Origin of the sequence: Gemella cuniculi DSM 15828 (assembly GCF_000425665.1) — a bacterium.
GTDB classification, from domain to species: domain Bacteria; phylum Bacillota; class Bacilli; order Staphylococcales; family Gemellaceae; genus Gemella; species Gemella cuniculi.
Window position 1 is genome coordinate 28,325 of sequence record NZ_KE384435.1, and the last position, 41,828, is coordinate 70,152.

The window sequence follows — 41,828 nt, forward strand, 5'->3', positions numbered from 1 at the left end:
AACGGAAGAAACTACAGTGTAGACTTAGAGATGAAATCAGATTTTCAAGAGAGAAAAATAAAGGGGAAAATAAAAAAAGTTTTAGCGAGTATGATCCATATAAAGAAATAATAGAAAAAGAAAGCAAAGTAGAATATGTTAAAGGAAAAGGGTTAGTATTAGAAAAGGAAGAATTAACAAAAGAGTTATTACCTAAAAACTACTTTTTATTTCAAAAATTAAAGCTAAATAAAGAAGTGTTTAAGCAGTGGAAGTTTGATAAAAAAGAGTATTCTTTTGAAACAGGTAATTTTGATATTGTATATAATGTAAGTAATAGGGAATTTAACAAATATTTTGATATAGAAGAAAATAGTAATCTATCTGTGCGTATAGGAGGTGTAGATGTTTCTACAATAAATATATATAGATATAGGTTATCGACGAGAGGTAATAATTTAAACTATTATGAACTAGTGTCAGATAGTAAGGAGGATATAGAAAATGCAGAATAATACACTATATGCTTCAGAATACGCTTATGGCTTTGAGAAGGCTAGGATAGAAGGAGAGATGGATAATATTTTGAAAAGTGCTCAAGATTTAGGAAATTTTAAAATAAATACTTCACTCGAATACCTAGAAGACGCTTATGATAAAGGAACAGGGACAAGTGCAACAGCATTTAAGGATAAAGATACAGGAGAAATAATCCTAGCGTATACAGGGACAAACAAAGATACGGATCTATGGAGTGATGTAATAAAAACAGATATGGGGGAGATAGCCCTAGGATTAAGTGCGAAACACTATGACCCAGCATATAAATTTTATGAAAAAATAAGAGCGAAGTATGGAGAAAATATAATACTTACAGGACATAGTCTAGGAGGGAATATAGCACAAAGGGTAGCTTTAGAATACAATGTACAAAAAACAATAGTGTATAATTCAGCGCCACTATATATACCACTAGAACAAATAACAGCAACGATAGGATTGGGATTGCAAGGTAATATTTTAGAAATAGGATTAAATAAAATAGGGATAAGTATAAAAGATGCAGTAGCTTATCCAATAGGAATGCTAAAAAATGGAGCAAATTGGTTGTTAGGAGTAGAAACAGAAGAAGCCAAAATACAAAAACTAAAAGAATCATTCACAGGGCAAGTGTTAAGAATACGGTCAGAATTGGATATAGTAAATAATGTATCAGATTATGAGAAAGGAGAATATCTAGGGGTAGAATATATACTGAAAAATTCAGGCTGGCATAACTTATCAGATATATTAAACTCAGAAGAATTAAAAAAAGAATTAGAAAGAATAACAAAGCAATTAATAGTCCCAAAAACCAATATAGATATAGATGGAGATGGGAAAATAGATATAAAATTAGGACTGCTTGATTTAAGAACTCAAAACCTTCTAAGAGATAGAGCAGATATAGTAAGTGGAGAGAAAATCAAACTAAGTCCTGAGGTATTGAAGACTTTAAGCAGAAATATCCAAACAAGAGTGTTAGGAGATTTAGAAACAATACAAAAAATAACAAAACTTTGCATAGAAAAAAACAACAAAGTAGGGATGAACTTCAATAAAAGAAAAGAACAAGTAAGTGAAAATATCAAAGAAGAATTTAACAACGCACAGGTACCTGTAGTGTTAGATAACTTAGGAGAATCAGTAGGAGAACTCCAAAAATACTACGAGTTAAAAATGGACCACTTTTCAACGAATGAAAAAGCTATAATAAACGGATATGAACTAAATCCAGAACCATATAATACACAACTAACAGTATTAAGACATGCGACAGAACCACTACTAAATCAAAGTATAAAAGAAGAAACAAGAGAACTATCAAACTTTTTCCAAGGGAGACCAACAATACTAAAATCATGGCAAGAAATAGAAAGTATTACCAAATATCTCCTAGAAGAAAGTGACAAAACCTTTGAAGGAGATGGACTAAGAACTGGAAAAGAAGATGGAATAAGCCAGTCTTTAAAACAAGTACTGGAAGTAGCCGAAAAAAATATAGAAGAACTAGAAAAACAACTACAAAATACAGCAGAGCTTACACAAGGGTTAGCGGAAAATTTCGAAGAACAGGACAAGTGGATAGGAAGAAAACTACAACAAGGAAACTTTATAGGAAGTAACCCAATAAGAAATATGCCAACAAGCTACAAAGTCTACCTAGATCGAGATGAAATATTTGATGATGTAAAAGATGTGATTCAAGCCTTTGAAAAACAAGTAGAAAAAAGAAGTAAAGAATATGCAAGAAAAGTAACCGAAATAACAGGGAGAGGTCTAGAAAAAATAGCAAGAGGATTAGAAGGGTGGTTAAGATTTGTTGATGATGTAGAGAAAATAACAACAGATATAGAGGGAAATTATAATATAGGGATAGAAGTAGAAGAAAAATATACAGAAGAATATCAAGAAGAAGGGAAAACAATAAGCGAAATTAAAACAAAAACAAGATATTGGGGAGAACTTAAAAAGTTATATCCGGAGCCAGTAGTAACAAACATAAAAGGAGTCCGAGAAAAAATAATTTCAAAGAAAAGCACACTAAATCAAGCGATACAAACGATAAAAAATACCCAAAATAATCTAAGTTATTTAGAACCAAATTTAAAAAAGATAATAGAGGAAGGAGTCTACAAAGCGTTTGATCTAGATGAGATAATGAATAGCCAAAAAATAGCAAAGCAAATAGCAGAAAAGAGTCAGAGGGAAATAAAATATGTAAGAGAACATATAGGTACAGATGGTATGAGTGGTGAGGCAATAAAAGCATTAGATCAAAAGCTAGGTGAGGTAAATAAAAGTTTAGAATATTATAAGATGTTTCTTGGAGACTGTTTTGGAAATTAACGATAGGTGATATATTTTGGAAATATCCCGCTAAATGAATTTAATAATGTACTAAATAGTAAAGATGAAGTAGGATTTACGAAAGATAATTATATTTTTTGTTATATACAGTTTTTCTGAAAAGCTATTATGTTTTTAAGATTTTATTTTTACAGATATTTTGAAAGATGGAACGAAATTAGAATTAACAGATAGATTTAAGTTATAAGATAAATCATAGTGGACAAAAAATGTATGTCGTAAGAATAAATTTAGAAAACAAGGAAGAAAATTATCTTTAGAAGATTTTAAGAAAAAATGTAAGTATAGAAGAAGGTAGCTTAAAAGGATTTGATTCTGTTAAATGATAATAAAAAATAAAATTATAAGGGAAGTCTGAAAAAGATATAGTTATGTAAATCTCCTCATAAAAGCAAGAGTGAATCAGCCCCAAAACTTAGCCAAGTTTTAGCGGACTATTTATAATGTGAAAAATAGTCTAAGTGGTGTGTTTCACAAGGATAAATGCTTATTGTCAAAGAAGTAGGGCGGTGGTCAAGGGTTTTGCAATAAAAACATATTAATCGCTCATCGAAAAAGAAAAACAATCATCAAAAAATATAAAAACGCTCGAAACATTCAATTATTTTGATTGTTTTTGAGTGTTTTTGCTTGGAAATGATTGAAATACTGTAGTATATTAAGTATAATAAATACGGGAGTTAAGGAGAATATACAAATGGTAAATGAAAGACAGAATAAAATTTTGACTTTGTTAGATGAAAAGGTATCTGTAAGTATACATGAGCTTATAGAGTGTTGTGAAGTATCAGAAGCAACGATAAGACGTGATTTAACAAACTTAGAAGAGAAGAACTTACTATATAGAACGCATGGTGGAGCGATGAAACGTACGTCAGCACGGGGGAGTGAAGACAGCGTTGAAGCAAAACGATCAGAGTTTTTATATGAGAAAAAAGCAGTTGCAAAATATTTATGCGATAACATAGTTCAGTCAGGACAAACAATATATCTAGATGCGGGAACATCGACTTATGAGATGATCGACTACCTTCGAGATAGAAAAATAACTGTCGTAACAAATTCTACCTATCATTTATCAAGATTAATTTATAATAAAATACATACTATTATATTAGGTGGAACACTTAAACATTCAACACAGGCAGTAGTAGGGCATACAGCAGTAGAGCAACTTAAAAATTACAGCTTCGATATGTGCTTTGTTGGTTGTAATGGAATTGATGATAATTTCGGTATTACGACTGCTGATGAGAATGAAGCATTTGTAAAAAGTGCGGCTATAAAAAATAGTAAGAAAAAATATATTTTAGCGGATAAAGTAAAATTTGATCATAGAAAGTTTCAAAAGTTTGCTGACTTGGAAGATGTAGTAGTTTTTTCTTACGAAATCCCTGAAAAATTCAGGAAATATGACAATATAATAGAGGTAAAACAAAAGGAGGAAGTATAAGTGTATTATACGATAACTTTAAATCCGGCTGTGGATATGCTAGTAGTAGCAGATAACTTTGCTCTTGGTAAATTAAACAGAACTAAAGAAGCGAAGTATGTAGTCGGTGGGAAAGGTATTAATATTTCGATGTTACTTAAAAATATTGGAGTTGATACAAAAGCATTAGGTTTCGTTGCAGGATTTACAGGATACTTTATAAAATCAGAACTAGATAAACTTAATGTAGCTTATGATTTTGTAGAAACTTTAGGTGCAACAAGAATTAATATGAAACTTACTACTGAGACAGAAACAGAAATTAATGGACAAAGTAGTAAGGTAACTGAAAAAAATATAGCTGAATTTTTTGAGAAATTGGATAATTTAACTAGTGATGATGTGGTATTTTTATCAGGTAATGTTATTTCAGGAATGGGTGTAGAAGATTTTAAACAAATTGCGAAAAAAATTTCTGAAATTGGTGCAATGTTGGTTGTTGATAGTAATAAGGATTTAGTTTTAGATACTTTAGAATATAAACCGTTTGTTGTTAAACCTAATGAGTTTGAACTTGGAGAAATGTTTGGAGTAACATTGAATAGTTTAGAGGATATTCTAACTTATGCTGGAAAGTTAAAAGAACGTGGTGCAAAAAATGTTATTGTTTCACGTGGAGCTAATGGTGCGATTCTTTTAACAGAAAATAATGAAGTGTTTGAGGTTAATGTTGCAAAAGGAGAGATAGTTTCTACAGTTGCGGCTGGAGATAGTATGCTTGCAATGTTCGTTGCAAAGTATAATCAAACTCATGATTATAGAGAGGCTCTAAAATATGCTTCGGCAGCGGGAGGAGCTACTTCGTTTTCAGTAGGTGTTGGAAGTAAAGATTTAATAGAGAAGTTAGTATCTCAAATTGAAGTTACAAAAATAAAATAATGTGAATTAAGGAATGGTGTGACATTAAGAGTAACTGCGGAATATTTACTTTTAAGATACTCCATTAAGAAAAAATATATTTCCTAGGAAATTAAATAAAAAAGGAGAATTTTCATGAAATTAACTGATGTTATAAATTATGATTTAACCCAATTTAACTTTAGTGCAGCTGATAAAAAAGAAGCATTAGATAAATTGACGACTATGCTAGTGGAAAAAAATATTATTGCTAATAAAGATAATTTTTTAGAAGCATTATTAGCGAGAGAAGCTCAATCAACTACTGGTGTTGGGGAAAGTGTAGCAATTCCTCATGCTAAGAGTGTAGATTTTGATAAAGCAATGATCGTTTATGCGAAAAGTAATGAAGGTGTTGAGTGGGAAAGTTTTGATGGAGTAGCTGCAAAACATATTTTTATGATTTGTGCACCAGATGGTGGGGCAGACGAACATCTTAAAGCATTAGCGTCATTATCGCAAGCATTAATGGATCCAACAGTAAAAGCGGGATTAGATAATGCAACTACAAAAGAAGAGGTAGAGAAAGTATTCGCTAATTTTGTTGCGAAAACTGATACACCAAAAGAAGAAAAAGAAGAAAAAATAAGTGGAGAAAAACCATATATTATTGCAGTAACAGCTTGTCCAACAGGTATTGCTCATACATTTATGGCAGCAGAAAAAATAAAAGAAACTGCTAAAGAGATGGGCTTAGATGTAAAAGTAGAAACAAATGGACAAATTGGTATTGAGAATAGACTTACTAAAGAAGATATTGAAAGAGCAGTTGGAGTAATTGTTGCAGCAGATAAAAAAGTAGAGGTAGCAAGATTTGCAGGTAAACCTACTATTATCACAAAAGTTGCCGATGGAATTAATAAACCAAAAGAACTTATTCAAACGATCTTAGATGGTAAAGCAAAAGCTTATGTGCATGATGCAAGCGGAGAAGAAGTGGAATCTACATCAGGGGATGAAACAATTTGGCGTAAAGCATATAAACACCTAATGGAAGGTGTAAGTAATATGTTACCATTCGTTGTTGCAGGTGGTATTTTAATTGCTTTATCATTTATTTGGGGAATTAATGCATTTGATCCAAAAGATCCTTCATACAATAAAGTGGCAGAAGTGTTATTCTACTTTGGTAAAATTTCATTTAGTATGATGTTGCCGATTTTAGCAGGATTTATTGGTCGTAGTATTGCAGATAGACCTGGATTTATCGTTGGTATGGTCGGTGGTATTTTGGCAGACCCAAGTATTTTAGGACTAAAAAGTGATTTATTAACTTATACTCCATCAGGATTTTTAGGTGCATTAGTAGCCGGTTTCTTAGCCGGTGGAATTATCATTGCTTTGAAATATGCGTTTAGTTGGATGCCTCGTTCATTAGATGGGATCAAACCGATCTTCCTATTTCCAATTTTAGGAACATTAATCATGGGAGTGTTGATGATTTTCATAATCAATGCACCGATGGCAAGTGTGATGGAAGGATTAAAACACTTTATCGAAAGTTTAAACGGAAGCGGAAAATTCATAGTTGGATTTGTAGTAGCGGCAATGATGGTTATCGATATGGGTGGTCCAATTAATAAAGCATCTTATGTAACTGGAACAGCTTTATTAACAGCGGCAGGGACAGCAGGAAGTGATGTAATGGCAGCTGTTATGATTGGTGGTATGGTACCTCCATTAGCTATTGCGATTTCTGCAACAATCAACAAAAATATTTGGCCTAAATCACAACGTAGCGGAGCATTGGTAAACTATGTAATGGGATTAGCATTTATCACAGAAGGAGCGATTCCATTTGCAGCAAGTAATCCAGCACGTGTTATTCCACCATTGTTCTTATCAAGTGGTGTGGCAGGAGCGTTAAGTATGACATTCGGTTCTGTATCAAAAGCACCTCATGGAGGAATATTTGCAATAGTAGCAGGGGCAGTAAGTAATCCGATTATGTACTTGCTATCTCTAATTATAGGTGCAACACTAGGAGCGGTTTTACTAATATTATCATTAAACTTAGGTAAAAAGAAAAAATAATAATAAAACCCAAATGTAATTTTATAAAAAATAGGGTAAAATGTTAATAAATTATCCAAATAAACTTTAAAATTATGATAAAAAAAGACGACTATTTAGCCGTCTTTTTTTATGTTATAGATAAATTAAAAAATATTTTTTAGAACTTAGCTAAAACTTCCCCATGAGCTAGTTCTTTTGTTATCTTTGCAAGTTCCTGTTGCAAGATAACGACGTTCATTAGAATAAGAAATATAACTTATCCAAATAAATCCTTCATTAATTACGTAGCTATCATAATTAACAGTTTCCCCCTCAGCGTAATTAGCAACGATTTTACCAAGAGTGCTAGGTTTGCTACGAACGTTAATTGAAGTAACTTCTACGGTAAAGGTACCATATTCAGAAATTCTCTGCCATTCTTCATTGTTATCATAATGCGGACGGATAAATCCTATCAAACATGTGTCTTCACGTGTCATAATACGAGCCATTCCACCACGTTCAGGAGTTCCATCAACATTTTGTTCTACAGAAGTAATAAGATTATCCACTACTTCAATAACTATTCCTACATGACCAAATTTATCCCAACTTCCCCATTGCCAGATAGCAATATCTCCAGGAAGAATACTATCTTCACCCTTTCTATACCTTGTCCAATTCGGTGGAATAGGGTTATTCATATAATCAATAGCATTACCAAACATTTTGAAATTAGCAAAATTTAGTACATATGCCATAGTAAGATCAACACATTGTGCACCATACATACCATCCATATCAATCCAGCGGTAAACATTATCCTTTGCCCAATTAACCATAACTTCACGACTTGCCATAAGTTTGTTCCTCCACACTAGTTTAAAAATTAAAATCATTACGTTAAAAACTAATTAAATTTCATAATTATATTAAGTTTTTGCTGACATTATTGTTCCTTATTGTTGAATCTCATTTCTATAATTTTAGAGAGATCATTAACGCTTTTTCCAATGCTTTGTAGAGTTTTATCGAGTTTAACTAAGAAAAAAACAGCAACAAAAATTGGAAATCCAACGGTATTAATAAAATTAAGTATATCCATAAAAAAGGTGCGGCTTATGCCGCACCTCCCTCCTTCCTTTATTGAAGATCGTTTTCTTCCTTAGTTATATAAGAAGCCTTTTTAAAAGTTGTAAGAACCGTTTTTTCATTATTAAAGATTTGACTGTCTATAATTTTTTGAGCAACAGGTTCGATCTCAGCTTTTGTTAAATTATCTTTTGGATAATCTAATATAACGTGATGAGTTTTTTTGTTAGAAGTATTAAAGTATAAAATTAATGTTTTTTTCATGATAGTTCTCCTTTAATTAAATAAGTGTTTTAGTATTAAGCGTGATATTTTCGATAGTTTTAGAAACTAACTTAGAAATTTCGTCGCCAACTTCTTTTAAAACAGAATCTTCTACATTGACATTAGCATCAAATCCGTAGCTTTTAACAACTTGTTTTTCCCCTTTTTGCTCAGAGTAGTTAAGATGAAGTGTTTTTTTTAATAATTTCATTTTGAAATCTCCTTTAAGTTAAAATTTGTTTTTGTCTTTGGCCGCTGACACTATATATATCGAAATAAAATGGAAAAATTCCCCTAAAAAATAAAATTAATTTATTTTAGATAGTTATAAAAAGCAGTTGAACGTTGCTACATAAATAAAAATAACTATAAAAATTTTTAAAAAGTAATTTAATATAGAACAATAGCTATAAAATTCTAAAGAAGTGAAAATATATATGTGTATAAAATAATAGAAAGACCAGTTTTTAATTATTTTTCCAAAAATATAATTTGTACTGGAAAAATATATATTCAGATGATATAATATTTTTTATGGAACGGTGTCCGAGTGGCTGAAGGAGCACGCCTGGAAAGCGTGTATACGTCAAAAGCGTATCAAGGGTTCAAATCCCTTTCGTTCCGTTTTTTATTTGGGATGGTGTGCAAGGAAGATATTTTAAGTTTTGTTAATAATTGCTTTTATCATACAAAACAATTTTTTAATTAAGATTAATGTAATAGATATATAATGATATAAGGATTAATGATAATTTCATAAAAGAGTAATATAATATTAATATAAAAAATAAAAAGGACTGATAAAAATGAAAGATAATAGATTATTAAAAGTGTTGTGGGGAATTGTATTTGCAATATTTTTGTGTAGTGCAATTTTCATAGGAATAAGTTATTTTTCTAGCGGAGATAGTACATCTAGCAAGAAAAAAGATAACAATACAACTACCACAAGTACAAAAAATAATAACAATGATGATGATAGCGATAGCAATAGAAAGTCTACTGATGGTGATAGCAGAAGTGATGAGCAAAAATATAGAGAAAGCCAAGGAACAGAAGGTTCTTCAAACTCTGTAAATTCAACAAATAACAATCAACAAAGAAATAATTCAAATAATAGTTCATCAAATAATAATCAAAGAAGAAGTAATTCAAACAATAATTCATCAAATAATAACAATAGACAAAGTGACAATAACAGCAGCAGTAATAATGAAGGTAACAATAACTCAACAGAATCGACTACACCAACACCTGGTACATTTAAGACTTCAAAAGAAGCACATGAGTATGCGACTAAAGAAATAAACCGTTTAGCAAAAGAAAATAGAAAATCATATTCATATACACTAGGTCGTAATAGTAAGGGTGAAGTAACTGTAAATATTACTGAAGAAAAATAGAAAAAAAGTGAAGAAAAGTTTACTAAAATTCAGAAGTATACCTTTCTTCACTTTTTATATTATTAATATTAGGTACAAATAATAAGAGAGTATCGTCTGTGGTAAAGGTTATTAATAAAAGGTACATAACATGTAAGAGTTGCTAATTGTTACTTTATATTAATCAATCTTAATAAAAAATTTTTATCTTAGTAATATACTAAATGAATTACAATTAAGTAAAGACTAGTCTTTTATTTCTAAATACTAAATAAATATGTAATAAATTTTAGCTAAAATACAGAAATAATGGTATAATAGTAGTTGAAATAATTTTGAATATAGAAGGATAGGATAGCTATGAAAAATAATAAATTATTAAAAATATTGTGGGGAGTGGTATTTGCGATATTTTTATTTAGTGCAATATTCTTAGGTGTTAGTTACTTTAACGGAAAAAATACCAAAGAAACTCAAAGTAACAAGACACAAGTTTCTGAAAATAAAACTACAAAAACAGATGAAGATAAATATAAAGAATCTTCTAATTCTGAGAAAAAAGAAGAGACTAAGTCCTCTAATGCGACAAATTCACAAAGTACGGATGAAACTAAAGCTGGAGGAAATGATAATAAAACTTATGAATATAACGGAAAAAGATTATCCCCCAATGAAAGTGTAGGAAACACAGGAAAAGTCTTTAAATCACAAAAAGAAGCTATGGAATATGGAAATAGTGAAATAGCACGTTTGGTAAAACAGGACAAAAAATCTAGACAGTTTTCTGTAAGTAAAGTTACCTCAGAGGATAATAAACTCGTGGGGTGGACTGTAGATATTTATGAAGTGAGAAATGGTTAGTTAAAAAAGGAGCAATCGGACTTAGCGTCTAATTGCTCCTTAAATTAGGGAATACGAATAAAAAAATTAAAATAATTATTTAAAATAAAATATTCATCTTAAGTCAGTGTATCATAAATAGAAAAAATATTCAAAAGATATAAAAGTAATAATAAAGTCAAATAATAAAAGGAAGACAAAATGAAAATTGGAATAGTTGCAGAATTTAATCCATTGCATAGTGGACATAAATATTTAATAGAAGAGGCGAGAAAACGTATAAATAAAAATCAAGGTGGCGAAATAATTTGTGTCATGAGTGAATACTTTACTCAACGTGGAGAAGTGGCTATAGTTGATGGGTATGCACGTGCTAAAGAAGCAATAAGAGAAGGGTGTGATCTAGTAATAGCATTACCTTATTTAGCGAGTGTAGCATATAGTGACGATTTTGCCAAAAAAAGCATTGAAATATTGGCTGATGCTGGAGTTACCCATTTAATATTTGGAACAGAACAACCTGAGATAGAGATTTTTGAAGATATTTATAATAAACAAGAAAATATGGACAAAACACAGTACAAAGAATTGTTAAAACAAGGTTATAATTACGCCACTATTAACAATAAATTGTTCGGTTTGGAAAACAATAATCCTAATTTTGTACTTGCCTACAGTTACTATAAGGCGATAAAAAAATATGCACCACACATAAAACTTCTACCAGTTAAAAGAAGTGGGCAAAGATTGAATGAGAATATTGTGGAAGAAAATTTTCATCTTAGTGCCACAACAATAAGAAAAAATATAAATGATAAAATAATAGAGAATTATCTATCAGAAAATATGTTAAAAGAATTACGAGAGAATAGAACCCTTCAGGAAGAAGATTTTTTTGATTTAATTCGCTATAAAATAATTTCATTAGGGAAAGAAAATTTATCAGAAATCTATGATATAAATGAGGGGCTAGAAAACAGGATTTACGAAGCGGTTTTCTATTCTGAAGATTATAAAAATTTGGTTGATAATATAGCTACAAAAAGATACAGTAGAAAAAAAGTTCAAAGGATACTGCTACATATTTTAACCAATACAACTAAAGAAGATTATAAAAAATATTTTCAGACAAAAGTTTATAAGGTGCTAGCAGTAAAAAAAGAAAAAACGATCCTTATTAGAGAAATTAATAATACTAATAAAATAACTTTAATTTCTTCACTAAATAGCAAGAATAGTCATCACTTTATCCACGATATAAAAGTAGCAAGAATTTACAATTTAATTTCAAAAGAAAAAGATGTTTTTAAAAAAAGTATAGAATTAGTATAAATCAATGGAAAAATTGTTAATATAAGAGAAAACAAGTATATTACCATCTTTATAATTACAGTAATAACAAATTATTATATAATCACATTTTGGTAGTCTAATATTGCTAAACACATATTTTTTAACCAGATTATTAAACTGTAAATTCAAAAGCAAATAATCTTATAATAAATTACGTATTGTTATCCTCATAACAGTAATAATAATTTATCCCAGGACAAAATTAATTATATTATAATATCAAATATAGTAATTTTCTATTTCAGATAATTTTTTAGAAATAAAAAAAGATGATTAATGAATTAGCCCTCCGAAAGTCGAACAACTTTTGGAGGGCATAACATAATTTCATCTTTTTTGTTTGTAATTATAACTACAAAATATTGTCTTTTATATCACTTGCTTATAATTCAATGACTTTCTTATATGTTGTTTCATTTATTCAAATATTCTTAATTTCAATTAAGAACAATCCCAATTATATAAGACATCATCAAAGTTTAAGTTTTTTAAAGACTCTTTAGAAATAAAGAAGTTACCTACCCCTGCGTCTCCCCACATGATTTCGGCATCCTCTATTTTTCCCCATTCGCTTTCTATTTGAAGTAGAAGAACGGAGTAATCTTTTTCGCAAGATTCACGCGGATCCCATTGTGTGAAGTTAGGATAACCTCCAATACAATGATTTCCACCAGAAAATGCATCGAATAGTTCATCTGATATATCATCCTCAAGATCGGACCATAAATCTTCAATTTTTTCATCTGGATACAGTTCATTAATAGTGGCAATGGCTTTTTTTTCGAATCTATGATCCTCAGAAGTAATTGACATAAAATCTTTCTCAAACTCTAGGGCAAGTGAAAGATTTTTTTTGTAGAAAGGAGAATATTCCTCATCGTTATTATCATCTAATAAATGATATCTCTCTAAAACGCTCTCCAATGTAACATTTTTATCCACATTAGAATAATAAAAAACACGAGAACCTAATTTATCATCAAGTCCCATAATATCATCCCTACCAATCCAAAATTGCATAAGGCCTGTTTTTGGATAAATATCATTTTCTGGGAGTTCTTCGCAGTTTATTTGAGCAAGAAGAGCAAGTTGAACACCTTCTTCGTTGACAGGGAGTTCTTTATTTTTTGGTAAATAAGGAATACCTCCAAATTTACTATCAAAAATAGAAAGCTCTTCATCAGTTTTTTTTGTAATAATATTTATATACTCAACTTTGGTGTTATCAGATATTTTTTCTATTACTTTTTTTATCATTTCTGAAGTTATCATAAGTTGCCTCCGGTGATTTTTTATGGTAATAAGAATCGGAGAAAACTTAATATAACAATTTCCTCCCACTCACAAAACCTTTTCTAAGTTTATTCTATCATTTTTAGTGTTATTGTCAAATTTTTTGAGAATAAGGTTTAAACTTTATTGAGTTTTTAGTATTATTTATCCACGAGGTAACTTGAAGGTTATAGTCGATTGGAGTATCTCTCATATTTCTGTTTTGAAAATTAATACTAAGCTTTATGTAATATTTTTGAGTTGCTTTGTTTAAATTATTTTACTAATAAGATTGAAAGAGAGTGTCGGTTTTAACTTTTTTAATTTTCGTAGCTTGGGATTTTATAAAACTCGCCATACTTACGTTTATGGATTTTTATTGTGATAAAATATACTATTAATAAGAAAATTGCCGTTATTACCCAATTTATGGAATCTGCATAGCAAATGGCAATAAATCCTAATGAATCCGTAAAGAAAATAACGATAATAACTCTATTAACAAGTTCTACTATTCCAGCCATCATAGCCGTAATAGGAAAGCCGTATCCTTGAAGTGCATTTCGATAAAGTATCAAAATCGCAAGAGGAATATAAGCTAAAGTTACATTATTAAAATAGGTAAGAGTAGCCTGTGTTAGCTCTTCGTTAGGTTCTGTAGTAAAAAGAGTAATAAGTGATGCACCAAATGTTCGAATAATAATCATACTTAAAATAGCACAGCCGATAGTTGTAATTGTTAAAGAACGCACAGCTTTAGAAATTCTGTACATTTTTTTTGCTCCGATATTTTGGCTAATAAAGGTAGAAACGGCTGTACCCAGTGCTACATAAATGTAAGAAACTATATTTTGTATACGAACACCAATACTGTATCCGGCAATATAGTTCGTTCCGAAACCGTTAAGAAACTTTTGCAAAACAATTAAACCTATTCCTGTAAAAGAAAACTGCATTCCCATCGGAACACCTTGGAGAAGAAGAGCTTTCATAAAATTAAAATCTAAAGAAGTATCTTCTTTTGTAAGGCGAAGCTCGGGATATTTATGATTTATATAAAAGTAACAGCAAATAGCTGACGTAGCTTGAGCAATAATAGTAGCAAAAGCACTTCCTTCAACCCCAAAATTCAAAAGTGCAACAAAAATATAAGCCAAAATACCATTGATTGCAACAGAAAGTAGTAAAAATAAAACAGGAGTAAAGCTGTTACCAATACTTCTAAGTGTAGCTGCAAATAAATTATAAATAAGAGTAGAAGCACAACCTAAATATAAGATAAAAAGAAAACGATGTGCTTCATTAAACAATTCACTAGGGGTATTTATAAGATTTAAAATATTGCTGTTAACTAAAGATAAAATGATAGTAAATAATATACCTATAATAAAAGAAAGGATAATAGAATTAAAAAAATACTTTCTAAATTCTTTAAAATTTCCTGCTCCAAAACTTTTTGCCATTATAACGCCAAAGCCATAAGCAGTTCCGATAAGAAATCCCATAGCGATAAAATTAATAGGACTAGCAATACCGACAACAGCAATACCACTTTCACCGACATAATGACCTAGAATAATAGAATCAATAATAAGATACAAATTTTGAAGAAGTCCCCCAATAAAAATAAATATTGAAAAATGAAGTATCTTTGATAAAATTGCTCCATGAGTCATATCATTCATACAAAACACTCCTAACTATGATAAAAATTATATTTCTTCACAAAATAAAGAAACGAGCGAAATATAGCTCGAATGAAAATTTATATTGTAAAAAATAGTTATAAATAAATTTTAAACTACAAACTGTTGAAAATCAAGAATAACAACAAAAATAAAAGAAAATATAAAATATAGAGAACTTTAAAAAATTTTTTGGTAAGTGTAGCTTAGAAATTACTAAAAGAAAAGAAATTGCAACATTTTACCGTATAAATTAGATATTTTGATCCAGATAACCATTTTTTTCTAATCATTTAAGATTAGATAATACTTAAGCAAACGATAATATTTTTAACAAGAGAAAAGCAATTTTTTGCACTTTTCCTTAATACTATTTAACAAGCGGTAACCCTGTGTTTTTGAAATATTAAGCTCCTTAATAGTTTGATAAAAATTACGAGTCTTTAAAAAACTTTTAAAGAAAATTTTTTCGCTTTTTGTGAGTTCACCCGAAATGCTGGAGTAAAATTCAAATTTCAAAAAATTTATATCATCTTCTGAAAAGATTTTGATTTGCTCTATGTCGTTAAAGTTGACAGTAGGTCTAAGATTTCTTCTACGAATTTCATCGATAAGTTTTCTTTTCATTGTAGAAAAACAAAAACTATCAAAAGAAGAATTATCTATATCTCCAGCTTCCAAAATTAAAAAACTAACAAGGAGTCCCTCTAGTGCAAAACTAAAAAACTCATTATAAAGTTGTTTAGGAATATTAACTTTTCTCAAAGATTTAATAATAAGGTTATGTTTTTCTTTAACCAGTTTATTAAATCTAACCTCCTGCTCAAAAGAAAGTTCATAACTTTTCATAATTGATTCCCCTTTCTAAGTAGAAAGTTGCAATCTCTTCACTTATAAACCTGAAAAAACTCCCCTTTTGTAACAATTTCTATAATATTTATTTAACAAAATCTTCCAAAATATTTAATGAATCTTTTAACTCTTTTAAAATTTTTTTCTTACGACGGCTAATATTCATAGCATAAGTATTTTCTTCTTCCGCCACTTGTCTAAGTGATTTGTTTTCGAAAAATAGAGCTAAGATAATTCTCTTATCTCTATCGCTAAGTTTATTAAGTGCGTTATGAATTTCACAGGTCAATACCTTTTCTTCATAGACTTTGTAAGGAGAAAGTCTACTATCCCTAATCAAATTAATAGCTTCGGTGTCCTCAGTGTCATGGCTAGAAATATGTATGAGTTGATTTTCTATATCTAAATGAACTAGATAATTAAATCGGTTATCGATACTTTTAACAGCTTTATATATATCTTCATCAACAAAGATTTTTTCATTTTTTACATATAAATATTTACGAATCATTTTAAAACCTCCCTTAGTTACAAAGAAAAGTTTTTCAGCGGGGACTGCTAGGAGGCATAAAAGAAATTATATGCAAAATCACTAAAAAAAGCTAGGAAATAAATTCTATTTTATACTTAATAAAATATTGAGAATAGAGGATTTTTAATTTGTTGGAAAATTTTTATAATAACATTTATTTTAGATAAAAACTAAAAATTTGAAAAAATAAGAGAATATCATGCTATGTCAAAAAATTACATAAAAATAATGATTATCTTACTAAACAAATAGATAATTATCAGGTTAGTGAACTAGAAGAGTATATAAATATACCAGAAGATACCACTAATTAATATAAAAACAATGATATTTATGATATAATTAATATAATTTAAGTGGGAGGAGGATACCAATGAGAGAATTTAACAGAACAGTAGAAAAAGTGTTAGCATGGATTGCTAATATCTTCTTAATTATTATAACATCCGCAGTTAGTTATATTGCTTTTTCAGGCAAGCTAGGAGTGATTTCTAAAGATCCAGAATTTTTACGAAGAGTGAATGCAGCCATTTTGGAAAATGGTCAAGCAGGAGTTGTCAATGTCCAAGATGTAACTAGAGTGTTAGAAGTAGGATTCAGAGGTTACGCAATTTTTTATATCGTGTTTATGATAATGGCGTTAATTGCTAGCTTTACTATGAAGTCAAGAATAGTTTCAGGAGTAATGTTTTTGATAGTAGCAATAGCGGTAGGTGTTACATCGATAGGGATATTTGTACCAATTTATCTTTTACATTTTATCGTGGCGATAATGTTATTCGTTAGAAAAGAGCCAGTAACAATGGATGAAAATCCATATAGTAATGGTGGATATAATAGTACGAATGGAGGTTATAACCAAAATTCTTATGGGCAAGCTCAAAATCAAGAATTAAATTCTTATAACCAAAATGTTAACGGAACAAATTATCAAACGAATAACACAGAATCTAAAAAAGATGAACCAAGTATAGATAAAATAGAGTATCTATAGGTTTATAAAAAAAGATGAGATTAGTAATTTTTAAGTTTAAAACTTCAATAATTTTAAACAAAACTAGATTACTTCTCATCTTTTTATATTATTTAACTATATTCTCTTTTTTGATTTTATGAAAAACGTAATTTAATACTTGCTGGAATACCTTTGTAAATTTTTAGAGTTACAAAGAATAAAAATGTTACAAGAGTACCTTTTATCAAGTTAAACGGAATAATTCCAACGCTGATAATAGTTTTTATATTTTGTACAATATCTGATAAATTCATAATATATCCATAAGCAGGAAGAAGTACAAAATAATTAAGTAACGACATAAAAATAGTCATAGTTACCGTAGCGATAATACCACCTAGTATAATTTTTATAGGGCTTTTTTTGTAAAATAGAACTATTATACTAATAAAGATAAACTCAACAACAATATTGGCGATAGTTCCTGTAGGCTCATGAGAAATTAATACAAAATGTAGAAAGTTTTTTAAAATAGAAACTAACAACGCATTTTTATAATTCATAATGAGTAAAGCCATAAACAATGGAATAAACGTAAAATCAAATTTTAGAAATGGTGGCAAAAATGGCACAGCAAAACTAAAAAAAGATAGAAGTAGAGCAATAACTGAAAGCATTCCACTTAGTACAAGTGAATGAATATTTTTTTTATACATATTAAACCTCTTTCTATCTTCATAGGCAAAAAAATAACCGCATCTTTCGTTCATAATTAAAATAACTAAAAGTGGATAAAAATATCCAATTTGTTGTTTCTAACTTAGAACATAAAAAGCGGGACTAAAGGTAAGGTAGTATTCTGTTTTGAAAATAATAAAATTGACTTTTAAAAGTCTACACCTAACAAAAGGTACGAAAAAGAGAATACTCAAATTCCCAACAGAGTACGTACCTATATCTTCTACCATCCAGACTGTACTGTCGGTTTTGGAATTGCACCAAATCAGCTTACGCTCGCGGACTATAACCGCCGGTCGGGAATTTCACCCTGCCCCGAAGATAATTAAATTTTATAATTCCATTATAAACCCAAAAGAAAGAGTTGTAAATAAAAAAGATTTGTAACTTACTTTTAGATCAAAAATAAGTCATAAGAAAACCTACAGCTTTTGACCTCAGCGAATGTTTGTCTTTATGCTACAATAGTTTTATCGAAATTAAAAAAGAACTAGAAATTCTGACTTTGAATTTCTAGTTCTAAATTTATATTTTAGAATAACTTTTATGCAAGGTATGCTTTTAACATCCAAACGTTTTTTTCTAATTGAATTTTAACGCCAAGAGCGAAGTCAGATGTTCCTTGATCACCTTGTTCTTCAGAAACTTCCATAAGTTTAGAAAGATCATTAATTAAAAGTTCAAAATCATGGAAAACGCCTGCCACCATTTCTGATGTTGTTTCTTTTTCAGTAGCTTCTTTAATGGTAGCCAACTCTAAAACTCCCTTTAATGTAGAAACTGGACGACCGCCGATAGCTAATAATCTTTCAGCTGCTTCATCAAGAGTTTCAGTAGTGTAGTTGTAATAATTTTCAAATACTTCATGCAAAGTGTAGAAAGAACTTCCTTTTACATACCAGTGAAAACTGTGTAATTTTGTATAAAGAACTGTCAAATTTGCAACAAGTTTATTTAATTCTGTTTTATGTGTCATTTTAATTTTTCCTCCTTTATTATCTATAAATAAATTATAGCACCCAAAATAATCGAAGTAAAGAAAGTGTACTTTTGGGAACGAATGAGAATTGTTATCGCACTCTTAATGCTGTAGTATAAGCATTTTTCTAAAATAATAAGTTAGATGCTTTTGTCTGTTCCTCAAAACTCCATTAGTTGAAATAATAAAACAAAATTGATAGAATAAAAATGAAAAGAGGATTTAGTATGGCAAAAATTTGTATATTTTTAATTAATCTTTACAGAAAGTACATATCACCCAACACTAAACCACGCTGTAGATTTTCTCCGACATGTTCGAATTATGCGATTGAGAGTTATCAGAAATTTGGTTTTTTCTTGGGGACTTACCTAACTGTAAAAAGAATTTTTAAATGTCATCCTTTCTATAAAGGAGAATACTTTGATAATGTTCCATTATTTAAAGAAGACATATTTAAATTTAGAAAAAAGAAATAAAAATTAGTGAATCAAATTAGTTGAGTATATTTATAGATGTTAATTATAAAATTGCAAAGGCATTAGTTGAATCTTGTATTTTTGCTTGTGGCTATCAAAAAGAAAGGCTATTAGTTCCCAATTATTATTGGTTTGCGATGAATATCAATAACATAGCTTAAATAAGCTGATTCCGATATACTATCTTATAATTTTACTAGCTTTCAACCTAGAATTATATTAGAATAATGCAAAATAAATGACTAAATATTTCGCAAAGAAAATGCAGATCCAGCTGATTGTAAAATCAGTTGGGTTTTATATTTTTTAAAAACTAAATTGAAGTAATCTGATAGAAAATAAAAGCTGGTAGAGTAAGAAACTCTAACCAGCTTTTGGGCGAAATTGTAAATTGGATAAAAATATAGAAAATAGAATTGAGTTTCGCCGAGGTGATTAAACATAATTAAGTAGCCCAGCGACAATAACTATTCTACTAAAAACCCTATGTAATATTAAAAAGTATTTGTGAGGTAACTCCTCATTTATTATCCACAAATTCTAAACTGTAAAGTGTTATTTATCAATGCTGTTTCCTGCATCTAACCATGCGGCAATTCCGCCCGGGAATCTATAAACATTATTGTACCCAGCTTCTTTTGCTAGAACGGCACCAACATGACTTCGCTCACAAGCGACGAATCCACAGTAAATAACAATTTTTTTATCTTTATTATCTCCTAAAAGTTTTAAGAATGCCTCTTTTTCTTCAGGTTTTAAATCTTTCATTTCTTTTGGTAATCCAGCATTCACTGCACCTTTTATTTTTGTACTAGCAAAACGATCTGCGGGAATAGTGTTGATAAGAATCATATCCTCATTACTATCAATAGATTTTTTAAGTTCTTCTGCACCGATTAGTTTATAATTCCCCTCGTTTGTAGATTTAACCAACTTAATAGCTGCTTTTTCAACATTATTTTCTTTCCCGTCTTTAGCAGAACGATTAAGTCCATCTCCCTTGCTACATCCAGCTAATGAAGCCGAAAGTAAAATACTTGATAAAACAAGTGTAATTTTTTTTATCTTTTTCATATATAATTCCTCCTGGATTTTTTACAATTTAATTATAACATAATAAATAATAAAAATAAATAATATAGTACAAAAAAATATTTTAAAATAAGTTTATACAAATTTAGATTCAGGTTTAATAGAAAATTGTAACTATAAAGATTTTATGTAACTATAAAGGAAAATTATAAAATTAAACATATAAAAAAACTAAAAAAATATTTTAATTTAATAAATAAAAAAATGCTTGTAGTTTATGAGTTTTTTGCTATTGATTTTATAACAAAATAAACTGAAAACATCTAGAGAATAAAAAATATTTTTAGGGGAAAAATGGTACATGTGGGAGAAATTAAATTTAAAATACTACAACTAAAGTTTAAAAATAAAGTATAAAAAGATAAATAGTATATAACTAGAGAAACGGCTATCTTTAAGGTGGATATTTCAAACCTTTGAGAAGTGAGGTTTATATAATAGAATTTAACATACTCAATTAGATATTTTGAATTTGTAAGTAACTTGAATAAGAAATAATATCTTAAAATATGAAGTTATTATTTTAGAATTTTGAAGAGTTAGAAAAATAAAGTATATTTTAATCAAAATGTACTTTAAAATAGTTGAAAAAAATTGAAGAAAGATATATTATAAAGATTAACTAAAAATAACACTAATTAGCGATAGTAAAAGTCTCCAAACACTTTATGATATAACATAAAAAATGGAGATTAAAAATATAAAATCTGTGTAAAGGAGGAATAATTTTATGAAGAAGAGAATTATAGGTGCCATAACTTTAGTTGCTGCAATTGGAGGGGTAATTTATATGAAGAACAATCCGAAGTATAAAGAAATAGTCCAACTCGTAAAAAACGCAGATGCACGCGGTTTTTATGAAAAATTTATCTTAGAAAAAGATAAGTTTGCATTTACGGCAAAGGCGAAGATAAAAGATTATAAAATAGATTATGAAAGTATAAAAACTGTTGGGGAGAAAGTTTTTGCTAGATTAATTGTCAACAATGATGAAAAATTAAATATAGATACTTTAATGGAAAATGACAAAGATCAGAAAATCGAAGAGGTTAAACATTCCAAAGAATTGGACGACTTACTAGAAGAAAAAAACTAAAGGTTTAATATTTTTTACTAAGTTCTTAGTCATTTTCGAAGTAAAAACTGACTTCAATATAAAAATAGACAACACTAGATTGAATTGAGTGTCATCTAGTGTTTTTATTTTTTGCATTAGAAACGATCTTTTTGGTAATTTAATTTTACTAAATGAGAGATATACATACTGCTTTAATGTAGATGAGTTATTATAGAGATTAGACGTATAGAAGAAAAAATTTATTTTACACTTTGGAGATAAAAATAATCTTCATTATGAATAAAAATTTAGGTGAAAATGTTTTTATAACGAAATTTTGTTCAAATAATGAAAAAATTTATTATTATCTTTGATTATAAAGTGTTTTTAGTGTATAATTGTATAGATAAAGTATTTTTAAGGTTGATGAGATGATTGAAATAATAGTGAATTCAAATAATAAAAATTCTGTAAAAAAATTGAAAGAATTAGAACAAGCGTTAAAGGAAAAAGATATAAAGTACGAAGTCCTGCAAACAACCGGTACTGTCAATGCGACAAGATTGATGGACGAAGTTTCTTCCGATGAGATAATTGTAATTGGAGGAGATGGAACTATGAATGAGGTTATTAATAACTATCATGGAGAGAAGATTTTATACATAGCACGTGGTTCTGGAAATGATTTAGGTAGATCATTAAATCTTAAAAAAAATACTTCGGAAATAATAGAATTGATCAATTCGCAAGGCAATACAGAGGAATATGATGCAGCATGTGTTAACGATAGAAAATTCTGCACGGGATTGGATATCGGATTTAATGCTGACATAATAGAACGTGTAAAAAAAACAAAACTAAAGAAATACTTTAGAAAAAATATTTACTTGCTTTGCGGACTTGCAAGCATTTTTAATTTGAAAAAGTATTATGCAAAAATAGAATATGATAATAAAGTATTAGAAAGTAGAAAGTTATACTTGTTAAATGTTATGGTTCAACCATATGAAGGTGGCGGTGTTAAGTTTTCTAATACTGCAAGTGGAAAAGATGGTTTGCTTCATATTATGGTAATGGAGGAAATGGGTTTTTTTAAGTTTGTTTATAACTATTTATGTCTACTTCTAAAAAAGCATAATAAATTAAAAGGTGTTAAATTTATTACGACAAATAAATTATCCGTAACTACCAACCAAAAATACTATCAAATAGATGGTGAGTTAGTAGATTATAAAGATAAATTAGAAATAAAATGTTTAGAAAAATTTTATAAAATAAAAAGATAATATTAATAAAGAAAGAGATGAGGTAATGAGTAGGAGATCACGAAAAGAAAGTGATGAACTTTCCAAAAAGGTTAGTGGTTTTGAGATTTTTAATGGTGTTTTAGCTGCACTTCTTGTTGTAGTTGGAAGTGTAGTTGGTTGGACGATGCTCAAATATGATTTTCTAAATTTTAGAGGGATAAATTATATTTTAATAGTGGTAATAATTCTAGCGATAATAGTTTCACTAGCTTTAGTTGTTAAAAAGAAAGCTAAAACATTTAATAGCGTATTTTTAGTGATAATAAATATAGTGCTTATTTTTACATATTTGCAATTTAGAACAGCGATTAGGTTATTTGATAATTTGAATAGTACGGCAGCAGTTAATGAGTATACTATGAGTGTTGTAGTTTTGAAAGACGATACAGCGAATAAACTAAATGATTTGAATGGTACAGAGGTAGCTGCTCCTGTATCTGCTGACGGCGAAAATATAAATAAACTTATGAAAAATATAAGAGATAATGAAAAGAGTACACTTAATTTAGTTGAGGCTAAAAGCTATATAAGTGCTTATGAAAGTTTAAAAGATGGCAAAACACGTGCTATGATTTTAAACAGCTCTTATGAAAGTTTCGTAACAAGTCAGTATGCAGATTTTAACGAAAAAACGAAAAAAATCTATGAGTTCAAAATTACTAAAGAAGTAACTAGTAAAGCAAAAACTAATGCAGGCAATAGCTTTAATGTCTACATAAGTGGAATAGATACTTACGGCCCGATTTCGTCAGTATCACGTTCGGATGTTAATATTATAATGACCGTTAATAAAAATACAGGAAAAATATTATTAACCACAACACCAAGGGATTCCTATGTAAGAATCGCTGACGGTGGAAATAATCAATATGACAAGTTAACTCACGCAGGTATATACGGAGTAGATTCTTCTATTCATACATTAGAAAACTTATACACAACGAAAATAGACTATTATGCACGACTTAACTTCACTTCATTCCTGAAACTAATAGATATTATTGGTGGAATAGATGTGTACAACGATCAAAGTTTTGTATCACATATAGGTGGTTATAAATTTGAACCAGGTCTTGTTCATCTAGATTCAGAACGTGCCTTAGCCTTTGTAAGAGAACGCTATGGACTTACTGGTGGAGATAATGATCGTGGTAAAAATCAAGAAAAAGTAATAACAGCTATTATAAAAAAATTATCTTCAAAAGAAGGATTAGCAAATTATAATACTATTATTTCAGAACTTACACAATCAATTCAAACTAATATGCCGCTTGAGACTGCAATGGGACTTGCCAATGAACAGCTAAGTGCCGGGAAAGACTATTCAGTAACCTCACAAGCACTAACAGGAACAGGCAGAATGGATCTTCCTTCTTATGCAATGCCAGAAGCAAGATTATACATGACACAGATAAATCAACAAAGTTTAACAGAAGTTACAGAAAATATAAAAAATGTACTGGAAGGAAAATAGATGAAAGAAGGAATAAGGATGATAGACATCCACTCGCATATTATTTTTGGAGTGGATGATGGCGCACACGATGAAAAAGAAACTGAAGATCTCTTAAGAGAAAGTTTTTCACAAGGAGTAAGAACAATAATAGCTACTCCACACAGAAGACGTGGGATGTTTGAGACGGATATAGAAATAATAAAAGAAAACTTCTCACGAGTAGAAAAAATCGCAAAAGGTATATCAGAAGATTTAAATATCTATTTAGGAAGTGAGATTTTTTATAGAGAAGGTGAGCTAGCTAATATAGAAAGTAGAAAATATCCTACCTTGGCGGAAACTGAATATATATTGGTTGAATTTTCTTATGGAATAAGTTATAAGGAAATATACAGAGTATTGAATGGTATAGTGCTATTGGGACTTACTCCAGTGGTTGCTCATGTCGAAAGATACTCAAACCTTGATGAACAAAAAGTTCAAGAGTTGATAAATATGGGAAGCTATATCCAAGTGAATGCAGCGAGCGTTTTAAAAACAAAATTAATAGGCGATAAGCATAAACACTATAAAAAACGTGCCAAAAAATATTTAGATGCTGAATTAGTGCATTTTATCGCAAGTGATATGCATAATATGACTACTAGAAAGCCATATATGAAAGAAGCGTACGAAATAATAGAAAAAAAATACGGAACGACGATAGCTTATGAGTTGTTCGAAAAGAACCAAGAGAGATTATTAATGAATAAAATTATATAAGGAATAGAGAGGAAAAACTTAAAAACATGGATAATCAAGAAAAAGATTTTATACAAATAGATATAATGCTACTTCTTCGTAGACTTTGGGAGAAGAAAATTATAATTGCATTGATAACACTAATGTTTACAGCAGTATCATTAGCATATAGCTTATTTATTGCAACACCGAAATATGCAAGTACAACAAAAGTATATGTAGTAAATCAAAAAAAAGGTGATCAAGCTATAACAACCCAAGACGTTCAACTAGGAACACTTCTTGTAAAAGACTACAAAGAAATTATTCTTTCTAACAAAGTGATGAACGATGTAGCAGAAAAAAATAATTTGGCTATATCATCAAAAGCATTGGCATCAAAAATAAGTGTTGATGCACCTAAAGATACTCGTATAATTTCGATAACAGTAACTGATAAAGATCCACAAGTGGCTAGTACACTAGCAAACGCTGTAAGAGAAGTATCAGCAAACCAAATAAAAGAAGTAACGAAAATAGATGATGTTACAACATTAGAAGAAGCTAAAGCAGCTACAACACCAAGCTCACCAAATATTTTTAGAAATGGAGTATTAGCGACAGTTCTAGGATTTATTTTGGCAGTAGCGGGAGTTGTTTTATTAGAACTTTTAGACGATAGAATAAAACGTCCTGAAGATCTTGAAGAGGGTATGAATTTAGTACTTTTAGGAGTAATTCCTAGCACAGATACAAAAAAATAGGAGAAAAAAATGGCTGAAATAAGTTTATTAGGTAATAAAAAAATAGTTAACCCAGCAAATAAAGAATATTACAATGCACTTAGAACAAATATTCAATTTTTGGGAAAAGATATAAAAGTAATAGCACTAACATCAACTACTGAAAACGAAGGGAAGAGTACAGTATCAACAAACCTTGCGATTTCATTAGCGAATTTAGGATTAAGAACGATTTTAATAGATGCAGATACAAGAAAATCTGTAATGGCAGGAAGATTTAAGTTTAAAGATAAAATAAACGGATTGACTAACTACCTTTCAGGAGTATCACCAATAGAAGAAGTAATCTACGAGACTGATGTAGAAAATCTTAATATTATTCCGGCAGGGCAAGTACCCCCAAATCCTACAGGACTTTTGCAAAACAAAAACTTTAATGTAATGATAGATGTTTTTAAGGAATATTATGACTATGTAATTATAGATACACCTCCTATCGGAGCGGTAATAGATGCAGCGATTATCGCTAAAAAATGTGACGGCTTTATCACTGTAGTAGAAGCAAACAAAATTAAGAAAAAAGTTTTAGAAAAATCTAAAGAGCAGCTTGAAAAAGCAGGTTCTAGATTCCTAGGAACCATCTTAAATAAAGTCGATAGAAAAGAAATGGGTTACGGTGGTTATGGTAACTACGGTGGCTACGGAAATTATGGAAAGAACATGAAGTAGATAGGGGGAGAAGATGGAAAAAAATATATTAGAAGAAAAGTATCAAAGCATACAAGCAAGAGACTTCTATTTGTTCTTCAAAAGAACAAGTGATATTGTGATATCACTATTAGGGATAATAGTTTTAATACCCATAACTATTATCCTTATTGTCTTGTTTAGTTTTGGTAAAAATAAAGGAAAATTATTTTTTTACCAAGAAAGAATAGGAAAGAATGGAAAGAAATTTAAAATTATAAAATTTAGATCAATGGTAGAAAATGCCGAAGAAATACTAAGAGCAGATAAAGAATTATATGAAAAATATGTAAAGAATAGTTATAAACTACTTCCAGAAGAAGATCCAAGAATGACAAAACTGGGGAGTTTTTTAAGAAAAACTAGCATAGATGAACTGCCACAATTTGTCAATATACTAAAAGGTGAGATGAGTTTTATAGGTCCACGACCAGTCGTAGAAGAAGAATTAAAAGAATATGGTAGTAAAGTAGATAAATTTTTATCGATTAAACCTGGAGCGACAGGTTGGTGGCAAGTAAAAGGGAGAAGCAGTATAAAATATCCAGAAAGATGTGATTTGGAATTATATTATGTGGATAATTGTTCTATAAAATTAGATGTAAAAATATTCTTTATGGAAATAAAAAGAATGTTTACAAGAGATTCAGCATATTAAAATAAAAAAGCCTATGTTTTAAGCGGTAAACTAAAAAACATAGACCTTAATTAAGAATAAGTATATAATAACATAAAATTAAGAAAAAAGAAAGAGAGAAAAGGTAGATTGAAACATAATTTCAAAATATTAGCAGCTTCACATAAAAGTTTTTCTGCCCCTAAAGATTCGATTTACCTTCCTATACAAGTCGGAGCAGAAGGGAAAGAATCTATTGGGTACATACAGGATAATACAGGAGATAATATATCAAAATTAAATCCATATTTCTGTGAATTGACAGGTATTTACTGGGCGTGGAAAAATCTAGATTCAGAGTATATAGGTTTAGATCACTACAGAAGATATTTTAGTAATCGTCATGTGAAATATAAAAACGGGATGGATATAAATAAATATGTTTTATCAAGAGAAGATGTCAAGTTTTATTTAGAACAGGCAGATATATTAGTTCCTAAGAAAAGAAAGTATTATATAGAAACTTTGTATAGTCATTATTCAAACACGTTTGATGGAAAACATTTAGATAACACTAGGCTGATAATTGAAGAAGTTTATCCAGAATATCTATCGTCATTTGATAAAGTTATGAAACAAAGAAGTGGATATATGTTTAATATGTTTATTATGAAAAAAGAATATTTAGATGAATACTGTAGTTGGTTGTTTGATATTCTTTTTAGGTTACAAAAAATAGTAGATGTTACTGAATTGACACCATTTGAAGCAAGGTTATTTGGTAGAGTGAGTGAACTTTTATTTAATGTGTGGTTAGAACAAAAAGGTTATAAAACCAATGAAGTGCCTTATCTTAATGCTTTTGAAGTTAATTGGCTAAAAAAAGGTAGTGCTTTTCTAAGAGCAAAATTTTTAAAGAAAAAATATAAAGAAAGTTTTTAAGTTAAAAAACATACGATATGGAGTATAAAAATATATGAGTGATATAGAGATTATACAAAAAAAGATTTTAAATATATTAAAAGTTTTCATAGAAATATGTGAGGAAGAAGATTTAACTTATTATGCTTTAGGAGGAACATTACTAGGAGCGGTCAGACATAAGGGTTTTATTCCGTGGGATGATGATATAGATATAGGTATGCCCAGAGAAGACTATGAGAAGTTTAAAAATATTGCTACGGAAAAAATTTTTGGGAGATACTTATATTTAAGCGAAGATACTTTAGGTTATAAAAAAGCATTTTCTGTGATAAGGGATACTTCCACAAAGATAATTATGAATTATAGTAATGTTGAACAGGAAGAGAGTCTGTGGATAGATATATTTCCAATAGATGGTTTGCCAGAAAAAGGATTGAAGCGTGCTATTCATGAGAAGAGGTACTTATATAGAAGAATGATGGTTCAATTATCTGAGTTTAACACTATAGTTAATCAAAATAAAAAAGAAAGACCGTGGTATGAAAAATTTGTTATTAAGACAGCGGATATGTTAAACTTAGAAAGATTGATTTCATTTGAAAAAGCACAAAGCAAGTATATAGCTGCTATAAAAAGGTATAGTATAGATGAGGGATATGCTGGGAATTATACAGGTGCATATAAGTTAAGGGAATTAGTACCGAGTTTTTATTTTGGACAACCAGTATTTTTAGATTTTGAGAATATTAAGTTAAGTTGTCCATCTAAATATAGAGAATATTTAATGGCTATATATGGAGAAGATTATATGAAATTACCTCCAGAAGAGAATAGAGTGCCTCATCAATATAAAATTATTAGTTTAGGAGAATAATGGTTTAGTTATCAGCTTATTGTGGTTGACGTTTGAAAAAATGATATATAATTTAATGTAAAGGAATATATTTATAGGTATGAGAAAAATATGTTTAGTAAAATGGAGCCTAAATACCACTGGAGGTGGAGAGAAAGTTGCCATATCATTAGCAAATGAATTGTCAAAAACTTATCATGTACATTTAGTTGGTGGTATAACTAAAAAAGAAGATATATTTTATAATCTAAATAAAAAGATTAGATATTATAATTTATTTGATGAAAAAATAAAACTTTCTATTAATCTATATAAAGTGATAAGAAAGATGAAAGCGTATTTTATAAAAAATGATATAGATTTAGTCTTTGGAATAGGAACAAGTTCAAATGTAATATTATCGTTGAGTACGCTAGGAATAAAAACAAAGGCAGTGTTATGTGATCATACAAATTTAATGGGTGATAATAATTCAAAATCACAAAAAGTTCAAAGATACATAGGTTCTAAGCTGGCTGATAAAATAATAACATTAACAAACCAAGATAGAGAACAGTATATTAAAAAATATAAACTTCTCAATTCCAAAGTAAATTACATTTATAATTGGATAGAGCAGACTAATTTACAAAGTATTAAATATAATTCAGATTCAAAAAAACTTATTACAGTAGGCAGATTTGATAATCAAAAAGGCTATGACTTTTTGGGAAAAGTAGCTACTCAGGTATTATCAAAATATCCAGGCTGGCAGTGGGATATTTATGGCATAGGAGAAGAAAGTATTAAAAATAAACTTGTGCAAGAATTAGAAAAAAATAATGTTTTATCACAAGTTAACTTTATGGGGACAGTAAAGGGTACAGAAAATATATATCCAAACCATGCCATTTATGTTATGACTTCACGTTATGAGGGACTACCACTGGTGTTATTAGAAGCTAAACAATATGGATTGCCTATAGTAAGTTTTAAATGTCCAACAGGTCCTTCAGAAATAGTTTTAGATAAAGAAAATGGCTATTTAATAGATAATTATGATGTAGATAAAATGAGTGAGAAAATAATAAAACTTATAGAAAATAAAGAGCTAAGAGAGAGTTTTTCTAACAATTCGATGAAAGATACTGAAAAATTTGATAAAGATAAAATATTAAAACAATGGATTGATTTAATAGAGGAATTAGTAGGAGAAAATAAATAATGGAAAAATTATTAACTATAGTAGTGCCTACGTATAATATAGAAAAATATATAGATAGGTGTATTGAGTCTTTTAAAAATGTTGATGAGACCCTATACAAACTATTTGAAATATTAGTAATAAATGATGGTAGTCAGGATAATTCAGTAAAAGTTGTTGAAAATTTAATATTGGATAGTGATTTAGATGTAATCATAATAAATAAAGAAAATGGTGGTCATGGTTCAACAATAAATAGAGGAATAAAAGAAGCTAAAGGAAAATATTTTAAAGTTATTGATGGTGATGATTGGGTAGATACTAAAAATTTTGAGGAATTTTTACATAGATTACAAGAAATAGATGTAGATATGGTTATAACAGATTATACAGAACAACATTTATATAGTAATAAGGTTGTTCATATAAATTTTTTGGAAGAACTTTCAAAAGATAAAGTAACGAATAAATTGCCACAAAGACGTATTCCAATGCATTCCCTTACTTATAAAACCAATGTATTAAGGAATAATAGTATATATTTAAGTGAAAATTCTTTTTATGTGGATATTCAATATACATTATTTCCTTTAGAACATACAGGTAATTATGTTTATTGGAATCTAGATATTTATCAATACTTTTTGGGAAGACCAGATCAAAGTATGAACATAAGTGTGATGAAGAAAAATGCTAATCATCATGATAAAGTAACAAAAACGATTTTAGATTTTTATCATAAGATTTATAAAAGAGACGAATTAAAAATAATAGTTAGTGATACACTAAAATATTTAATTAATAAACAATGTTTATTGTTTTTGATGAATGGATGCAAGAGTAAAGTGTATGAATTGTTCAAGTATGCTGACAATAAAAAATATAAATATACGTATAATAAAGCTGAAAAAACAACAGGATTATTGTATTTCAATTATAAAACAAAAGGTATTTTTAGTTTTATTATAACCCAATTAGTAAATAACAAGGTAAAAAAATTAGGAGAAGAAAATGTTAATTAGTGTAGTAGTACCTGTCTATAATGTTGAAAATTATTTACATTATGCAATGGAAAGTTTACTAAGACAAACATATAAAGATTTTGAAGTCATATTGGTTGATGATGGATCAACAGATGGTTCTGGGAAATTATGTGATGAGTATACTTTAAAGTATGAGAATTTTTTTGTTTATCATAAAGAAAATGGAGGCTTATCTGATGCAAGGAACTTTGGTGTGGAGAAAAGTAGAGGAGAATTTATTACTTTTTTAGACCCAGATGATTATTTAGAAAGTTATGCACTTGAATTTATGGTAAATATTCAGAAAAAATACAATGTTGATATAGTTACTACAGAGATTAAACCAACAGATAAATATAATGAGTATAGTAAGCGCAATCAATTAGAGAGTGATTATAAAAAAGTCATTGTATTATCCAATAAAAAAGCGTTGATTGAGATGTTTTATGATAAGAAAGCTACAGTTTCGGCATGTGGTAAATTATATAAAAGAGAAATAGTATTAAATGAAAGATTTCCAAGTGGAAAGATTTATGAGGATCTTTATATAATTTCGACTCACCTAAAAGATACTGTTGATATCTGTGTAAGTGAATTAAAAGTGTACAACTATTATAAAAGACAAGGAAGCATAGTAAATTCTACTTTCACATCAAAGCAATACGATTTTTTTGAAGCTATAGAAAATAATAGAAATGTTATAAGAGAGAATTATGGAAATGATATTTCAATAATACGTGCATTGAATGCTAAGTTAGCAATGGGGGCGTTTCGAATATCGAACTCAGCAGCAAAAAATGATATGAAAGATGTATTAAATATAAGAAATATTATAGCAAAATACTATGCTGATATTTTATTAAATAAAAGAGTAAGCTTGAAATTTAAATTAAAATATATATTTTTTATAATATCCCCTAAAGGGTATTATAAATTGAAGAATATTGTAAGTAATTAGGGAAGGAGATGAAAACCGTGTTACTATTAATTATATATTGTGTGATGTTTATGTTTTTTCCTATAATAATGGCACCAATATCTATAGGATTGATGTTATTACAAAAAAAATATGTTAAGATATATTTACTGTTTTTTGTAGTAGGGATATCGTTATTAGCACTAAGATATATACCTTATCCAACAGATGATGGGGCATATCATTACCAAGCAGCATATTATTTTTCCATGTATAATAATTTTATAGATTGGATTAAAGATATGATAGACGGTAGTTTTTTATTAAGATATGATTATCAAAATTATCCATTGTTTGCATTTATTTTATATATATATAGTGGAACAGGGATGTATTCATTAGTGAGTTTTACTGTTTGCGTTTTAGTTTATTTTTTAATGTTGTATACGGTTGTGGATGTGTTTTTGAAGAATAAATTCCCTAAGTTATTATTTATTTTATCATTTTTAGCAGTATTTGTCTCAATAAACTATAGAGCTTCAACAAGTGGTATGAGATATATGTTGGTAATGTCTATACTTGTATATTTGTTTTACAAGGATAACAATAGAGGTTTTAAAAATGACATTTTTTTACTATTATACCTAATTCCTCTATTAATTCATCCTGCAAGTTTGCTTTATATCTTAATAAGAGTATCGTATATTTTTCTAAAAAAAATAACAGTAGTAAACAGTTTTGGACTAATGATAACTCCCATTATTGTGATAAATGTATTACCTGATGTCTTAGAAAAAGTGGGTAGTAAATATGGAAAAATGATAATAAATAAATTAGATATATATCAATCTAATGATGAATATGCAGAATATTTTCATCTATCTCATTATTTAGCTATGTATATGACATTATTCTTAGGTATTGCATACATAATTTTTTATTTAAATAATATATACAAGAGAAAAAATAATAAGTACACATACTTCCAAACCCTTACCTATTATATCGCTATACTTAATATACCACTGATATTATATCAAAATTTATCATATAGAAATTTATTTATTTTGCTCCCAATGCTTATATTGGCAACTGTAATGTATCTATCTTTAAAGGAGAAAGTCAATATGTTACAATATTTAATGGTTGTAATACTCTATGGTTTAATAATAGTACTTGGGATTATTCATAATAAAAATTTTTTAGATTTTATTAGCTTATTAGATTATTCAAAGTCAGATATTCTAATAAAAAATATTTGGAATTATTTTAGTGAATTACCGGTGTATAGATAATTAAATTAGAAAGAATGGATAGCAGTATGAATAAGAGAATAGTAGAATATGACATTTTGAAAATTATTGCGATAATTTTAGTGGTGCTAAGTCATAGTACATACTACCAGATTGTTAGTAGCTATGGTGGAGTGGATTATCAGACCTATATAGCTAGTGATAGTGCGGAAAAGACATATAAGATTTTTGATAAAGTTCGAGAGATATTATATTATTTTCATATGCCGATGTTTATGGCGATTTCTGGAACATTTTTTTACATACAAGTAAAAAATAAGAGATGGTGTAATTTTAATCAATTTCTTAGTAATAAATTTAAACGCTTGTTAATACCATATATAGCATTTACTTTGTTTTATACAATCCCCTTGAAATATATATCAGATTATTTTAATAATATTAGTATCGCGAGAGGAATAGTAGGCCAATTATTTTTATTGGGTAATTCACATTTGTGGTATTTGTATACTCTATTTGTTATATTTTTAATATCATTTTACATTTTAAAACTAGAAATGAAAGTATATATATTTGTAATATTATATATTGTACACTTGTTGGGATATTACATAAAAATAACAATTGTAGGTGCTCCTTTACAATTTTTATTTTGGTTCTCTTTAGGATTTTTATTTGAATCTAAAAGAGAGTATTATAATAAATTTATAAAAAACAATAGATTATACGACTTAATAATAGTGATGTTATTTCTTGTATTAATACTTATAAATTTTTATATAAAAAATAATAGTTATTTTGTTAGCAGAATAGTAGTTGATGTTCTAGCGGTATTGGGGTCTTTAATTTGTTATAATTTTTCTTATAATATATCTATTTTGCATAAAAAAATATTAAATAATGTACTTTTCAAAAATATATTAATAAATGGATTAGGAATATATATTTTTTCAGATACATTGAATTATTTAATTTTAAAATTAGCTTACTTATTAGATAATAATTTTATGTTTACGAGTACAGGAATTATAATTATTGTTATTTCTAGATTTTTTATGACATTTTTAATGTCGTTATTAATAACGAAACTATTTAAAAAACTATTTAAAAAGTATAATTGGATGGTAAATTAGGAGATAAAACTATGAAGAAGCATGCATATTTGATAATAGCACACAATAAGATAGAACAGCTGAAATTTTTAATTTCACTACTAGATTATGAAAAGCATGATATATTTATTTTATTTGATAAAAAATCTAATATTTTAAAGCAATCGAAAGAAGATATAATGGCTAGTGTAAAATATTCTAAAATTTTATTTACCAAAGAGATTCCTATTTATTGGGGTGATTATTCGCAAATAGAAGCAGAATTAGAACTATTTAAAGCGGCTAAAATAAATGAGGATTATGAATTTTATCACCTTTTATCAGGAGTAGATTTACCGCTAGATACAGCAGAAAATATTTATAATTTTTTTGAAGAAAATAAAGAAAAGAATTTTATTAATATATCACCGAAAGAAATTTTTGAAAGAGCGAAAGCACACCATAGAATAAAATATTATTACTATTTTACTAAGATAATAAATAGACGAGAAATTGATAATAAATTTATTAAGAAATTATTTTCGCTTTATAGAAAGATAGAAAAATTTATTCAAAAAATTTTAAGAGTAGATAGATTGAAAAAAGATACTATAATAGTAAAATATGGCTCTAATTGGTGTTCTATAAACAAAAAAGCTGTCAATTCTCTATTGAGTAATGAGGACTTTATAAGTAAAACTTTTAAGTGTTCTTGGTTAGCAGATGAGCTATTTATCCCAACAACTCTAGGAAGAGTGGGAGAATTAAATGATTTATATTTATATAATTCTAGTGACGATTTTCAAGGAAATCTTAGATATATAAATTGATGGGATGGTACTCCATATACATGGACAGATTCGGATAAAGATATTGAACAGTTAAAATATGGTAAGAAAAATGGACATCTGTTTTCTAGAAAATTTGATTTAGATAAATATCCGAAAATGAGAGAGAAAATATTAGATATAATAAATTCCAAGAATAATTTCTAAAATTTATATCAAAGAAAGGATTTTAGTATGTACGATTATTTAGTAGTAGGAGCGGGATTGTCTGGAGCGATTTTTGCTTACGAAGCGAAGAAAAAAGGTAAAAAGGTAAAAGTGATTGATAAAAGAAACCATATTGGTGGGAATATTTATTGCGAAAATATTGAAGGAATAAACGTTCATAAATATGGTGCTCATATTTTCCATACTTCAAACAAAGAAGTATGGGATTATGTAAATCAGTTCGTTGAATTTAATAATTATATTAATTCTCCAGTGGCAAATTATAAAGGAAAACTGTACAACCTTCCTTTTAATATGAATACTTTTTATGCACTTTGGGGTACAAAAACACCCAAAGAAGTAAAAGAAAAAATAGCTGAACAAACGGCACATTTGCAAAATATAGAACCTAAAAATTTAGAAGAACAGGCTATTAAATTAATAGGTACGGATGTATATGAAACTTTAATAAAAGGATATACTGAAAAACAATGGGGTAGGAGTGCAACTGAGTTACCACCGTTTATTATAAAACGTCTGCCAGTGAGATTCACTTTTGATAATAATTATTTTAATGATAGACATCAGGGTATTCCAATAGGGGGATATAATGTTATTATCGAAAATATGCTAAAAGATGTAGAAGTAGAACTGAATGTAGATTTCTTCGAAAATAGGAAAGAGCTAGAAAGCTCGGCCAAGAAAGTAGTATTTACAGGGATGATTGATCAGTATTTTGACTACAAGCATGGAGAACTGGAGTATAGAAGTCTTCGTTTTGAACATGAGATTTTGGATGAGGAGAATTTCCAAGGAAATGCTGTTGTGAATTATACAGAGCGTGAAGTACCTTACACTCGTATTATCGAGCATAAGCATTTTGAATATGGTATGCAAGCAAAAACTGTAATAACGAGAGAATATTCGGCGAGTTGGCAACGAGGAGATGAACCTTACTACCCAATCAATGATGAAAAAAATACAGCAATTTATAAAAAATATTTAGAAGATGCTGAAAAACACGATAATGTTATTTTCTGTGGTCGTTTGGCTGATTATAAATATTATGATATGCATGTAGTCATCGAAAGAGCACTAAGCGTTGTAAGAGAAGAGTTAGAAAAATAAATCTGGAATATCAATTCTAGATTTATTTTCTTTTATACTTGTATAAAAAATGATTTTAGTTTAAAATTAAAGTGAATATGGATAATAAAGGAGGTATAAAAATGAAATATGAAAAATTTATTGATAAAGAAATAAAAAAAGTGTTTGAAAATAAAAAGATAGATTTTTCTAATTTTGAATTAGACGAAAATACTCCTAAGGTGGATGTAAAAGAATTTATAGCTAACTACACTAATTTAGAAATAAAAGAAGTCCCAATGAATCGCAAATCTGGGGAGTTTAATGCAGTTAATAAAGAAATTATTATTAATAGTTTAGAAAACGACAAACGACAACGTTTTAGTATGGCACATGAATTAGGACATGCGTTATTAGATCATGGTAGTGCTAATAGACATCATGATAGAAAGTTATATGGTTATGACTTAGATAAGCTACATAACGAAATGGTAGCTAATAGATTTGCGGCGAAATTTTTGATGCCGGAGAAATTATTGTATTATGCGAAGGATTTTGTTCTTAAAGGTTTAGATTTAGCATCTTCTGAGTTAACAGAATCACTAAAAGGTGTAATATCAGCTAGAATGGCAGAATTATTAGAAGTATCTCTGATTTCTATGGAATATAGATTAGAAAATATAAATTTTAACTGGGAAAAAAACTATGAATAGTTTGGAAACGATTCAGTATTATAAAGATTTAAAAGAATTTGTAGAGAAAAATAATATATTTAACGATACTAAAATTACTATAAGATTTTTGAAACTTGATGAATTAGATACAGAAAAGTATAAAGTAATTGGTGTAAGCACAGATAATAGTTCTACTGATCAAGAATTAAAGAGCAAAGTAGTAGCACTAAATGAGGAATTAGGTAAGCGAGCGAGCTATAATATGTTTTATTTATTGAAGGAGCTTATTACTTATTTAAGTGGGAAGGAAAACAATGTAAATAAATATTCTGAGCCATACACATATTATCGAGGTCAAAGTTGTAACTGGAAGACAGTGCCTTCTCTTTTGAGAAATATAAGTAATGAAGATAGTAAAAAGTTTTATTACGAAGATTTTGAAAATATTTACTCAAAGATAAGTAAGGAGTTTCCGGAGGAAATAGAATATGTTGATCTAAATAGTAATAGGGAGAAGAGAGCGGAGCAGCTATCAATATTACAGCATTATGAATTGAAAACAAATCTTATAGATATTACAGAAAATCCGTTTATAGCGATGTTATTTATGGTAGAGAGTAGTATTTTTGATAAACCGCAGATTGAGCTGTACAGAATAAATCCAGATAATCCTTTCTTTCAAGACGGAGTTAAATTTCCTAATAACAAAAGGATAAAGGTTCAAAAGGGAGCTTTTATTAATTACGAGAGATTGTTTGATCATTATAAAAATGGAAAATTTAATATAGAAGAAACGCAAAAAATAGATAGAATTATTATTTCCATGGAATTTGATTTTAATGCTAGCATAGAAATATTAGAAAATTATAAAAAACTAGCGAAGGAATATCCAGAAGAAGGATTTCAACTACCTGAAGAAGAGTATGAAAAATCAATAGAAAAGTATGAGAAATTCTTAAAAGGAGAAGAGGAGGAAAAAATTAGTCGTTTATATAGAGAAGTAATCTCGGATATAAAGCAAAAACTAAAAGAGTACAACTACCACTACGAAGAATTATTCCCTGATTTATCCGATTATATAAAAAATATTTCAAAACGTTATAGATAGAAAATCTGAATTAGAGTTTAGCTTTCTAATTTGGATTTTCTTTGTTTGTTGTATTTTACATAAGGGATATGCTAGCTAATTTTTTAAAGGATTATATTGGAGATATAAATAAGTGATAATTTGTGAATTAATATAATTATTTTATTTCTAGAAATTAGGTAGTTTTTTTGATAAAATAATAGTTGGATGTAAAGAGAATAAAGTTATTATAAAATTAGCTTAGAAAAAGAGTTATAGGTTAATTTTAGAACTAATATTAGGAGTTAAAACTAGTGAAAGTAATAAAAAATTATTTATATAATCTCTCGTATCAGTTGTTAAATATTATATTACCTATAATAACTGTACCTTATGTAACGAGGGTGTTTACCAGTGAAGATTTGGGGAATTATGGATTCTACAATTCAATAGTTAGTTATTTTATTTTATTGGCGAATCTGGGGATTAATATTTATGGAACAAAAAAGATAGCTGCTTCAAAAGATACTAATGGCACTTTTTGGAATATTTATATTATTCAAGTAGCAACGAGTATATTTTCTATCATATTATATTTTTCTGCATTTGGGATAGTTCCTACTATGAAAAATACGATAGCCTATATTTTGATAATAAGTCTTTTTTCAAGAATGATTGATATATCTTGGCTATTTACAGGTAAAGAAGATTTTAAGAAAATAACTTTGCGTAATGCGGCGGTAAAATTAGTAGGAGTAGTCAGTATTTTTGCTTTTATAAAAAATGAAAATCAGTTGTATTTATATGTATTTTTATTAGTTATATTTGAGTTCTTAGGACAAGTAGTGATGTGGTTGCCAGCGAGAAAATTTTTATCAAAACCGCAATTTGATATTGAAAAAATAAAGAGAAATATAAAACCGACGACAATGTTATTTTTACCTCAGGTAGCGGTATCTCTTTATGTAGTTTTAGATAGGACATTACTTGGGGTATTCGGGAGTTATTCTGATGTAGGGATTTACGATCAAGGGCAAAAATTAGTGAGTATATTATTAACGGTGGTGAGTTCGTTAGGTGCGGTAATGTTACCTAGAGTGTCGAATTTACTGTCTGAGAAGAAGGAGAAAGAGGCGATGAATATGCTGAAATTTTCTTTTTTGATGTACAATCTTATTATTTTTCCTATGATATTTGGGATGTTGGCAATAAATGAGATTTTTGTAAATTTTTTCTTAGGTCAAAATTTCCAAGATGTAAAGTATGTTCTCTACATAATAGTTTTTAATTGTCTATTTATAGGATGGACTAATATACTAGGATATCAAGTTTTGGTAGTAAGGGATAAAAATAAAGAATTTATGCTGTCAACGACTTTACCTGCTGGTGTGAGTGTTCTATTGAATATTGTTCTTATTCCATCTTTTGGTTATAAAGGGGCGACAGTAACTGCGGTAATAGTGGAATTTTTGGTTTTAGCAATTCAGTGGTATTTTAGTCGAAATATGATTGATAGAAAAGTGGTATTTAATTTTAATTTATTAAAAATAATAATTTCTGCGGGGATTATGTTTGCGGTAATTGAAGTTTTAAAAATGGCGACACATTTAACAGGTGTATTTGGACTTGCTCTTTATGTAATAGTAGGGGGCGGAGTGTATTTGTTATTAATTTTGATTTTTAAAGTAGCAAATTTAAAAGAGATTAAAGAGTTGTTGAAATAAAACATTATATTTTTGACGCAATAAATAATAGAAGTTTTGTAAATATTATATATAAATAAAAAACGAACTGATTTTATAGAGGTAAAAGCTCTATAAAATCAGTTCGTTTTTTGTTTAATTTGATTATTTTTGAAGTAGGGAAATTAGGAAAGTTGGTTATCCTATCTTTGGATTGGATATGAAGAAATACTTCCCCCTTCTACTAACATCATATTGACAAAATCATCTGATAATTTATAAATTTTAGGTTTTTTCTTAATTATTTCTATTTTGTCTAGATTCTCATTTAAGTATTTATTTAATGTTTTTGGCGAAATTTCAAGTGTTTGGGCGATTTCGTTATGGGTAATAAGGTTATCTTTGGCGCTAAATAGATAACTTTGAGCTAGTAGAAATAGTATATTTTTAAGATTAATATCGGTAATATTTTTTGCTAGATATAAAGAAATAATATTAAGTTTTTCTATATTCTCTGTAAGGAATTTTAAAATATTTTGTTGTCCTTGCTCTAGTATTTCTAGGTTTTCTCCTATAAAGAAAGTCATCTCTCCTTTATTAAGTGGATGTGATGCATTAATAAATGTTTTATAGTATTTATTTTTGTTTCTGTTTATACTATAAGAAAGTGTGATTGCTGTGTATTTGTCTACTTTTTGAGAGAGTATATTTGCTAATAGAAATCTTCCGACCCTGCCATTACCATCATAAAATGGATGAATATATTCAAAGAAATAATGACCTATTAAGGCTGTATATAATGTAGGCAGATTAGAGTTTTCAAAAAAGTGTATTAAATTTTCCAATGCGTGATTGATTTCTTGTTCAGAGGTAACTCCTCTGTGAATAATTTTATCTCCAGCAAAGACATTTACACTTTTTTTCCTAAAAAGATCTCCGTCTAATTTATTTTCTTCAGAAATTTCCTCACTAACCAGCATATCATATATTTTTCTAAAATCTTTTATATCAGAAATATCTTTACACTCTCCAATATGAAAGTAAAGTTTAACTAATCCCAAAAATCTTTTAATATTGTTAGGGGAGTCTTGATTTTTAGTTTGCATAAGAATTTCGGATAGCTCTCTTTTAGAACTTTTAATACTTTCTATAGAATTTGTACTTTGAAGTTCATTTATTAATAGTAGATTAAGAAATTTTTCACGAGCAATATCAGGAAGCAAGCTTTGTTGTTCTACGATATTTTTACTATTACTAAGTATTTTTTCAGTAATATTTACTAAATTAATGGTATTAAGAACGAATAGAGGAACTACTTCTTTTGTTTTTTCCCCTTTGATAATAGGAGTTATATTAAGATTAGTAATAAAAGAAGAAGGAGAGTTTATTCTCATTTTGTATTCGGACTCTGCGTCTAGATTCATATGGAATATTTTTTCTAATGGATAATATTTAGCCAAAAAGATCACCAACTTTATACATTTTTCTTTAATTATATCATATTCAAAATGGAAAAAACAGCGAAAAATTCCATTTTGGAATAAAAAAGGGATTCAAAAAGGAAAAAATAGCAAAAATTTCCATTTTGAAATAAAAATAGGATTCAAAAAAGAAAAAATAGCAAAAATTTCCGTTTTGAAATAGAAAAA

The 41,828-nt window shown here is 28.4% G+C and carries 41 protein-coding genes, 1 tRNA gene and 1 riboswitch; of the genes, 30 read left to right on the forward strand and 12 right to left on the reverse strand.

All coding sequences use genetic code 11. The features are described from left to right. From H612_RS10125 to H612_RS0108440, 5 genes are all read left to right on the forward strand, one after another. A partial coding sequence (locus H612_RS10125; protein WP_035500548.1) for a hypothetical protein occupies positions 1 to 494 on the forward strand: 494 nt, incomplete at its 5' end. Continuing rightward, a complete protein-coding gene (locus H612_RS09640) occupies positions 484 to 2,868 on the forward strand; it encodes an SA1320 family protein (RefSeq protein WP_051210209.1) in 2,385 nt (794 codons plus the stop codon). The genes H612_RS10125 and H612_RS09640, both read left to right, overlap by 11 nt. 718 nt (positions 2,869 to 3,586) lie before the next feature. Further along, entirely contained in the window at positions 3,587 to 4,342 is a 756-nt protein-coding gene (locus H612_RS0108430) for a DeoR/GlpR family DNA-binding transcription regulator (RefSeq protein ID WP_027131032.1), read from the forward strand. After that, positions 4,343 to 5,260 (forward strand): 1-phosphofructokinase family hexose kinase, encoded by a 918-nt coding sequence (locus H612_RS0108435; protein WP_027131033.1) that lies wholly within the window; start codon positions 4,343 to 4,345, stop codon positions 5,258 to 5,260. Positions 5,261 to 5,374: 114 nt separating this feature from the next. Then, on the forward strand, positions 5,375 to 7,312 hold the full coding sequence (locus tag H612_RS0108440) for a PTS fructose transporter subunit IIABC (protein ID WP_027131034.1): 1,938 nt from the start codon (positions 5,375 to 5,377) through the stop codon (positions 7,310 to 7,312). 146 nt (positions 7,313 to 7,458) lie between these two features. Here H612_RS0108440 and H612_RS0108445 read toward each other — a convergent pair whose 3' ends face one another. The 4 genes from H612_RS0108445 to H612_RS0108460 form a co-directional block, all read right to left on the reverse strand. Beyond that, positions 7,459 to 8,133, reverse strand: a complete 675-nt coding sequence (locus tag H612_RS0108445; protein ID WP_027131035.1) for a CHAP domain-containing protein — start codon at positions 8,131 to 8,133, stop codon at positions 7,459 to 7,461. 89 nt (positions 8,134 to 8,222) lie between these two features. Beyond that, positions 8,223 to 8,378, reverse strand: a complete 156-nt coding sequence (locus tag H612_RS10560; RefSeq protein WP_084167265.1) for a YvrJ family protein — start codon at positions 8,376 to 8,378, stop codon at positions 8,223 to 8,225. Between the two features lie 38 nt (positions 8,379 to 8,416). Then, the gene (locus tag H612_RS0108455; RefSeq protein WP_027131036.1) at positions 8,417 to 8,629 is read right to left on the reverse strand and encodes a DUF2922 domain-containing protein; all 213 of its coding nucleotides are present in this window, start codon (positions 8,627 to 8,629) and stop codon (positions 8,417 to 8,419) included. Between the two features lie 16 nt (positions 8,630 to 8,645). Beyond that, positions 8,646 to 8,840, reverse strand: coding sequence for a hypothetical protein (locus tag H612_RS0108460; RefSeq protein ID WP_027131037.1), 195 nt, complete (start codon positions 8,838 to 8,840; stop codon positions 8,646 to 8,648). A gap of 325 nt (positions 8,841 to 9,165) precedes the next feature. Here H612_RS0108460 and H612_RS0108465 point away from each other — a divergent pair. From H612_RS0108465 to H612_RS0108480, 4 genes are all read left to right on the forward strand, one after another. Next, a tRNA-Ser gene (locus H612_RS0108465) sits at positions 9,166 to 9,253 on the forward strand. A gap of 182 nt (positions 9,254 to 9,435) precedes the next feature. Continuing rightward, complete coding sequence (locus tag H612_RS0108470; RefSeq protein WP_027131038.1) at positions 9,436 to 10,032, forward strand: hypothetical protein; 597 nt, start codon at positions 9,436 to 9,438, stop codon at positions 10,030 to 10,032. Between the two features lie 339 nt (positions 10,033 to 10,371). After that, positions 10,372 to 10,872, forward strand: a complete 501-nt coding sequence (locus tag H612_RS0108475; RefSeq protein WP_027131039.1) for a hypothetical protein — start codon at positions 10,372 to 10,374, stop codon at positions 10,870 to 10,872. A 180-nt stretch (positions 10,873 to 11,052) separates the two neighbouring features. Then, positions 11,053 to 12,183 carry a tRNA(Met) cytidine acetate ligase gene (locus H612_RS0108480; RefSeq protein WP_027131040.1) on the forward strand — a complete coding sequence of 377 codons (1,131 nt, stop codon included), beginning with the start codon at positions 11,053 to 11,055 and terminating at the stop codon, positions 12,181 to 12,183. Positions 12,184 to 12,645: 462 nt separating this feature from the next. On the opposite strand, the gene H612_RS0108485 is transcribed toward H612_RS0108480, so the two are convergent. From H612_RS0108485 to H612_RS0108500, 4 genes are all read right to left on the reverse strand, one after another. Next, positions 12,646 to 13,476 carry a YwqG family protein gene (locus H612_RS0108485; RefSeq protein WP_027131041.1) on the reverse strand — a complete coding sequence of 277 codons (831 nt, stop codon included), beginning with the start codon at positions 13,474 to 13,476 and terminating at the stop codon, positions 12,646 to 12,648. A 320-nt stretch (positions 13,477 to 13,796) separates the two neighbouring features. Further along, a complete protein-coding gene (locus tag H612_RS0108490; protein WP_027131042.1) occupies positions 13,797 to 15,161 on the reverse strand; it encodes an MATE family efflux transporter in 1,365 nt (454 codons plus the stop codon). A gap of 330 nt (positions 15,162 to 15,491) precedes the next feature. Then, complete coding sequence (locus H612_RS0108495) at positions 15,492 to 16,010, reverse strand: sigma-70 RNA polymerase sigma factor region 4 domain-containing protein (RefSeq protein ID WP_035500552.1); 519 nt, start codon at positions 16,008 to 16,010, stop codon at positions 15,492 to 15,494. A gap of 88 nt (positions 16,011 to 16,098) precedes the next feature. Continuing rightward, entirely contained in the window at positions 16,099 to 16,524 is a 426-nt protein-coding gene (locus H612_RS0108500; protein WP_027131044.1) for a sigma-70 family RNA polymerase sigma factor, read from the reverse strand. A gap of 394 nt (positions 16,525 to 16,918) precedes the next feature. On the opposite strand from H612_RS0108500, the gene H612_RS09445 reads away from it, so the two are divergent. After that, positions 16,919 to 17,539, forward strand: a complete 621-nt coding sequence (locus tag H612_RS09445; protein ID WP_084167266.1) for a DUF4064 domain-containing protein — start codon at positions 16,919 to 16,921, stop codon at positions 17,537 to 17,539. Positions 17,540 to 17,655: 116 nt separating this feature from the next. On the opposite strand, the gene H612_RS0108510 is transcribed toward H612_RS09445, so the two are convergent. After that, positions 17,656 to 18,216 (reverse strand): ECF transporter S component, encoded by a 561-nt coding sequence (locus tag H612_RS0108510; RefSeq protein ID WP_027131045.1) that lies wholly within the window; start codon positions 18,214 to 18,216, stop codon positions 17,656 to 17,658. Between the two features lie 236 nt (positions 18,217 to 18,452). Beyond that, positions 18,453 to 18,565, reverse strand: a riboswitch (FMN riboswitch). A gap of 217 nt (positions 18,566 to 18,782) precedes the next feature. Beyond that, positions 18,783 to 19,214, reverse strand: a complete 432-nt coding sequence (locus H612_RS0108515) for a Dps family protein (RefSeq protein ID WP_027131046.1) — start codon at positions 19,212 to 19,214, stop codon at positions 18,783 to 18,785. A 230-nt stretch (positions 19,215 to 19,444) separates the two neighbouring features. Here H612_RS0108515 and yidD point away from each other — a divergent pair, with 230 nt between their 5' ends. After that, positions 19,445 to 19,696 carry a membrane protein insertion efficiency factor YidD gene (gene yidD, locus H612_RS09450; protein ID WP_051210211.1) on the forward strand — a complete coding sequence of 84 codons (252 nt, stop codon included), beginning with the start codon at positions 19,445 to 19,447 and terminating at the stop codon, positions 19,694 to 19,696. Between the two features lie 555 nt (positions 19,697 to 20,251). On the opposite strand, the gene H612_RS0108525 is transcribed toward yidD, so the two are convergent. Next, a complete protein-coding gene (locus tag H612_RS0108525) occupies positions 20,252 to 20,770 on the reverse strand; it encodes a rhodanese-like domain-containing protein (protein ID WP_027131047.1) in 519 nt (172 codons plus the stop codon). 748 nt (positions 20,771 to 21,518) lie between these two features. On the opposite strand from H612_RS0108525, the gene H612_RS0108530 reads away from it, so the two are divergent. From H612_RS0108530 to H612_RS0108620, 19 genes are all read left to right on the forward strand, one after another. Beyond that, positions 21,519 to 21,884, forward strand: coding sequence for a DUF1310 family protein (locus H612_RS0108530; protein WP_027131048.1), 366 nt, complete (start codon positions 21,519 to 21,521; stop codon positions 21,882 to 21,884). 392 nt (positions 21,885 to 22,276) lie between these two features. Continuing rightward, on the forward strand, positions 22,277 to 23,131 hold the full coding sequence (locus H612_RS0108535) for a diacylglycerol/lipid kinase family protein (RefSeq protein ID WP_027131049.1): 855 nt from the start codon (positions 22,277 to 22,279) through the stop codon (positions 23,129 to 23,131). A gap of 25 nt (positions 23,132 to 23,156) precedes the next feature. Further along, entirely contained in the window at positions 23,157 to 24,626 is a 1,470-nt protein-coding gene (cpsA, locus tag H612_RS0108540; RefSeq protein WP_027131050.1) for an LCP family glycopolymer transferase CpsA, read from the forward strand. Beyond that, complete coding sequence (locus tag H612_RS0108545; protein ID WP_245570473.1) at positions 24,627 to 25,370, forward strand: CpsB/CapC family capsule biosynthesis tyrosine phosphatase; 744 nt, start codon at positions 24,627 to 24,629, stop codon at positions 25,368 to 25,370. Between the two features lie 26 nt (positions 25,371 to 25,396). Further along, a complete protein-coding gene (locus H612_RS0108550; protein WP_027131052.1) occupies positions 25,397 to 26,092 on the forward strand; it encodes a Wzz/FepE/Etk N-terminal domain-containing protein in 696 nt (231 codons plus the stop codon). Between the two features lie 9 nt (positions 26,093 to 26,101). Further along, positions 26,102 to 26,800 carry a polysaccharide biosynthesis tyrosine autokinase gene (locus H612_RS0108555; RefSeq protein WP_027131053.1) on the forward strand — a complete coding sequence of 233 codons (699 nt, stop codon included), beginning with the start codon at positions 26,102 to 26,104 and terminating at the stop codon, positions 26,798 to 26,800. A gap of 13 nt (positions 26,801 to 26,813) precedes the next feature. Further along, positions 26,814 to 27,476, forward strand: a complete 663-nt coding sequence (locus tag H612_RS0108560) for a sugar transferase (RefSeq protein WP_027131054.1) — start codon at positions 26,814 to 26,816, stop codon at positions 27,474 to 27,476. Positions 27,477 to 27,584: 108 nt separating this feature from the next. Beyond that, a complete protein-coding gene (locus tag H612_RS0108565) occupies positions 27,585 to 28,376 on the forward strand; it encodes a DUF4422 domain-containing protein (RefSeq protein ID WP_035500554.1) in 792 nt (263 codons plus the stop codon). A 34-nt stretch (positions 28,377 to 28,410) separates the two neighbouring features. Next, positions 28,411 to 29,232, forward strand: a complete 822-nt coding sequence (locus H612_RS0108570) for a LicD family protein (protein WP_027131056.1) — start codon at positions 28,411 to 28,413, stop codon at positions 29,230 to 29,232. A gap of 79 nt (positions 29,233 to 29,311) precedes the next feature. Beyond that, entirely contained in the window at positions 29,312 to 30,415 is a 1,104-nt protein-coding gene (locus tag H612_RS0108575; protein ID WP_027131057.1) for a glycosyltransferase family 4 protein, read from the forward strand. Next, positions 30,415 to 31,416 carry a glycosyltransferase family 2 protein gene (locus tag H612_RS09455; protein ID WP_211223611.1) on the forward strand — a complete coding sequence of 334 codons (1,002 nt, stop codon included), beginning with the start codon at positions 30,415 to 30,417 and terminating at the stop codon, positions 31,414 to 31,416. Before H612_RS0108575 ends, H612_RS09455 begins: the two co-directional genes overlap by 1 nt. Next, a complete protein-coding gene (locus H612_RS0108585) occupies positions 31,406 to 32,374 on the forward strand; it encodes a glycosyltransferase family 2 protein (protein WP_027131059.1) in 969 nt (322 codons plus the stop codon). Before H612_RS09455 ends, H612_RS0108585 begins: the two co-directional genes overlap by 11 nt. A 17-nt stretch (positions 32,375 to 32,391) precedes the next feature. After that, positions 32,392 to 33,627 (forward strand): hypothetical protein, encoded by a 1,236-nt coding sequence (locus H612_RS0108590; RefSeq protein WP_027131060.1) that lies wholly within the window; start codon positions 32,392 to 32,394, stop codon positions 33,625 to 33,627. A 26-nt stretch (positions 33,628 to 33,653) separates the two neighbouring features. Continuing rightward, complete coding sequence (locus H612_RS0108595; protein WP_035500557.1) at positions 33,654 to 34,718, forward strand: acyltransferase family protein; 1,065 nt, start codon at positions 33,654 to 33,656, stop codon at positions 34,716 to 34,718. 11 nt (positions 34,719 to 34,729) lie between these two features. Continuing rightward, complete coding sequence (locus tag H612_RS09460) at positions 34,730 to 35,506, forward strand: beta-1,6-N-acetylglucosaminyltransferase (RefSeq protein WP_245570474.1); 777 nt, start codon at positions 34,730 to 34,732, stop codon at positions 35,504 to 35,506. Between the two features lie 192 nt (positions 35,507 to 35,698). After that, positions 35,699 to 36,799 carry a UDP-galactopyranose mutase gene (gene glf, locus H612_RS0108605; protein WP_027131062.1) on the forward strand — a complete coding sequence of 367 codons (1,101 nt, stop codon included), beginning with the start codon at positions 35,699 to 35,701 and terminating at the stop codon, positions 36,797 to 36,799. Between the two features lie 101 nt (positions 36,800 to 36,900). Continuing rightward, a complete protein-coding gene (locus tag H612_RS09645) occupies positions 36,901 to 37,470 on the forward strand; it encodes an ImmA/IrrE family metallo-endopeptidase (protein ID WP_027131063.1) in 570 nt (189 codons plus the stop codon). Further along, positions 37,463 to 38,539, forward strand: coding sequence for an FRG domain-containing protein (locus H612_RS09650; protein WP_027131064.1), 1,077 nt, complete (start codon positions 37,463 to 37,465; stop codon positions 38,537 to 38,539). Before H612_RS09645 ends, H612_RS09650 begins: the two co-directional genes overlap by 8 nt. 272 nt (positions 38,540 to 38,811) lie before the next feature. Further along, a complete protein-coding gene (locus tag H612_RS0108620) occupies positions 38,812 to 40,221 on the forward strand; it encodes a flippase (protein WP_027131065.1) in 1,410 nt (469 codons plus the stop codon). A gap of 161 nt (positions 40,222 to 40,382) precedes the next feature. Here H612_RS0108620 and H612_RS09475 read toward each other — a convergent pair whose 3' ends face one another. Next, on the reverse strand, positions 40,383 to 41,573 hold the full coding sequence (locus tag H612_RS09475; protein WP_245570475.1) for a Fic family protein: 1,191 nt from the start codon (positions 41,571 to 41,573) through the stop codon (positions 40,383 to 40,385). Between the last annotated feature and the right edge of the window lie 255 nt (positions 41,574 to 41,828).

Excerpts from the sequence above, each read along its gene's own strand:
- H612_RS09475 (WP_245570475.1), bottom strand. The coding sequence starts at position 41,573 with ATGAGAATAAACTCTCCTTCTTCTTTTATTACTAATCTTAATATAACT.
- cpsA (WP_027131050.1), top strand. The coding sequence starts at position 23,157 with ATGAGTAGGAGATCACGAAAAGAAAGTGATGAACTTTCCAAAAAGGTT.
- H612_RS0108515 (WP_027131046.1), bottom strand. The coding sequence starts at position 19,214 with ATGACACATAAAACAGAATTAAATAAACTTGTTGCAAATTTGACAGTT.
- yidD (WP_051210211.1), top strand. The coding sequence starts at position 19,445 with ATGGCAAAAATTTGTATATTTTTAATTAATCTTTACAGAAAGTACATA.
- H612_RS0108480 (WP_027131040.1), top strand. The coding sequence starts at position 11,053 with ATGAAAATTGGAATAGTTGCAGAATTTAATCCATTGCATAGTGGACAT.
- H612_RS09645 (WP_027131063.1), top strand. The coding sequence starts at position 36,901 with ATGAAATATGAAAAATTTATTGATAAAGAAATAAAAAAAGTGTTTGAA.
- H612_RS0108445 (WP_027131035.1), bottom strand. The coding sequence starts at position 8,133 with ATGGCAAGTCGTGAAGTTATGGTTAATTGGGCAAAGGATAATGTTTAC.
- H612_RS0108525 (WP_027131047.1), bottom strand. The coding sequence starts at position 20,770 with ATGAAAAAGATAAAAAAAATTACACTTGTTTTATCAAGTATTTTACTT.
- H612_RS0108570 (WP_027131056.1), top strand. The coding sequence starts at position 28,411 with ATGAGTGATATAGAGATTATACAAAAAAAGATTTTAAATATATTAAAA.
- H612_RS09650 (WP_027131064.1), top strand. The coding sequence starts at position 37,463 with ATGAATAGTTTGGAAACGATTCAGTATTATAAAGATTTAAAAGAATTT.
- H612_RS10560 (WP_084167265.1), bottom strand. The coding sequence starts at position 8,378 with ATGGATATACTTAATTTTATTAATACCGTTGGATTTCCAATTTTTGTT.
- H612_RS0108475 (WP_027131039.1), top strand. The coding sequence starts at position 10,372 with ATGAAAAATAATAAATTATTAAAAATATTGTGGGGAGTGGTATTTGCG.
- H612_RS09445 (WP_084167266.1), top strand. The coding sequence starts at position 16,919 with ATGAGAGAATTTAACAGAACAGTAGAAAAAGTGTTAGCATGGATTGCT.
- H612_RS0108530 (WP_027131048.1), top strand. The coding sequence starts at position 21,519 with ATGAAGAAGAGAATTATAGGTGCCATAACTTTAGTTGCTGCAATTGGA.
- H612_RS0108440 (WP_027131034.1), top strand. The coding sequence starts at position 5,375 with ATGAAATTAACTGATGTTATAAATTATGATTTAACCCAATTTAACTTT.
- H612_RS09640 (WP_051210209.1), top strand. The coding sequence starts at position 484 with ATGCAGAATAATACACTATATGCTTCAGAATACGCTTATGGCTTTGAG.
- H612_RS0108490 (WP_027131042.1), bottom strand. The coding sequence starts at position 15,161 with ATGAATGATATGACTCATGGAGCAATTTTATCAAAGATACTTCATTTT.
- H612_RS0108430 (WP_027131032.1), top strand. The coding sequence starts at position 3,587 with ATGGTAAATGAAAGACAGAATAAAATTTTGACTTTGTTAGATGAAAAG.
- H612_RS0108575 (WP_027131057.1), top strand. The coding sequence starts at position 29,312 with ATGAGAAAAATATGTTTAGTAAAATGGAGCCTAAATACCACTGGAGGT.
- H612_RS0108500 (WP_027131044.1), bottom strand. The coding sequence starts at position 16,524 with ATGATTCGTAAATATTTATATGTAAAAAATGAAAAAATCTTTGTTGAT.
- H612_RS0108455 (WP_027131036.1), bottom strand. The coding sequence starts at position 8,629 with ATGAAAAAAACATTAATTTTATACTTTAATACTTCTAACAAAAAAACT.
- H612_RS0108555 (WP_027131053.1), top strand. The coding sequence starts at position 26,102 with ATGGCTGAAATAAGTTTATTAGGTAATAAAAAAATAGTTAACCCAGCA.
- H612_RS0108495 (WP_035500552.1), bottom strand. The coding sequence starts at position 16,010 with ATGAAAAGTTATGAACTTTCTTTTGAGCAGGAGGTTAGATTTAATAAA.
- H612_RS0108550 (WP_027131052.1), top strand. The coding sequence starts at position 25,397 with ATGGATAATCAAGAAAAAGATTTTATACAAATAGATATAATGCTACTT.
- H612_RS0108545 (WP_245570473.1), top strand. The coding sequence starts at position 24,627 with ATGAAAGAAGGAATAAGGATGATAGACATCCACTCGCATATTATTTTT.
- H612_RS0108535 (WP_027131049.1), top strand. The coding sequence starts at position 22,277 with ATGATTGAAATAATAGTGAATTCAAATAATAAAAATTCTGTAAAAAAA.
- H612_RS09455 (WP_211223611.1), top strand. The coding sequence starts at position 30,415 with ATGGAAAAATTATTAACTATAGTAGTGCCTACGTATAATATAGAAAAA.
- H612_RS0108595 (WP_035500557.1), top strand. The coding sequence starts at position 33,654 with ATGAATAAGAGAATAGTAGAATATGACATTTTGAAAATTATTGCGATA.
- H612_RS0108510 (WP_027131045.1), bottom strand. The coding sequence starts at position 18,216 with ATGTATAAAAAAAATATTCATTCACTTGTACTAAGTGGAATGCTTTCA.
- H612_RS0108485 (WP_027131041.1), bottom strand. The coding sequence starts at position 13,476 with ATGATAACTTCAGAAATGATAAAAAAAGTAATAGAAAAAATATCTGAT.
- H612_RS0108460 (WP_027131037.1), bottom strand. The coding sequence starts at position 8,840 with ATGAAATTATTAAAAAAAACACTTCATCTTAACTACTCTGAGCAAAAA.
- glf (WP_027131062.1), top strand. The coding sequence starts at position 35,699 with ATGTACGATTATTTAGTAGTAGGAGCGGGATTGTCTGGAGCGATTTTT.
- H612_RS09460 (WP_245570474.1), top strand. The coding sequence starts at position 34,730 with ATGAAGAAGCATGCATATTTGATAATAGCACACAATAAGATAGAACAG.
- H612_RS0108560 (WP_027131054.1), top strand. The coding sequence starts at position 26,814 with ATGGAAAAAAATATATTAGAAGAAAAGTATCAAAGCATACAAGCAAGA.
- H612_RS0108585 (WP_027131059.1), top strand. The coding sequence starts at position 31,406 with ATGTTAATTAGTGTAGTAGTACCTGTCTATAATGTTGAAAATTATTTA.
- H612_RS0108470 (WP_027131038.1), top strand. The coding sequence starts at position 9,436 with ATGAAAGATAATAGATTATTAAAAGTGTTGTGGGGAATTGTATTTGCA.